The organism is Streptomyces sp. NPDC002790 (genome assembly GCF_040295505.1).
In the GTDB taxonomy this organism is placed as follows: domain Bacteria; phylum Actinomycetota; class Actinomycetes; order Streptomycetales; family Streptomycetaceae; genus Streptomyces.
Genome location: NZ_JBEOVM010000054.1, coordinates 1 through 43,392, shown reverse-complemented (window position 1 = coordinate 43,392; position 43,392 = coordinate 1). Strand labels below are relative to the sequence as shown.

42 protein-coding genes and 1 pseudogene are annotated in these 43,392 nt (G+C 68.6%); 17 read left to right on the top strand and 26 right to left on the bottom strand.

Annotation, left to right across the window (positions count from 1 at the left end):
- Positions 1-121: 121 nt before the first annotated feature.
- Positions 122-1,441: an acetyl-CoA C-acetyltransferase gene (locus ABT004_RS22750; RefSeq protein ID WP_351339819.1), complete on the bottom strand. Its 1,320-nt coding sequence runs from the start codon at positions 1,439-1,441 to the stop codon at positions 122-124.
- Positions 1,442-1,540: 99 nt separating this feature from the next.
- On the opposite strand from ABT004_RS22750, the gene ABT004_RS22745 reads away from it, so the two are divergent.
- Together ABT004_RS22745 and ABT004_RS22740 are read left to right on the top strand one after the other, a co-directional pair.
- Positions 1,541-2,863 (top strand): 3-oxoacyl-ACP reductase, encoded by a 1,323-nt coding sequence (locus ABT004_RS22745; RefSeq protein WP_351339817.1) that lies wholly within the window; start codon positions 1,541-1,543, stop codon positions 2,861-2,863.
- 148 nt (positions 2,864-3,011) lie between these two features.
- Positions 3,012-3,875, top strand: a complete 864-nt coding sequence (locus ABT004_RS22740) for a MaoC family dehydratase (RefSeq protein ID WP_351339815.1) — start codon at positions 3,012-3,014, stop codon at positions 3,873-3,875.
- Here the strand turns inward: ABT004_RS22740 and ABT004_RS22735 are convergent.
- The 4 genes from ABT004_RS22735 to ABT004_RS22720 all read right to left on the bottom strand — a co-directional run bounded on the left by ABT004_RS22735 (position 3,864) and on the right by ABT004_RS22720 (position 7,404).
- Positions 3,864-4,478, bottom strand: a complete 615-nt coding sequence (locus tag ABT004_RS22735; protein WP_351339826.1) for a TetR/AcrR family transcriptional regulator — start codon at positions 4,476-4,478, stop codon at positions 3,864-3,866. The two genes, ABT004_RS22740 and ABT004_RS22735, sit on opposite strands and share 12 nt — an antisense overlap.
- Positions 4,479-4,712: 234 nt before the next feature.
- Positions 4,713-6,032, bottom strand: a complete 1,320-nt coding sequence (locus tag ABT004_RS22730; protein WP_351339813.1) for a dicarboxylate/amino acid:cation symporter — start codon at positions 6,030-6,032, stop codon at positions 4,713-4,715.
- A gap of 373 nt (positions 6,033-6,405) precedes the next feature.
- The gene (locus ABT004_RS22725; protein ID WP_351339810.1) at positions 6,406-6,711 is read right to left on the bottom strand and encodes a DUF4229 domain-containing protein; all 306 of its coding nucleotides are present in this window, start codon (positions 6,709-6,711) and stop codon (positions 6,406-6,408) included.
- Positions 6,712-6,825: 114 nt separating this feature from the next.
- On the bottom strand, positions 6,826-7,404 hold the full coding sequence (locus tag ABT004_RS22720; RefSeq protein ID WP_351339807.1) for a DoxX family protein: 579 nt from the start codon (positions 7,402-7,404) through the stop codon (positions 6,826-6,828).
- Positions 7,405-7,533: 129 nt separating this feature from the next.
- On the opposite strand from ABT004_RS22720, the gene ABT004_RS22715 reads away from it, so the two are divergent.
- On the top strand, positions 7,534-8,067 hold the full coding sequence (locus tag ABT004_RS22715) for a GNAT family N-acetyltransferase (protein ID WP_351339805.1): 534 nt from the start codon (positions 7,534-7,536) through the stop codon (positions 8,065-8,067).
- 139 nt (positions 8,068-8,206) lie between these two features.
- On the opposite strand, the gene mqnE is transcribed toward ABT004_RS22715, so the two are convergent.
- From mqnE to ABT004_RS22700, 3 genes are all read right to left on the bottom strand, one after another.
- On the bottom strand, positions 8,207-9,370 hold the full coding sequence (gene mqnE, locus ABT004_RS22710; protein ID WP_351339802.1) for an aminofutalosine synthase MqnE: 1,164 nt from the start codon (positions 9,368-9,370) through the stop codon (positions 8,207-8,209).
- Between the two features lie 93 nt (positions 9,371-9,463).
- Positions 9,464-9,919, bottom strand: a complete 456-nt coding sequence (locus ABT004_RS22705; RefSeq protein ID WP_266712846.1) for an Lrp/AsnC family transcriptional regulator — start codon at positions 9,917-9,919, stop codon at positions 9,464-9,466.
- Between the two features lie 109 nt (positions 9,920-10,028).
- The gene (locus ABT004_RS22700) at positions 10,029-10,712 is read right to left on the bottom strand and encodes a UbiX family flavin prenyltransferase (protein WP_351339800.1); all 684 of its coding nucleotides are present in this window, start codon (positions 10,710-10,712) and stop codon (positions 10,029-10,031) included.
- 81 nt (positions 10,713-10,793) lie between these two features.
- Between ABT004_RS22700 and ABT004_RS22695 the strand changes: the two genes are divergently transcribed.
- Complete coding sequence (locus ABT004_RS22695) at positions 10,794-11,414, top strand: rhomboid family intramembrane serine protease (RefSeq protein ID WP_351339797.1); 621 nt, start codon at positions 10,794-10,796, stop codon at positions 11,412-11,414.
- A gap of 12 nt (positions 11,415-11,426) precedes the next feature.
- Here ABT004_RS22695 and mqnP read toward each other — a convergent pair whose 3' ends face one another.
- Positions 11,427-12,332, bottom strand: coding sequence for a menaquinone biosynthesis prenyltransferase MqnP (gene mqnP / locus ABT004_RS22690; protein WP_351339795.1), 906 nt, complete (start codon positions 12,330-12,332; stop codon positions 11,427-11,429).
- Positions 12,332-13,789, bottom strand: a complete 1,458-nt coding sequence (locus ABT004_RS22685; protein WP_351339792.1) for a menaquinone biosynthesis decarboxylase — start codon at positions 13,787-13,789, stop codon at positions 12,332-12,334. Before ABT004_RS22685 ends, mqnP begins: the two co-directional genes overlap by 1 nt.
- Positions 13,790-13,876: 87 nt before the next feature.
- Here ABT004_RS22685 and ABT004_RS22680 point away from each other — a divergent pair, with 87 nt between their 5' ends.
- The 3 genes from ABT004_RS22680 (at position 13,877) to ABT004_RS22670 (ending at position 15,386) form a co-directional block, all read left to right on the top strand.
- A complete protein-coding gene (locus tag ABT004_RS22680; RefSeq protein WP_351339789.1) occupies positions 13,877-14,158 on the top strand; it encodes a PLD nuclease N-terminal domain-containing protein in 282 nt (93 codons plus the stop codon).
- A gap of 5 nt (positions 14,159-14,163) precedes the next feature.
- Positions 14,164-14,613, top strand: coding sequence for a nucleoside deaminase (locus tag ABT004_RS22675; protein WP_351339823.1), 450 nt, complete (start codon positions 14,164-14,166; stop codon positions 14,611-14,613).
- Positions 14,614-14,792: 179 nt separating this feature from the next.
- Complete coding sequence (locus tag ABT004_RS22670; RefSeq protein WP_351339786.1) at positions 14,793-15,386, top strand: TetR/AcrR family transcriptional regulator; 594 nt, start codon at positions 14,793-14,795, stop codon at positions 15,384-15,386.
- 70 nt (positions 15,387-15,456) lie between these two features.
- Here the strand turns inward: ABT004_RS22670 and ccsB are convergent, their stop codons facing one another.
- From ccsB to hemL, 6 genes are all read right to left on the bottom strand, one after another.
- Entirely contained in the window at positions 15,457-16,539 is a 1,083-nt protein-coding gene (gene ccsB, locus ABT004_RS22665; RefSeq protein ID WP_351339785.1) for a c-type cytochrome biogenesis protein CcsB, read from the bottom strand.
- Complete coding sequence (gene resB, locus ABT004_RS22660; protein ID WP_351339782.1) at positions 16,536-18,263, bottom strand: cytochrome c biogenesis protein ResB; 1,728 nt, start codon at positions 18,261-18,263, stop codon at positions 16,536-16,538. Before resB ends, ccsB begins: the two co-directional genes overlap by 4 nt.
- A 3-nt stretch (positions 18,264-18,266) precedes the next feature.
- Positions 18,267-19,031 (bottom strand): cytochrome c biogenesis CcdA family protein, encoded by a 765-nt coding sequence (locus ABT004_RS22655; RefSeq protein WP_351339780.1) that lies wholly within the window; start codon positions 19,029-19,031, stop codon positions 18,267-18,269.
- Positions 19,032-19,037: 6 nt separating this feature from the next.
- Positions 19,038-19,658, bottom strand: coding sequence for a TlpA family protein disulfide reductase (locus ABT004_RS22650; RefSeq protein WP_351339777.1), 621 nt, complete (start codon positions 19,656-19,658; stop codon positions 19,038-19,040).
- Between the two features lie 130 nt (positions 19,659-19,788).
- Entirely contained in the window at positions 19,789-20,481 is a 693-nt protein-coding gene (locus ABT004_RS22645; RefSeq protein ID WP_351339774.1) for a histidine phosphatase family protein, read from the bottom strand.
- Positions 20,478-21,803 carry a glutamate-1-semialdehyde 2,1-aminomutase gene (hemL, locus tag ABT004_RS22640; RefSeq protein WP_351339772.1) on the bottom strand — a complete coding sequence of 442 codons (1,326 nt, stop codon included), beginning with the start codon at positions 21,801-21,803 and terminating at the stop codon, positions 20,478-20,480. Before hemL ends, ABT004_RS22645 begins: the two co-directional genes overlap by 4 nt.
- A gap of 206 nt (positions 21,804-22,009) precedes the next feature.
- Between hemL and ABT004_RS22635 the strand changes: the two genes are divergently transcribed.
- Positions 22,010-22,591, top strand: a complete 582-nt coding sequence (locus ABT004_RS22635; protein ID WP_351339769.1) for a hypothetical protein — start codon at positions 22,010-22,012, stop codon at positions 22,589-22,591.
- A gap of 7 nt (positions 22,592-22,598) precedes the next feature.
- Here the strand turns inward: ABT004_RS22635 and ABT004_RS22630 are convergent, their stop codons facing one another.
- Positions 22,599-23,465, bottom strand: a complete 867-nt coding sequence (locus ABT004_RS22630) for an LLM class flavin-dependent oxidoreductase (protein ID WP_351339768.1) — start codon at positions 23,463-23,465, stop codon at positions 22,599-22,601.
- Between the two features lie 172 nt (positions 23,466-23,637).
- On the opposite strand from ABT004_RS22630, the gene ABT004_RS22625 reads away from it, so the two are divergent.
- The gene (locus ABT004_RS22625; protein ID WP_351339766.1) at positions 23,638-24,837 is read left to right on the top strand and encodes a glycosyltransferase family 4 protein; all 1,200 of its coding nucleotides are present in this window, start codon (positions 23,638-23,640) and stop codon (positions 24,835-24,837) included.
- A 261-nt stretch (positions 24,838-25,098) separates the two neighbouring features.
- On the opposite strand, the gene ABT004_RS22620 is transcribed toward ABT004_RS22625, so the two are convergent.
- The 3 genes from ABT004_RS22620 to ABT004_RS22610 all read right to left on the bottom strand — a co-directional run bounded on the left by ABT004_RS22620 (position 25,099) and on the right by ABT004_RS22610 (position 27,505).
- Complete coding sequence (locus ABT004_RS22620) at positions 25,099-25,746, bottom strand: CE1759 family FMN reductase (RefSeq protein ID WP_351339763.1); 648 nt, start codon at positions 25,744-25,746, stop codon at positions 25,099-25,101.
- Positions 25,743-26,828, bottom strand: a complete 1,086-nt coding sequence (locus ABT004_RS22615) for an LLM class flavin-dependent oxidoreductase (protein ID WP_351339821.1) — start codon at positions 26,826-26,828, stop codon at positions 25,743-25,745. Before ABT004_RS22615 ends, ABT004_RS22620 begins: the two co-directional genes overlap by 4 nt.
- Before the next feature lie 74 nt (positions 26,829-26,902).
- Entirely contained in the window at positions 26,903-27,505 is a 603-nt protein-coding gene (locus ABT004_RS22610) for a TIGR03086 family metal-binding protein (RefSeq protein ID WP_351339761.1), read from the bottom strand.
- A gap of 99 nt (positions 27,506-27,604) precedes the next feature.
- Here ABT004_RS22610 and ABT004_RS22605 point away from each other — a divergent pair, with 99 nt between their 5' ends.
- Positions 27,605-28,432, top strand: a complete 828-nt coding sequence (locus ABT004_RS22605) for a DUF6597 domain-containing transcriptional factor (protein ID WP_351339759.1) — start codon at positions 27,605-27,607, stop codon at positions 28,430-28,432.
- A 10-nt stretch (positions 28,433-28,442) separates the two neighbouring features.
- On the opposite strand, the gene ABT004_RS22600 is transcribed toward ABT004_RS22605, so the two are convergent.
- From ABT004_RS22600 to ABT004_RS22590, 3 genes are all read right to left on the bottom strand, one after another.
- Positions 28,443-28,619, bottom strand: coding sequence for a hypothetical protein (locus tag ABT004_RS22600; protein ID WP_351339828.1), 177 nt, complete (start codon positions 28,617-28,619; stop codon positions 28,443-28,445).
- Complete coding sequence (locus tag ABT004_RS22595; RefSeq protein ID WP_351339756.1) at positions 28,606-29,376, bottom strand: SDR family NAD(P)-dependent oxidoreductase; 771 nt, start codon at positions 29,374-29,376, stop codon at positions 28,606-28,608. Before ABT004_RS22595 ends, ABT004_RS22600 begins: the two co-directional genes overlap by 14 nt.
- Positions 29,377-29,442: 66 nt before the next feature.
- Positions 29,443-30,636 carry an RtcB family protein gene (locus tag ABT004_RS22590; protein WP_351339753.1) on the bottom strand — a complete coding sequence of 398 codons (1,194 nt, stop codon included), beginning with the start codon at positions 30,634-30,636 and terminating at the stop codon, positions 29,443-29,445.
- Positions 30,637-30,837: 201 nt separating this feature from the next.
- Here ABT004_RS22590 and ABT004_RS22585 point away from each other — a divergent pair, with 201 nt between their 5' ends.
- From ABT004_RS22585 to ABT004_RS22560, 6 genes and pseudogenes are all read left to right on the top strand, one after another.
- Complete coding sequence (locus tag ABT004_RS22585; protein ID WP_351339751.1) at positions 30,838-31,716, top strand: DUF3558 domain-containing protein; 879 nt, start codon at positions 30,838-30,840, stop codon at positions 31,714-31,716.
- Between the two features lie 149 nt (positions 31,717-31,865).
- Positions 31,866-32,741: a DUF3558 family protein gene (locus ABT004_RS22580; protein ID WP_351339748.1), complete on the top strand. Its 876-nt coding sequence runs from the start codon at positions 31,866-31,868 to the stop codon at positions 32,739-32,741.
- 136 nt (positions 32,742-32,877) lie between these two features.
- Positions 32,878-33,369, top strand: a pseudogene (locus tag ABT004_RS22575) (DUF2637 domain-containing protein); the annotation flags it as partial.
- Between the two features lie 97 nt (positions 33,370-33,466).
- The gene (locus ABT004_RS22570; RefSeq protein ID WP_351339746.1) at positions 33,467-34,606 is read left to right on the top strand and encodes a tyrosine-type recombinase/integrase; all 1,140 of its coding nucleotides are present in this window, start codon (positions 33,467-33,469) and stop codon (positions 34,604-34,606) included.
- Complete coding sequence (locus ABT004_RS22565; RefSeq protein WP_351339744.1) at positions 34,606-37,119, top strand: tyrosine-type recombinase/integrase; 2,514 nt, start codon at positions 34,606-34,608, stop codon at positions 37,117-37,119. The genes ABT004_RS22570 and ABT004_RS22565 overlap by 1 nt, the downstream gene beginning before the upstream one ends.
- Entirely contained in the window at positions 37,116-37,685 is a 570-nt protein-coding gene (locus ABT004_RS22560) for a DUF6262 family protein (RefSeq protein WP_351339742.1), read from the top strand. The genes ABT004_RS22565 and ABT004_RS22560 overlap by 4 nt, the downstream gene beginning before the upstream one ends.
- 1,155 nt (positions 37,686-38,840) lie before the next feature.
- On the opposite strand, the gene ABT004_RS22555 is transcribed toward ABT004_RS22560, so the two are convergent.
- The 3 genes from ABT004_RS22555 to ABT004_RS22545 are packed head-to-tail and all read right to left on the bottom strand — an operon-like array spanning position 38,841 to position 42,075.
- On the bottom strand, positions 38,841-39,614 hold the full coding sequence (locus ABT004_RS22555; RefSeq protein ID WP_351339740.1) for a hypothetical protein: 774 nt from the start codon (positions 39,612-39,614) through the stop codon (positions 38,841-38,843).
- Positions 39,611-41,707, bottom strand: coding sequence for a hypothetical protein (locus tag ABT004_RS22550; protein ID WP_351339738.1), 2,097 nt, complete (start codon positions 41,705-41,707; stop codon positions 39,611-39,613). The genes ABT004_RS22555 and ABT004_RS22550 overlap by 4 nt, the downstream gene beginning before the upstream one ends.
- Positions 41,707-42,075 carry a hypothetical protein gene (locus tag ABT004_RS22545; protein ID WP_351339737.1) on the bottom strand — a complete coding sequence of 123 codons (369 nt, stop codon included), beginning with the start codon at positions 42,073-42,075 and terminating at the stop codon, positions 41,707-41,709. The genes ABT004_RS22550 and ABT004_RS22545 overlap by 1 nt, the downstream gene beginning before the upstream one ends.
- 350 nt (positions 42,076-42,425) lie before the next feature.
- Between ABT004_RS22545 and ABT004_RS22540 the strand changes: the two genes are divergently transcribed.
- On the top strand, positions 42,426-43,259 hold the full coding sequence (locus tag ABT004_RS22540; protein ID WP_351339734.1) for a hypothetical protein: 834 nt from the start codon (positions 42,426-42,428) through the stop codon (positions 43,257-43,259).
- Positions 43,260-43,392: the final 133 nt, after the last annotated feature.

Sequence of the window (43,392 nt, the reverse complement as noted above, 5' to 3'; positions counted from 1 at the left end):
CCCGCCGACGATTGACCTTTCGAGCCCTGCCGATGGTTGGTCTTCCAAGCCCCGCCGGCGGTTGGTTTTTTGAGCCCCGCCGGCGATTGAGGCGCGGGGTCCGGGGCGGAGCCCCGTGGCGTCAAGCACGTTCCAGCACAGCGGTGACGCCCTGGCCGCCCGCCGCGCAGATCGAGATCAGGCCCCGCCCCGAACCACCCCGCTCCGCCAACAACTTGGCCAACGTGGCGACGATCCTCGCCCCCGTCGCCGCGAACGGATGCCCGGTCGCGAGCGACGACCCCGCCACGTTCAACCGCCCCCGGTCCACCGGCGAAAGCCCCGCCTTCTCCCACGCGGCGAGCGTCGCCAACACCTGCGAGGCGAACGCCTCATGCACCTCGACCAGGTCGAAGTCCTCGACCCCGAGCCCCACCCGCTCCAGCATCCGCGGCACGGCATACGCGGGCGCCATGAGCAGCCCGTCGCCGTCGCCGCCCGCGACGTCCCCGCCTACGAAGTCGACCGCCGCCGTCTCGTACGCCGTGAGATACGCGAGCGGCTCAAGCCCGCGCGACGCCACCCACTCCTCGCTCGCGAGCAGCACCACCGCCGCGCCGTCCGTCAACGGCGTCGAATTCCCGGCCGTCATGGTCGGGTTCGGGTCGTCACCCTTGACCCCGAACACCGGCTTCAGCTTGGCGAGTTGCTCGACGGTCGACCCCGGCCGCAGGTTCTGGTCCCGCTCGAGCCCCCGGTACGGCACGACGAGATCGTCCAGGAGCCCCCGCTCGTACGCCGCCGCGAGACGCTGATGACTGGTGGCGGCCAGCTCGTCCTGGGCCTCGCGGGCGATGCCCCACGCGCGCGCGGTGACGGCGGCGTGCTCGCCCATGGACAGCCGGGTGCGCGGCTCCGCGTTGCGCGGGATGTCGGGGACCAGGTGCCCCGGCCTGACCTTGGCGAGCGCCTTCAACCGGCCGCCCGCCGACTTCGCCCGCCGCGCCTCAAGGAGGATCTTGCGCAGCTCGTCGTTGACGCCGAGCGGGGCGTCACTCGCGGTGTCGGAGCCGCCCGCGACGGCGCTCTCGGTCTGACCGAGCGCGATCTTGTTGGCGGCGGCGATCACGGCCTGCAGCCCGGTGCCGCAGGCCTGCTGGATGTCGTACGCGGGCGTGCGCGCGTCCATCATCGAACCGAGCACGGTCTCGCGTGCGAGGTTGAAGTCGCGGCTGTGCTTCAGCACGGCGCCCGCCACGAACTCACCGACGGCGCCGGGCTCGTGGAGCTTCATCCGCCCCACGAGGCCGTCGAGCGCGGCGGTCAGCATGTCCTGGTTGGACGCGGTCGCGTACGGGCCGTCGGAGCGCGCGAACGGGATGCGGTTGCCGGCGACGACGGCGACACGACGTGGTGCGTTTCCCAGGACGGGGGCGGCAGGGCCCTTCGGGGTTCGCGTCATGTTCGGCAGCTCCTGAGCTCTCGCGGTGCCTCTCGACAAGTACTGACCTATGAGTAACCTTACTCCGTAGTAAATTTACGCCGAGCTGGGAGCTGGACCGTGGCCGACCGCTATCTGAACTTCACCGGCACGACCCCGGGCCGCTTCCTGACCCGCCGCCTCGGCCTGCCGCAGCCCGCACCACTGCACCGTTTCAGCCCCGAACGCCCGTGCCTGGATGGTCAGTTGCTGCACCTCACGGCGGGCGAATCCACGCATCGCAAGGTCCTCGCGGAGCTGCTGGGCCGCACCGGACTCGCGGTCACGTCCGACGCCGAGCGGCCCACGGCCGTCGTCGTCGACGCCACCGCCGCCCACGGCCTGGACGCCCTCGCCGAGGTGCACGCCGCGCTGCATCCGGTCGTGCGCTCCATGGCGACGGGCGGCCGCGTGGTCGTCCTCGGCGCACCCCCGTCCCCCGAAGACCACCACCAGGCGGCCGTGCAACAGGGCCTCGAAGGCTTCGTGCGCTCACTCGGCAAGGAGATCGGGCGCGGCCGCACCGTGAACCTGGTGCGCGTCGCGGGCCCGGTGGCCGGCGCCGAGTCGACCCTGCGCTTTCTGCTGTCGCCGAAGTCGGCGTACGTCAGCGGGCAGGTGGTCCAAGTAGGCGCTACGGGCGGCGAGTTGAAGCTCCCCGGAGACTGGGAACAACCCCTCGCCGGCCGCACCGCCCTCGTTACCGGCGCCGCGCGCGGCATCGGCGAGGCCGTCGCCGAGACCCTCGTACGGGACGGCGCCGAGGTCGTCCTGCTCGACGTCCCGTCGGCCGGGGCCGATCTCGCGAAGGTGGCGGAGCGGCTCGGCGGGCGCGCGCTGCCACTGGACATCACGGCGGACGACGCGGGTGAGCGGATCGCCGAGTTCGTGCCCGACGGCCTGGACGTCCTCGTGCACAACGCGGGCATCACCCGCGACCGGCGCCTCGCCAACATGGCGGCCGAGCGCTGGAGTTCGGTCCTCGAGGTGAACCTCGCGAGCGTGTTGCGGACGACGGACGCGCTGCTCAAGGCGGGGGCCGTGCGGCGCGGCGGAGCGATCGTCGCGACCGCGTCCATCGCCGGGATCGCGGGGAACGCGGGGCAGACCAACTATGCGGCGAGCAAGGCGGGCGTCGTCGGGCTCGTACGGTCGCTGGCGCCGCGGGCCGCCGCGGAGCACGGTGTGACGGTGAACGCGGTGGCTCCCGGTTTCATCGAGACGAAGATGACGGCGGCCGTTCCGTTGTTCATCCGGGAGGCCGGGCGGCGCATGAACTCCCTTGGGCAGGGTGGGCTTCCGGTGGATGTGGCGGAGGCGACGTCCTGGTTCGCGTCCCCTGCGTCCGGGGCCGTGAATGGGCAGGTCGTCCGGGTCTGCGGCCAGTCCCTGCTCGGGGCGTAACCCCTCCGGGGCGGGCGGGTTCGGGTGCGCCTCGGCACCGGACGCGCCCGGCCCGCCATCCTCCGCTCACGGGGCTCCGCGCCGGACCCCGCGCCTCAATCGCCGGCGGGGCTTGATATGCCCACCCGCCCCTCCCTTAGGACCCCTCATGACCCGCACCGTCGCCCTCGACGCCGTTCCCGCCCTGCTCCCCCTCATGTTGCGCGGCGCCGTACTTTCCCCGTTCAAGCGGCCCCGCCCGGACGCCCCGTTCGCCGATACCCGGCTCACCGTTCCAGGGCTCCGCATCGCGCAGGACCACCTCACCGCCTACGAGCGGACCTGCGGATTCGCGACCGGGAGGCCCGAGTTGGCGCTCACGTACCCGCACGTCCTGGGCTTCCCGCTGGCCATGCGGCTGATGTCGGCGCGCGCGTTCCCGCTGCCGCTGCTCGGCCTCGTCCACACGTCGATCGCGATCACGCAGCAACGCGACCTGTCCCCGACCGAAACGTTCGAACTGGCCGTACGGGTAAGGGAGTTGCGGCCGCACCGCCGCGGCACCGAGGCCGTCGTCGTCACCGAGCTGCACGCCGCCGCGGGCGAACCGGAACCGGTGTGGCAGTCGACCAGTACGTATCTGGCCCGGCACAAGACGTCCGCGCCGGCCCCGCCCGAGGCACCGCGGGAGCCCGCCGAACCGCTGCCCGAGCTCACCCGCTGGCAGCTCTCCGACGACCTCGGCCGCCGCTACGCCGCCGCGTCCGGCGACCGCAACCCCATCCACCTGCACCCGCTCACGGCCCGCCTCTTCGGCTTCCCGCGAGCCATCGCGCACGGCATGTGGACGGTGGCCCGCTGCCTCGCGGAGCACAAGGCGCACGGGCCCGTCCACGTACAGGCCCACTTCAAGGCGCCGGTGCTGCTGCCGGGCGAAGTGGTGTACGCGGCCCAGGGGCCGGCCCTCGAACTGCGTTCGGCGGACGGGAAGCGCACCCACCTCACCGTCGAGGCGCACCCGCTAACGGGCTGACCAGCGCCGCCCGTCCATCAGGTTGCCGAGCCCCGACCAGGCAAAGTTCATCATCGTCGTGGCGACCTCCTTCGCGGACACCGAAGCGTCCGCGTTCGCCCAGCCGGCGAGCGCCTCCGCCGCGCCGACCAGGGCCTGGGCGAGGCCCGTGACCTCGCGCTCGACCAGCTCGGGCTTGTCGTGCGCCTCGCGCGCGGTCGCCGCGATGAGCCCGGTCACGAACGCGACGATCTCCTCGCGCATGGCGACGACCTCCGCCACGAACGGGTCTCCGCCGGAGCGCGCCTGGCTGTGCAGCACCGCCCATCCGTCGGGCCGCTCGGCGGTGTGCGCGAAGAAGGCGGTGAGGCCCTCCCACAGCTGCCGGTCGGCGGCCACGTCCGTGCGTACGCCTGCCCGGACCGCGTCGACCAGCGCCTTGGCCTCCCGCCGGATGCATGCGCTGAACAGGTCTTCCTTCGAGTTCAGGTACAGATACACCAACGGCTTGGACACGCCCGCCAGTTCGGCGATCTCGTCCATCGACGCGGCCCGGTACCCCCGCTCCCCGAACACCCGGACCGCGGCGTCCAGCATCTGCCGCTCCCGCTCGGCCCGCGGCATCCTCTTCTGCCGCACCACCCCGACCTGCCCCTCGCCACCCACCCCAGCCGCCTCTCTCCGCACGATCCGCACGGACCACCCTACGCAGCGCGGCCGGGGCTTGATTGATCAAGCCCCGCCGGCGATTGAGGCGCCCCCGGTGCGGCGCAACGAGAACGACCGCGAACGCACGTAGTCCCGCCCCCAGGGAGCAGGGGGCGGGACTACGTAGATGGTGGAGCGAACCGGGGGATGTCAGGCGGCGGCCGGGACGGCCACCTCCTGCGGCTCGTCCACCGGGGAGGACGTCGCGTTGTCGTAGGCGTCGCGGTCGAGGATCTTCTCGCGGGCGGAGACGATCACCGGGACGAGCGCCTGACCCGCGACGTTCGTCGCCGTCCGCATCATGTCCAGGATCGGGTCGATCGCGAGGAGCAGGCCGACGCCCTCCATCGGCAGGCCGAGCGTCGACAGGGTCAGCGTCAGCATGACCGTGGCGCCCGTCAGACCGGCGGTGGCGGCGGAACCGATCACCGACACGAACGCGATGAGCAGGTAGTCACCGATGTTCAGGTCGATGTTGAAGATCTGCGCGACGAAGATCGCGGCGATCGCCGGGTAGATCGAGGCGCAACCGTCCATCTTGGTCGTCGAACCGAAGGGGACGGAGAAGGAGGCGTACTCCTTCGGGACGCCGAGGCGCTCGGTGACCCGCTGCGTGAGCGGCATCGTGCCGACGGAGGAGCGGGAGACGAAGGCCAGCTGGATCGCAGGCCAGGCGCCCTTGAAGAACTGCAGCGGGCTGAGCTTCGCGACCGTCCACAGCAGCAGCGGGTAGACGCCGAAGAGGACCAGGGCGCAGCCGACGTAGATGTCGACGGTGAACGTCGCGTACTTGCTGATCAGGTTCCAGCCGTACGTGGCGATGGCGTTGCCGATGAGGCCGATGGTGCCGATCGGGGCGAGCTTGATGACCCACCACAGGGCCTTCTGGAGGAGCTCGAGGACCGACTCGGAGAGCGTGAGGATCGGCTGGGCCTTCTCGCCGACCTTCAGGATGGCGATGCCGGCGACGGCCGCCATGAAGACGATCTGCAGCACGTTCAGCTCGGTGAACGGCGTGATGACGTCCGTCGGGATGATGCCGGTGAGGAAGTCGAGCCAGGAACCGGCGTGTTCCGGCTTGGCGCCGTCCTTCGCGGTCAGGCCCGTGCCGGCGCCCGGGTTTGTGAGCAGGCCGATCGCGAGGCCGATGACGACCGCGATCAGCGACGTGACCATGAACCAGAGCAACGTGCGCGACGCGAGCCGGGCGGCGTTGTTGACCTTACGAAGGTTGGTGATCGACACCAGGATCGCGAAGAAGACCAGCGGGGCAACGGCCAGCTTCAGCAGCTGGATGAAGGTGTCGCCGACCTTCTGCAGGGTGGTGACGAGCCAGGAGATGTCCTGGTTGCGGGCCAGCCAGCCGAGCAGCACACCCAGGACGAGACCGCCCAGGATCTGCGCCCAGAACGGGATCTTGGGTATTCGGAAGCCGGACTTCTGTTCGGCTGCGGGGGTGTTCGCGGACACGGAGGCACTCCAGTGAGGACACGCGGGACAAGACGGGGACGTACAGGAGCGGCGACCGCGAAACGTGGTCAACGGAGCCGCTGCGTCGCTTCGGCCGGAGAAGTCGAAACTGAGCGATCAGGCGCGACAGGCCGCGGACATGCAGCGGCAGAGATCGACATGCAGGCGCTCCACGAGCGCGACGCTCATGGCGGTTTCAGGCGCAACTGATGTCTTCATGACAGGAACGTTAACACCGCAACTTTGAGAACATCAAAGGGCTTCTTTGGGGCAGATGAGGTGCCCGTACGGGCTCAAAGTGGCATTTGCCTTGAAAATGCAGGCGACCCCGGCACCTGATGCGGTGCCGGGGTCGTCCCGAGTGTGAGGAAGCTTACGCGTCCTGTGTGTGGGCGCGGGTGCGGGCGGCGTCGTCCGCGTCGTCCTCCATGGAGCGGTTGGCCGCCATGTTCGACTTGGCGCGGTCCACGCGTTCGATGACCTTCTTGGAGGCGCGGTCGCGCTCACCGCGCAGCACGACGTAGCTGATGGGCGCGGAGATGACCAGGCCGATCAGTGCGATCCACAGCCAGTAGGAGCCACCGATGCCGGCGGGCACGATACCGGTGGCGACGAGACCCCAGACGACGAGGAAACAGCCCACGAAGATTCCGAGCCGCATCAGCGTGTAGCGGAGCATGTCAATCCACTCTTCCGTTCCGAAATGATGCCCTTACAGGACGAGCGCCCCTCCAGTGAAGCACGGGGAGGGGCACTCGATTCCAGCGGGGGCTCGCGGCGTCGGATCGGCGCGTCAGATCAGCCACCGGTTGTTGCGGACGACGGGCAGCTGGGCCCACACCCCGCCGAGACCGTAGTAGCGGCCCGCGCCGGTGGCCGCGGTGATCAGCAGGACGAGGGCGATCATCCAGTGGTCGTCCATGAACGGGTTGCTGTCGGGCCACAGCGAGACGAGCCACATGAAGGCCATCATCAGCGTGCCCGCGGCGGCCGCGATCCGCATGCCGATGCCGAGGACCATGGCGAGGCCGACGCCGAGCAGGCCGAGCATGAAGACCAGGTCGAGCCACCAGGCGCCGGCCACGGAGTCAAACATGTGGGCGAAGGGGCCGGACGTGCCGTGCAGAAGGAAGCCCTCGGTGGGGCTGCCGCCGTTCAGCCAGCTTCCGCCGGAGGGAGTCGCCTTCCCGAAGCCGAAGGTCTTGTCCAGGAAGGCCCACAGGAAGTAGAAGCCGACGAGTACGCGGGACACGGCGAGGATCCCGCGGGCGGCGGGCGCGCGGACGACGACGTCGTCCTGGCTGCCGGCGCCCCGGCGCGGGGCGCCCGTGGCGCTGTGTCGGGCGGGACTGTCCGATGCGTGGAGAGCCATGGCCGTTGCCTTCTTTCGCTCGTGAATACATTCACAAGCTACGCCCGGTGCTTAGCCGCTCCCTACGGCCGAAGGTCCCGATCCGGACGTCCGAACGTCACGACCTCGCCTCTGGTTACGCTCGGACCCATGCGCACCACGACTCCCCTCACCTTCGAACTCGACCCGGCCGTCGACCCCGATCTGCGCGACGGGCTCCTCACCCTGTGGTCGGACGTCACGAACGCCGGCGGCGCGGTCGGCTTCGTCCCGCCGGTCACCACCGAGGACATACGCCCCGAGCTGGTGAAGCGCCTCGCCGACCTCGCCGGGGGCCGGACCCGGCTCCTCGTGGGCCGCGACGAGCAGGGCCGGGTCGCGGCGTCGGCCTTCCTCGCGTTCAACCAACACCGCCTGATGAAGCACCACTTGTGGCTCTACACGGTGATGGTGCACCCCGCGCACCAGGGCAAGGGGTACGGGCGCGCGCTGATGTCTGCCGCCGCGGATGTCGCCCGCTCGTTCGAGGGCATCGAGGCTCTGCGGCTCACCTGCCGTGGGGGTACGGGGGCGGATGCGTTCTACGCGGCGTGCGACTACAGGGAGGTCGGCCGCGTCCCCGGAGCGATCCGGGTGGCCCCCGGAGACGACCGCGACGACATCCACATGATGCTCCCGCTCTAAAACCCCGGGGCTCCGCCCCGGACCCCGCTGCTCAACCGCCGCAGGGGCTTGATAAATCAAGCATTTCCAGCCCCGCCGGCGTTTGAGGCGCGGGGTCCGGGGCGGAGCCCCCTGGCCGGTGGACGGGTGCCCGCCACCATCACACTCGCATGGGCTGCGGCTCATCCCGCCGCCCGGGATCGGCCCCCTCGTACTCACGGATGATCTCGTACCGCGTATTGCGCTCCACCGGCCGGAACCCCGCATCGCGAATCAGATCGAGCAGATCCTCACGCGTCATCTTGTTCGGCGTACCGTAATTGTCCGCGTCATGCGTGATCTTGTACTCGACGACCGAGCCGTCCATGTCGTCCGCCCCGTGCTGCATCGCGAGCTGCGTGGTGTGCAGTCCGTGCATGACCCAGAAGCACTTCACGTGCGGCACGTTGTCGAACAGCAGCCGCGACACGGCGAAGGTCTTCAAAGCCTCCGCACCCGTGGCCATCGTCGTCCCCGCCTGAAGGCGGTTACGGACCTTGCCGTCCTTCATGTCCACGAAGTCGTGCTGGTAGCGCAGCGGGATGAAGACCTGGAAACCGCCGGTCTCGTCCTGCAGTTCACGCAGCCGCAGCACGTGGTCGACGCGGTGCCGGGGCTCCTCGATGTGCCCGTACAGCATCGTCGCGGGGGTCTTGAGCCCCTTCTCGTGCGCCAGGCGGTGGATGCGCGACCAGTCCTCCCAGTGGGTGTCGTGGTCGACGATGTGCTGCCGGATCTCCCAGTCGAAGATCTCGGCGCCACCACCGGTCAGCGATTCCAGCCCCGCCTCGATCAGCTCGTCGAGGATCTCGCTCGCGCCCATCCCGGAGATCTTCTCGAAGTGATGGATCTCGGTCGCCGTGAAGGCCTTGAGCCCGACGTTCGGCAGGGCCTCCTTGAGCGCCTTCAGGGAGCGCGGGTAGTAGCGCCACGGAAGGTTCGGGTGCAGCCCGTTGACGATGTGCAGTTCGGTGAGGTTGTCGCCCTCCATCTCCTTGGCGAGCTTGACCGCCTCCTCGATGCGCATCGTGTAGGCGTCCTTCTCGCCGGGCTTGCGCTGGAAGGAGCAGTAGGCGCACGAAGCGGTGCACACGTTCGTCATGTTCAGGTGACGGTTGACGTTGAAGTGCACGACGTCGCCGTTCTTACGCGTGCGCACCTCGTGGGCGAGGCCACCGAGCCAGGCCAGGTCGTCCGACTCGTAGAGCGCGATGCCGTCCTCGCGGGACAGCCGCTCACCGTCCCTGACCTTCTGCTCCAGCTCGCGCTTGAGCCCTGCGTCCATGTGCCCGTACCTCTCCTCGCTCAACGACCGTCCCACCGTACGCCGTCGCACCGACAGGCCCCGGCAGGGCCCGTCCCCTCACACCTCTTCGGGTCACACCTCTTCGGGGAGCTCCCCCACCCGGTTCTCCCACTTCGTGGAGAGAATGATCGTGGTGCGCGTCCGGGACACGCCCTTCGTACCGCTGAGGCGACGGATCGTCCGCTCCAGGCTGTCCACGTCACCCGCGCGGACCTTCAGCATGTACGAGTCGTCGCCCGCGATGAACCAGCAGTCCTCGATCTCGTGCAGATCGCGCAGGCGGTGCGCCACGTCCTCGTGGTCGGCCGCGTCGGAGAGCGAGATGCCGATGAGGGCGGTGACACCGAGGCCGAGCGAGGCGGAGTCGACGGTGGCGCGGTAGCCGGTGATCACCCCGGCCGCCTCGAGGCGGTTGATGCGGTCCGTGACACTGGGTCCGGACAGGCCGACAAGCCGGCCCAACTCCGCATACGAGGCGCGGCCGTTCTCACGCAGGGCCTGGATGAGCTGCCTGTCCACGGCGTCCATAAGGTCCATTGCCTTTCATTGTTCAGCGTTGACGTGATCTTACGCGTACAATCGAAGGCGCGCTAGGGTTTATCATCGCAAAATCTAAAGTCCACGCATCACGTCCGCGTCACTCGGCTGCACGGGAGCCTCCCCCGAGCTCGCCCTCCCACCGGCGGTACAGCGTGTGCGGCACTCCCGCCGCGTCGAGCGTCCGCCCCGCGACGAAGTCCACGAGATCCTGGATGTGCGTCGCCCCCGCGTAGAACGCCGGTGACGCGGGCAGCACCACGGCGCCCGCCTCGTCGAGCGACACCAGGTGCTTGAGCGTCTGCCCGTTCAGCGGCGTTTCCCGTACGGCGACGATCAGCGGCCGCCGTTCCTTGAGCGTCACACTGGCCGCGCGTTGCAGCAGATCCTTCGAGAGCCCGAGCGCGACACCGGCCACGCACGCCGTCGAAGCGGGCACGATGATCATGCCCTTGACCGGGTACGAGCCGGAGGACGGGCCGGCCGCGAGATCACCGGCGGGCCAGTACCGCACGTCGTCGAGTCCGATGTCACCGAACGTGTCGGGCTTGCCGTCGGCGCCGCGCGCCAGCCACTGCGCCAGGTCCTCGCGCCAGTGCGCGTCCCGGAGCGGGATCCCCGTCTCGTCGAGCAGCGTGAGCCGCGAGGCCCGTGAGACGACGAGGTCCACGGATTCGCCGGCCGCGAGCAGGGCGCGCAGCACGGAAGCGGCGTACGGGGTACCTGACGCTCCGGACACCCCGACGACCCAGGGCGTGCGGCTGCTTGCTTTCACGTGCTCCACACCACGAGCCTATCCGTCGGCCCCGGAGGGGAACTTGCGCAGGGGCGACGAGCGTTCTTTCCATGACGGGCGGGGGCTGGGATGACGTACGAGGACGGATCGGGCGCGGCGGCGGTGCCGCGGCGGCCGACGCGCGGGCGGGCGCTGGCGGCGGGCAAGGTGATGCTCGCCTGGGTGGCGCTGCTCTGGCTCATCGAGGTGGTCGACGCGGCATCGGGGCAGGCGTTGGACACCTTCGGCATTCAGCCGCGCGAGGCCTCCGAGCTGATCGACGTCGTACCGGCGTCCTTCATCCACTTCGGCTTCGCGCATGTCGCGGCGAACTCGATACCCCTGCTGGTCCTCGGCTTCGTCGCGGCGCTCGGCGGCCTGCGCCGCTTCTTCCTGGCCTGCGCCCTGATCATCGTGGCGGACGGGCTCGGGGTGTGGCTGGTGGCCCCGGCGCACACGAACACGGCGGGTGCGTCGGGCCTCATCTTCGGCCTGTTCGCCTTCGTCGTCCTGTCCGGTTTCGTGGAGCGCCGGCCGCTCGGCATCGTCGTCGGCGTCCTCATAGCCGCGTACTGGGGCACGTCGTTCCTGGCGGGCCTCTCCCCCACGAACGACGGCGTGAGCTGGCAGGGCCACCTGATCGGCCTCGCCGCGGGGGTGGCGGCGGCGTTCCTCTTCCGCCGCCGCCCGTCGGCCCAGGGCTCGTTCTAGGGCCTGTCGGTCCTAGACCGTCAGTCCCCGCACGAGCAGATCCAGCAGCGCGCACGCGAAGAGTGCGATGCCGATGAAGCCGTTGACCTGGAAGAACGCCCGGTTGAGGCGGGACAGGTCGCGGGGCTTCACGATCGTGTGCTCGTAGAGGAAGGCGCCCGCGACGATCACGAGGCCGACCCAGAAGAAGGTGCCCGCGTCCGTGGCCAGGGCGTACCAGACGAACAGGGCGGTCGTGAGGGTGTGGCAGACCCGCGCGCCCCAGATCGCTCCCGGGATGCCGAAGCGGGCCGGGACCGACTTCACGCCGACCTCGCGGTCCGTCTCCACGTCCTGACATGCGTAGATCAGGTCGAAGCCGCCGATCCAGATGCCGACGGCGAGGCCGAGGATGACAGCGGTCCAGGACCACTCCCCCGTGATCGCGATCCACGCGCCGATCGGGCCCATCGCCTGGGCGAGGCCGAGGATCGCCTGCGGGAAGTTCGTGAACCGCTTGCCGTACGGGTAGACCACCATCGGGATCACCGCGATGGGCGCCAGCGCCAGGCAGAGCGGGTTGAGGAGCGCCGCCGCGCCGAGGAAGACGACGACGGCGACCAGCGCGCCGGTCCACGCGGTCTTCACCGACATCGCGCCGGTGACCAACTCGCGGTGCGCGGTGCGCGGATTGCGGGCGTCGATCTCCCGGTCGATGATCCGGTTCGCCGCCATCGCGAACGTCCGCAGGCCGACCATCGCGATGGTGACCAGGAGCAGGCGCCCCCAGTGGATGTTCTCGTCCAGCTGGAACATCGCCGTCAGGGCGGCGATGTACGCGAAGGGCAGCGCGAAGACCGAGTGCTCGATCATGACCAGGCGCAGAAACGCCTTGGTCCGTCCCGGCTGCTGCGGGATTGCTGCTGAAGCGCTGGTCACTAGAGTCCGTACTCCTTCCAACGGCGGTCCACCAGGGCCGCCGTACGGGGGTCGGAGACGACCATCTCGGGCCAGCCTCCGTCCCTCGTGTAGCCCTCCTCGGGCCACTTCTTCGTCGCGTCGATGCCCGCCTTACCGCCCCAGAACTGCTGGTACGAGGCGTGGTCGAGGTGGTCGACCGGGCCTTCGGCCACGGTCAGGTCCCGGGCGTAGTCGGTGTTGCCGAGGGCTCGCCACGAGACTTCATGAAGGTCGTGGACGTCGCAATCGGAGTCGACGACGACGATGAGCTTCGTCAGCGACATCATGTGCGCGCCCCAGATCGCGCTCATCACCTTCTGGGCGTGCTTCGGGTACTTCTTGTCGATCGAGACGATCGCGCAGTTGTGGAAGCCACCGGACTCCGGCAGGTGGTAGTCGACGATGTCCGGGACGATCACCTTGAGCAGGGGGAGGAAGAAGCGCTCCGTGGCGCGGCCCAGCGGACCGTCCTCCGTCGGCGGGCGCCCCACCACGATCGACTGGATCAGCGGGCGCTTCCGCATCGTCACGCAGTCGATCTTCAGCGCCGGGAACGGCTCCTGCGGCGTGTAGAAACCGGTGTGGTCGCCGAAGGGGCCCTCAGGGAGCATCTCGCCCGGCTCCAGCCAGCCCTCGATGACGACCTCGGCGTTGGCCGGGACCTGGAGCGGCACCGTCTTGCAGTCGACCATCTCGACGCGCTTGCCCTGGATGAACCCGGCCAGCATGTACTCGTCCATGTCGCCGGGCAGCGGCGCCGACGACGCGTACGTGACCGCCGGCGGGCAGCCGAAGGCGATCGCGACCGGGAGCTTCTCGCCCTTGCGGGCGGCCACCTGGTAGTGGTTCCGGCTGTCCTTGTGGATCTGCCAGTGCATGCCGATGGTGCGCTTGTCGTGGCGCTGAAGGCGGTAGAGCCCGAGGTTGCGGACGCCCGTCTCCGGGTCCTTGGTGTGGGTGAGCCCCAGGTTGAAGAAGGAGCCGCCGTCCTCGGGCCAGGTGAACAGCGCGGGCAGCTTGTCGAGGTCGACGTCCTCGCCGTGCAGCACCACCTCCTGCACGGGGGCGGCGTCCGACTTCACCTTCTTCGGCGGTACGTGCGTCATCGCGCCGAGCTTGCCGAACGCCTCGCGGATGCCGACGAAGCCCTGCGGCAGCTCCGGCTTCAGCAGGCCGCCGATCTTGTCGCTGATGTCGTTGTACGACGTGAGGCCGAGCGCCTTGAGGAGCCGGCGGTCGGTGCCGTACACGTTCATCGCGAGGGGCATCGACGCGCCCTTCACGTTCTCGAAGAGGAGGGCGGGGCCGCCGGCCTTGTTCACCCGGTCGACGATCTCACCGACCTCCAGGTGCGGGTCGACCTCGGCCTTGATGCGCTTCAGGTCGCCTTCGCGCTCCAGAGCCCTGAGCAGGGAGCGAAGATCGTCGTAAGCCATGCGTTCCAGTATCGGGCACCGGTTACGCTGGCCCGGTCACCGGGGGCCCGATGTGCCCCGTTCCGCTCCTTGGGGGATCGCGACACCATGCTGCGCTACTTGCCGTTCCTGCTGGTCCTGGCGCTCTGGATCTACGCGTTCATCGACTGCCTGAACACCCCGGAGAAAGAGGTGCGGGGCCTGCCCAAGCTGGCCTGGGTCTTCATCATCCTGCTCTTCGGCCAGGTGCTCCTCGGCCCGATCGCCTGGTTCCTGGCGGGCAGGCCGCGCCGCGCTCCGGCGGGCGGCGGCAGCGCGCGGTTCGTCGCGCCCGACGACAACCCCGAGTTCCTGCGGTCCCTGAGGGACGACGACAAAAAGGACGAATGAGCACCATGGATCTCGACCTCGCCCGCACCTGGCTCGCCACCGCCGTGGAGGAGGCGAGGGACAGCCTCGCCGAAGGGGGCATCCCGATCGGCGCCGCCCTGTACTCCGCCGAAGGCAAGGTGCTCGGCCGCGGCCACAACCGGCGCGTGCAGGACGCCGACCCGTCCGCACACGGGGAGACCGACGCCTTCCGCAGGGCGGGCCGGCAGCGCACGTACAAGGGCACCACGATGGTGACCACGCTCAGCCCCTGCTGGTACTGCTCGGGCCTGGTACGGCAGTTCGGCATCTCGCGCGTGATCCTCGGCGAGGCGCACACCTTCCACGGCGGACACGAGTGGCTCGCCGAGCAGGGCGTGGAGATCGTGGTCCTGGACGACCCCGAGTGCGTGACGATGATGTCGGAGTTCATCGCGGCGAAGCCGGAGCTGTGGCACGAAGACATCGGGGAGTGAGCCATGGCTGGGGGACGTCGAGCGGTCCCCTGTGCCGCTCGACGCCCCCGCACCTGAGGTGCCCCCCTCGGGCCGTTCGCGGAGATCAGTGTGGCTCAGCACCATACTGAACTGGAGTGAATTTCTAGAAATTCACTATAGAAACACAGCCCCGACGGTGCCTTAGGCTGGTCGTCGACATGAGCCCCAAGCAACTGCGCGGCACGGAAACCGTCGACCGCCTCCTCGATGCCGCACTGCGCGTCTACGCGGACGCGGGCGAGCAGGGCATCACCGTCAGCTCCCTGACGCGCACGGGCGGGGCCAGTCCCGGCAGCCTGTACCACCACTTCGGCAGCGTCGACGGGCTGATGCAGGCGCTGTTGCTGCGCTGGCTCGGCCGGCTCCTCGAGGAACTCACCGCGGCCCTCGAACGCTCCCGCACGCCGCGCACGGGAATCCGCGCGATCGTCGAGACGTATCTGCGCTTCATCCGCGAACACCCCGACGCCTCCCGCCTGTTGCACTCCTCGTACGCCGACCGGCTCGGGATGGCGCAGGCCCGCCAGTTGCGCGACGCGCAGGAGGCCCGGCTCTCCCCGCTCACCGTGTGGATGCGGCAGCACGTCGACTCCGGTGCGGTCGCACCGCTGCCCGAGCCGCTCATCGAGGCGCTGGTGCTCGGCCCCGTCGTCGGCCTCGCGCGCGGCTGGCTCGCCGGGACGCACGAGACCGACCTCGACCAGGCCGCGCGCGTCCTGTCGGAGCGGATCTGGCGCTCGCTGGGCCCTTGACCGGCCGCTACCCGCGTACGCGAAAGGCCGGCCCCGCAGGACCGGCCCTTCACCACTGCGCCGAGGCGGATTACACCCCGGCGTACGAGTGCTTGCCCGTGACGAAGATGTTGACGCCGTAGTAGTTGAAGATCCAGCAGCCGAAGGCGATCAGCGCCAGGTAGGCGGCCTTGCGGCCCTTCCAGCCGGCGGTCGCGCGGGCGTGCAGGTACGCCGCGTAGGCGACCCAGGTGATGAACGACCAGGTCTCCTTGGGGTCCCAGCCCCAGTAGCGGCCCCACGCGTCGCCCGCCCAGATGGCGCCCGCGATGATCGTGAACGTCCACAGCGGGAAGACGGCCGCGTTCACGCGGTAGGAGAACTTGTCCAAGGACTGCGAGGCGGGCAGCCGCTCCATGATGGACGTCGCGAACCGGCCCGGCTGGCCGCCGGACGCCAGCTTGTTCTCGTACGAGTCCTTGAAGAGGTACAGGATCGTGCCGACCGCGCCGACGTAGAAGACCGCGCCGCAGAAGATCGCCGTCGAGACGTGGATGTACAGCCAGTACGAGTGCAGCGCCGGCACCAGCTGGTCGCTGGACGTGTACAGCACGGTGGTCGCGAGGCCGAGGTCGAGCAGGACCGTGATGACCAGGGGCAGGCCGAGCCAGCGCACGTTCTTCTTCAGCGCGAGCAGCACCAGATAGATCGCCACCGCGACGGTGGAGAAGGTGATGCTGAACTCGTACATGTTGCCCCACGGGGCCCGCTCCACCGAGAGCGCGCGCGTGAGCACACCGCCGAGCTCGATGAGGAAGCCGAGCGCCGTGAGGGAGATGGCGATGCGCCCGTACAGGTCGCCCTGTACGTCACCGGCCGCGGCGCCGGGGCCGTCCGGCACGTCCCGCGCGCCGGCCGCGGCCCGCGTCACGACCTTCGGCCGCTCCAGGACGGCGGTGCCGCCCTTCTTCTTGACCGTGACCGCGGGCGCGGCGGCCTTCTCCTCGGCGTTGCCGGTCAGCGCGGCGGCCGTTCGGCCGACCTTGCTGCGGCTACCGAAGATCCACTCGGCCATGTTCGCGAAGAACGCGAGCAGGTACACGGCCATCGACGAGTAGATGAGGACGTTACTGGTGTGAGCCAGGTTCTCGTTGACTGCGGCGGCGAGAGTCACTTCTCAGCCCCTTCGGCGGCAGGAACAGCGGTGGTTGATGCGGAGGTTACTGTGGGTTCACTGGGGGCGGGCGCGCTCGGCGCCTCGCTGTGCAGCTGCTCGACCAAGGAGCCGAGCTCCTCCGGCAGCTTCGCGGACTCGCTGCGGCCGAGGCCCGCCAGTTCGACGACGGTCACACCGTCGGGGCCCTCGACGGCACGCACCCAGACGCGGCGGCGCTGAATGAACAGGGAGCCGGCCAGGCCGAAGATCGCGGCGACGGCGCCGCCGAGTGCCCAGGTGTCACCGGGCTGGTGGGAGATCTGGAAGGTGACCCATTCCTTGATGTCCTTGTCGAACGTGATGGAACCCGCCCCGTTCGGCAGCTTCATCGTCTCGCCGGGCAGCAGCCGCTGCTTGAGCGCCTTGCCCTTGGAGTCCTTGAAGGCCTTCATGTGCGAGGTGTCCAGCTGGTACACGTTCTGCGGAAGGCCCGCGTCCACGCCGAGGTCGCCGTGCGTCGCGTTCAGCGCGAGGACGGGGAAGTCGAGCCCGGGGAACTGGGAGAGCATCGTGCCCTTGCCCGCACCCGCGAACGACGGCACGAACCAGGCCGCGAAGCCCAGCTGTTCCTTCTTGCCCTTGGCGTCGCTGTAGCCGTCCATCACCTTGATGGCGCCCTGCGAGGAGAGGTTGGAGTCGATCGGCAGCATCGGCACGGTCTGCTTCGAGACGACCTTGCCCTTGCCGTCGCGGACCGTGACGGGGACCGCGTAGCCATGCCCGTTGAGGAAGATCTTGGTTCCGTCGATGTCCAGCGGCTTGTTGGACTCGATCTTCGCCTTCTTCGTCTTGTCGCCGGAGCCCTCGGTGTAGCTGACGTTCGCGCGGAACGTGCGCGGGGTGCCCTTCTCGGGACCCGTGCGCTCGTACGTGGCCGTGAACTTGTCGAGGGTGAAGCTGAACGGCGACAGGTCGTGGTCGCTGTCGAAGAGGTTGCCGGACTGGAAGTCGTCGTACTGGGTGAGGGTGTTGGCGAACCCGTCGCCCTCGGTGACGAGCTTGCCGCCCTCGAACTTGAACAGCTGGCCCCAGGCGAAGGAGATCAGCAGCACGATCAGCGCGATGTGGAAGGCGAGGTTGCCGACCTCACGCAGGTACCCCTTCTCGGCGGCGACCGCGGTCCCCGCCACGTGCGCCCGGTAGCGGCGCTTCTTCATCATCGCGAGGGCGGCGGTGCGCACCTGCTCGGGGTCCGCCTCGGTGCGCCACGTCGCGTACGCGGGCAGCCGGCCGAGCCGCTTGGGCGCGCCCGGCGGGCGGCCGCGCAGCTGCCCGACGAACTGCCAGGTGCGCGGCACGATGCAGCCGATGAGGGAGATGAAAAGCAGCAGGTAGATCGCGGAGAACCACACCGAGCCGTAGACGTGGAAGAAGCCGATCTTGTCGTAGACCGACGCGAGCGTCCCGTGGGCCTCGCGGAAGTCGGCGACCTTGGTCGGGTCCGTGCCCTCCTGCGGAATCAGGGAGCCGGGGATGGCGCCGAGGGAGAGCAGGAACAGCAGGATCAGGGCGACCCGCATCGAGGTGAGCTGCCGCCAGAACCAGCGGACCCAGCCGATGACACCGAGCCTCGGCAGGGTGGGCGACCGGTCCTCTTGTGGAGCGGTGCTCAGTTGGGATGACGCGGCTTCGAGCTCAGTGGGGTCGCCACCGCTCCGCGCGTCGTCGGTCGTGTTGCTCATGGATCAGATTCCCACCTGGAAGCCGGTGGACCAGGTCCGCATCTGCCCCACGAGGGCGTCCCACGCGCCCGTGAGCAGAAGAACTCCGGTCAGGATCATCATGATGCCGCCGATGCGCATCACCCACGTGTAGTGCTGCTTGACCCAGCCGAACGCGCCGAGCGCCTTGCGGAAGGCGATCGCGGCGAGCACAAAGGGCAGGCCGAGACCGAGGCAGTACGCGATGGTCAGTATGGCCCCGCGGCCGGCGGTGCTCTGCACCGAGGAGAGGCCGATCACGGAGGCGAGGGTCGGGCCGATGCAGGGGGTCCAGCCGATGCCGAACAGCGCGCCGAGTATCGGGGCTCCGGCGAGCCCGGCGGCGGGCTTCTTGTGGAAGCGGATCTCCCGCTGCGTCACCCAGGGCATGAAGCCCATGAAGAAGACGCCCATGAGGATCATGAGGACGCCGAGCACCTTGCTCAGCACCCCCTGGTACTCCTGGAGCGTCTGCCCGAAGAAGCCGAACAGCGCGCCGCCGGAGACGAAGACGGCGGTGAACCCGAGGACGAACAGGCTGGCGCCCGCCGCCATCCGGCCCCGCCGCTGCTCCATGAGGTCGGTGCCGGTGATGCCGGTCACGTACGACAGATAGCCGGGTACGAGGGGCAGCACGCACGGGGAGAAGAAGGAGACGAGGCCGCCGAGGAGGGCGACCGGCACGGCCAGGAGCAGCGCGCCGTCCGTGACCGTGTCACCGGCGGCGAGTGTGACGAGGGAGGAGCTCACCTTCGCTCACTTCTCCGCGACGACCGGCGCGACCATCTTGCGCAGGGCCTTCTCGCTGAGTGGCTTGAGCGAACGCGCGGCGATCTTGCCCTCGCGGTCGACGACGATCGTCGAGGGGATGGCCTGCGGGTTGAGTGTGCCCTTCTCGAACTTGAGGAGCAGTCGGCCCGTCGGGTCGTAATAGCTCGGGTACGGGACCCCGTAGGACTCCTCGAACTTCTGGGCCGGGCTGGTGCTGGGGTCCCGGGTGTTGATGCCGAGGAACTGGACGCCCTGCTTCTCGGTGTCCTTGGCGACCTTCACGAAGTTCGGGGCCTCGGCGCGGCACGGCGGGCACCAGGAGCCCCACACGTTGAGGACGACGACCTTGCCCTTGTAGTCGGACATGTCGAGCTGCTTGTCCTCGAGGTCCTTGCCCGTCAGGGAGGGGGCGTCGTGCCGCTCGCCCTTCTTGACGGTGGCGATGCCGCCGGACCCGGAGACGAAGTTGGTGTTGTTGCCGCCGCCCGACGTACCGCCGGAGCCGCAGGCCGTCAGCGCGAGGGCCGCGACAGCGGCTCCAACGGTCAGCTTGGCGGCGCGGCGCTTCGTCGCGGTGGTGCGGGGGGTGCGGGAGGCGGCACTCATGTGAAAAGTTTCGCATGTCTGTTTAGGGGATCTTCCGCACCCCCCTCACGCCGGGAAAAGCCCACTTCAGAAGGGGTTTGCGAGGAACGTCCCGCAGCCCTTGGAGGGATGCGGGACGGGCCTGTTGGGATCAGGCGCCGAAGGCCTTGTCCTTGCCCTTCACCGGCTTGACTCCCGCCCGCAGATGAGCCGGGACGAGGTCGATGGCGGGCTCGGTGTAGCCCACGGACACGATCTTGTCGCCCTGGTACGTGAACGTCGTCAGCGAGGCCAGCGTGCACTGCCGCTTGCGCGGGTCGTGCCACAGGCGCCGCTTCTCGACGTAACTCCGCACGATCCAGATGGGCAGCTGGTGGCTGACGCACACCGCCTCGTGCCCGCGCGCCGCGTCCTTCGCCGCATCGAGCGCGCCCATCATCCGCACGACCTGGTCGATGTACGGCTCGCCCCAGGATGGCTTGAACGGGTTGACCAGGTGCTTCCAGTTCTCCGGGTTCTTCAGCGCGCCGTCGCCGACGCCGAAGGTCTTGCCCTGGAAGACGTTGCCCGCCTCGATGAGCCGTTCGTCGCCGTCCAGGTCGAGGCCGTGCGCCTTCGCGATCGGCGTCGCCGTCTCCTGCGCCCGGTCCAGCGGGGACGCCACGACGTGCGTGATGTCGCGCCCGGAGAGGTGCTCGGCGACCCGGTCGGCCATCCGGCGGCCGAGCTCGGAGAGGTGGTAGTCGGGCAGGCGCCCGTACAGGATCCCGTCCGGGTTGTGCACCTCGCCGTGGCGCATCAGATGGACGACCGTGATGTCGTCGCCGGACTTCGGGGCGCTCATGCCGTGGCCTTCGCGGCGGCGCGGGCGGCGGCCGGCAGCGCGGCCTCGATGCGCGCGATCGCCCGCTCGTCGTGGGCGGTCGAGACGAACCAGGACTCGAAGGCCGACGGCGGCAGGTACACGCCCTGCTCCAGCATCGAGTGGAAGAACGGGCCGAAGCGGAAGGCGTCCTGCCCCTTCGCGTCCTCGTAGTTGGTGACCTCGTTCTCCGTGAAGAACACGGTGAACATGTTGGAGGCGTTCTGCACGCGGTGCGCGACACCTTCCTTGGTGAGCGCCTGCGAGACCAGCGAACGCAGCTGCTCGCTCGTCGCGTTCACCTTCGCGTACGCCGCGTCGTCGAGCAGCCGCAGCTGGGCGACGCCCGCGGCGGTGGCGACGGGGTTACCGGACAGCGTGCCCGCCTGGTAGACGGGACCGGCGGGGGCGAGGTGCGCCATGACATCGGCGCGGCCACCGAACGCGGCGGCGGGGAAGCCACCGCCCATGACCTTGCCGAACGTCATCAGGTCGGGGACGACACCGTCGACGCCGAACCAGCCGGCCTTCGACGTACGGAAGCCGGTCATCACCTCGTCGGAGACGAACAGCGCGCCGTTCTCGGCGCACACGTCCTTGAGCCCCTGATTGAAGCCCGCCTTCGGCGGCACGACGCCCATGTTGCCGGGCGAGGCCTCCGTGATGACGCAGGCGATCTCGCCGGGGTGCGCGGCGAACGCGGCGCGCACGGCGTCGATGTCGTTGTACGGCAGGACGATCGTGTCGCCGGCCTGCGCACCCGTGACACCCGGGGTGTCCGGCAGGCCCAGCGTGGCGACGCCGGACCCGGCGGCGGCGAGCAGCGCGTCGACGTGCCCGTGGTAGCAGCCGGCGAACTTGACGACCTTCGCCCGGCCGGTGAAGCCACGGGCGAGCCGGATCGCGGACATCGTCGCCTCGGTGCCGGAGGACACGAGGCGCACCTGCTCGACGGGGTCGATCCGCTCGACGATCTCCTCGGCCAGCTCGACCTCACCCGCGCCCGGCGTACCGAAGGAGGTGCCGCGCGAGACGGCCTCCTGCACGGCCGCGATGACCTCGGGGTGGGAATGGCCGAGGATCATCGGCCCCCACGAGCACACGAGGTCGACGTACTCGCGCCCGTCGGCATCGGTGAGATACGGACCGTCACCGGACACCATGAACCGGGGCGTTCCGCCCACCGCGCGGAACGCGCGCACGGGCGAGTTCACGCCACCGGGCGTGACCGCTTCCGCTCGGTCGAAAAGCCCCTGCGACGCGGGTGCCTCATAGGGATAGGGAGTGTTGTTCGCCTCTGCCATACCTCTCAGCGTACGGCCCACCCTCGCGCGCCCCGGCGCGCGGACCCGTGGCGACCTAGACTCTGCCTGGCGCCACACTCTGCCGACACGTTTCGGCTGGGGACCGTGGGGGAGGTCACTGACACGATGATCGGGTTGCGCGCAGGCGGTCGCGCGGCCTACAAAAGGGGCTTGCGCGCCCTGGGGAACAGCAGTCGGGTGGAGATATGCATCGCGGTGGCGGACTGGGCGAGGGGACCGGTGACCTCGGCCCCCGGCGTGCCCGGCGGGGGAAGCACCGGCGCGAAGAGGACGTAGAGGGCATAGCGGCCAGGGACATCAGGGACGGGGACATCGGGAATGGTGGCCGGGTGGGGGTGACGTACAAATACTTCGGCGCGCCCGACGGCGCCACGGCAGCCCGCGTCCCGATCTCCATGCGCCCCGAGGAGCTCGGCGGTGACGAGTTGGGCATGGGCGGCATGTTCACCAAGATCAAGCCGGAGACGGTGGCCGCGATGGTCCTCACCGGCATAGAGGGCATACCCCTGCACAAGGTTCCGCCCCTGGAACTCGTCGTCCTCCACCCCGACTACGCGGTGGTCAAGCTCCCCATGACGGTCGTCGACCCGCTGCGCGGGGTCGGCGAGGAGTCCGTCGGCGCCGCGGCGTTCATCTGGTCCACGGTCCCCGACCGCGGCGGCCCGCGCGACGCGTTCAACGTGTACCAACTGCTGCACGAGTGGCAGGACTTCAGCCACCGCCTGCACGATGCGGGACATCAGGCGTACTGCCTGGTGTGGCCGTAGCCGGCCTCTACAGCTCTGGCGGTCCCGCCTCGATCCGCCGCAGCACCGCCTCGTACGAGTCGATCTTCCCGCCCGTCTGCAACTGCCGCTCGTCCCACCAGGTCGCCCCCGCGTCGGCCAGCGGTCCCACGATGTCGAGCGCGGCCGCCTTGCCGGGCGGCGTGAGCCCGCCGACGACGAACTCGAAGGGGCCCTGGGCGGACTCCCGGTGCTCGTTCACGTAACGGACGACCTCCGCGAACCGGTCCGGGCGCGGCGGCACACCGTGCAGGGCGTCGGCGAACAACGGGGCCGCGCCGTCCCAGCGGGCCGCCCGGCGCATCGGCCGCCGGGCGGGCCAGAAGCCGCCGATCCAGACGGGCGGCCGGGGCTGCTGCACGGTCGCGGGCAGCAGCTGCGTCTCCTGTACGCGGAAGTGGGCGCCGTCGTGGTCCACCTCGGCGCCCGACCAGTACCGGGCGAGCAAGTCCAGCCCTTCGTCGAGGCGTTCGGCGTGCACGGTCCGGTCGACGGTGTCGCCGAAGCTCCCGTACTCGTCGCCGGCGGGGCCGCCGAGACCGGCGCCGAACACGACACGGCCACCGCTCAACGCGTCCAACGTGGCCACCTGCCGGGCGAGTTGCTCGGGTCGATAGCGGGGCACCGCCGTGACGAGCGTGCCGACCCTGAGTCGGGACGTGGCCAGGGCCGCCGCCGTCAGCAGCATCCAGGGGTCGCCGAAGGGCTTGCCGCGCTGCACCTTCTTGTCGTGCACGACGTGATCCCACACCAACAGGCCGTCCCAGCCCGCCTGTTCGGCCGCGACGGCCGTGCGGGCGACGGTGCGGGCGTCGGCGAAGTCACCGAAGTTCGGAATGTTGACCGAGAAGCGCATGCCCTCATAATGTCGGCCGGGGCGCCCGCGCAACAGGGCGCCGCGCGACCTGCCCGGCGGGCGCCCCGGTCGGGTCCGGTGCGGCGGCGGGTCGCCTGTTCGGTGGTCGGCCGAAGGGCTTCTTCCCCGGATCTCACCCGCGGCGCGCGCCTTCCGGGGAACACATGCCCACATGAAGATCGCGTTCCTGCTGCACAACGTGTACGCCGTCGGCGGCACGGCGCGCACCACGCTCAACCTCGCCGCCGCGCTCATCGAGCACGGCGGCCACGACGTGGAGATCGTGTCGCTCTCCCGGCACCGGGAGGCCCCTCGGTTCCCCGTCGACCCGCGGATCACCCTCGTACCCCTGGTGGACCTGCACGCCGGGTCGCCCGACAGGCTCCACCCCGCGTACGGGAAGCGGGCCCGGGTCTACCCCGCCACCGACAAACGCCACCACCAGTACACGCTGCTGCACGACCTGCGCGTACGCGAGTACCTGGAGGAGCGCTGCGAGGCCGACGTCGTCATCGGGACGCGGCCCGGCCTCAATGTCTACCTCGCCCAGTGGGGGCCGAAGCGGGCGCTGCGGATCGCGCAGGAACACCTGCGGCACGACGCGCACAGCGGCCGGCTGCTCAAGACGCTCGCCAGGCGCTACCGGGCGCTGGACGCGCTGGTCACGGTCACGGAGGAGGACGCGGAGGTGTACCGGGCCAAGATGCGGCTGCCCGGCGTGCGGATCCTCTCCGTGCCGAACATCGTGCCGCCGGCCGATGTGCCGCCCTCGGACGGCAGCTCGAAGATCATCGCCGCGGCCGGCAGGCTCACCCCCGGAAAGCGCTACGACCTCCTCCTGGAGGCCTTTGGCGCGGTGTCGGCGAAGCATCCGGACTGGGAACTGCGGATCTACGGCGGCGGCCGGCGGGAACCGCAGCTGCGGGCCCTCGTGGACGAGCTCGGTCTCGGCGGCCGGGCCCGGCTCATGGGGACGGTGTCGCCGATCGAGCCGGAGTTCGCGCGGGCGTCGATCGTGGTGAGCGCCTCCGACGCGGAGTCCTTCGGGATGACGCTGGTGGAGGCGATGCGGTGCGGGGTGCCGGTGGTCAGTACGGACGCGCCGCTCGGCCCCGCCGAGATCATCACGGACGGGGTGGACGGGCGGCTCGTGCCCGTGGGCAACGCGAGTGCGCTCGCCGAGACGGTCATGGACCTCATCGAGGACGAGCCGGCCCGGCGGAAGATGGGGGCGGCGGCGATTGCCTCCGCGCACCGGTACGACCCGGAGCCGATCGTGGCCCGGTACGCGGCGCTCTTCGCGGACCTCTCTGCGACTCGGCGGCGCCGGGCGTGGCAGAAGCTCCGCCGGCTCCGCCACCCGGGACAGTGAACGAGCGACCCCGCACCCCAAGGCCACGGGGCTCCGCCCCGGACCCCGCGCCTCAATCGCCGGCGGGGCTTGATTTTGCCGCAGGAGCTTGATCTATCAAGCCCCTGCGGCGATTGAGCAGGCCCACCCGGCAGGGCCGCTTACAGCCCCTGCGGCGATTGAGCAGACCCACCCGGCAGGGCCGCTTACAGCCCCTGCGGCGATTGAGCAGGCCCGCCCGGCAGGGCTTTCGGGAAGGGGTGGGGTGGGGGAGACAACGGGTCAGCCAACCCGTAGCCCCTCCAGGCGCTCCGCGAAGGGGACGACCTCGAAGCCGTCGTCCGGGTCGACCGAGGTGATCGCGCCATGCAGAGCGCGGGGCGCGATCGCCGGGGCTGTGTCCACGTCAGGGGCCTCCGCGGAAGACCCCATCAACCCCGCCAACTCCCCACCCGCACGGGCGACCCGACCCGCGAGCCCCTCCTCACCCCAGTCCTCCGACGCCGCATAGACCGCCGTAGGAAGGACGATCGACCGCAGGTACGTGAACAGTGGACGCAGCGCATGCTCCGTGACCAGGGAGTGCCGCGCCGTACCCCCCGTCGCCCCGACAAGCACCGGCTTCCCGGTCAACGCATCCTTGTCGATCAGATCGAAGAACGACTTGAACAGCCCGCTGTACGACGCCGAGAAGACCGGCGAGACCGCGATCAGACCGTCCGCCGCCGCCACCGCGTCCAGCGCGGCGGCCAGCCGAACAGGCGGGAACCCGGTGACGAAGTGCTGAGCGATCTCCGTGGCGTAGTCACGCAGTTCGAGCACCTCGACCTCGGCGTCCACCCGCTCCACGGTCGCGGCGGCCAGCCGATCGGCGAGCAGCCGGGTGGACGACGGGGCACTCAGCCCCGCCGACACGACGACGAGCTTCATACCCGGTCGACCCCCTTCGCCGCGACCCGCGCCGCGTGCGTGGGCGCGTCCGGCACGTTCGCAGGACGCTTGTTCGCGAACTCCTTGCGCAGCACCGGCACGACCTCCTCGCCCAGCAGGTCGAGCTGCTCCAGGACCGTCTTGAGCGGCAGCCCGGCGTGGTCCATGAGGAACAGCTGGCGCTGGTAGTCACCCACGTAGTCCCGGAAGGACAGCGTCCGCTCGATGACCTCCTGCGGCGAGCCGACCGTCAGCGGGGTCTGCGAGGTGAACTCCTCCAGGGAGGGGCCGTGGCCGTACACCGGCGCGTTGTCGAAGTACGGGCGGAACTCCCGTACCGCGTCCTGGGAGTTGCGCCGCATGAACACCTGGCCGCCGAGGCCGACGATGGCCTGCTCCGGCGTGCCGTGCCCGTAGTGGGCGTAGCGCTGCCGGTACAGGTTCACCATCTGCTTGGTGTGGGAGGCCGGCCAGAAGATGTGGTTGTGGAAGAAGCCGTCGCCGTAGTACGCGGCCTGCTCGGCGATCTCCGGCGAGCGGATGGAGCCGTGCCACACGAAGGGCGCGACGCCGTCCATCGGGCGGGGCGTGGACGTGAAGGACTGGAGCGGCGTGCGGAACTTGCCCTTCCAGGTGACGACGTCCTCGTCCCAGAGGCGGCGCAGCAGCGCGTAGTTCTCGATGGCGAGGTCGATGCCGTCGCGGATGTCCTTGCCGAACCACGGGTAGACCGGCCCGGTGTTGCCGCGGCCCATCATCACGTCGACCCGGCCGTCCGCGACGTGCTGGAGCATCGCGAAGTCCTCGGCGATCTTCACCGGGTCGTTCGTGGTGATCAGCGTCGTGGACGTGGAGAGGATCAGGTTCTCCGTGCTCGCCGCGATGTGGCCGAGCATCGTCGTCGGCGAGGACGGGACGAACGGCGGGTTGTGGTGCTCACCGGTCGCGAAGACGTCGAGGCCGACCTCTTCCGCCTTGCGCGCGATGGCGAGCATGGCCTTGATCCGCTCGTGCTCGCTCGGGGCTCGGCCGGTCGTCGGGTCGGGCGTGACATCACCGACGGTGAAGATCCCGAACTGCATCGTGCTCACCTTGCTCACCTTCCGCAGGTTGTTGACGCTTCAACTATACCTCCGGAACGGTGCGCGCCCGCACGCTATTCCCCGTACGGGTCCCGGCCCGTGGCGGCCAGCATGCGCGCGAGCGGATCCGCGTCCGCGCCCACCGGCACCGCCGCCCCGAACGCCCCCATCTCCCGGCCCGTCGGCGCCAGCTGCTCCACCACCGCTGTGAGCTCCGACACCACCGCCGGATCGGCCCCGTACTCCTGACCGGTCGCCCGCGCCAGATCCCACGCGTGGGCGGTCAGATCCAGCAGCGCCATCCCGCCCACGGTCCGCGCGGGCATGTTCAGCGCCCCGGTCGTCCCCTCCTCGGCCCCGGGCGTGGACCAGGCCTCGACCAGCGCCTGCGCCTCACGCGCGAACCGCTCCCGCCAGTCGGCCTCCGCCACGTAATCCGGCGGCGCCGTGAAATCGGAATCCTGCTTCACCGCGAGCTTCTGGAACTCGACGACGACGTGGAACAGGTGGTTGGCCAGCGCCCGCACGTCGTAGTTCGCGCACGGCGTGGGGGCGTCGAGGGCCTTGTCCCCGATCCCGGCGACGACGGGAACGGCGCGCGAGACGGCCGCGGCGAGCAGCGCGCCAAGGGGCTTGGTCTGTGTCTGGTTCTGCGTCTGCTTCTCGTTCATGTCCATACTTCGACGCTACGAGCGCACGGCCCGCCCGGCTTGAAGAAACACGACGCGACGGGCGGGCGGACGGGCGATGTCAGTGCCCCGCCCTACGCTCATCTCATGTCACCGGAGAGGTCACCGGAGCGCCCCGACACCCGCGGGATCGTCGACCCGGCCGCACTGCTCACGCGCGTGCGGCTGCGGCGCCACGAGCCCGCCGAATCGCTGCGCCGGTACGTCGAGCACTACTGGTTCATCGACTGGGACCTGCCGGAGCCGTACGCCTCGAACGTGCTGCCCCACCCGTCCGTGCACCTCACCTTCCAGCAGGACGACATCGACCAGCCTCCGTACGGGGAGCTGACCGGTGTCGCCGCGCCCGGCCTCTACACGCGCAAGATCCACGGGCGGGGAAAGGTGTGCGGGGCGAAGTTCCGGCCGGGGGCGTTCCGGCCGTTCGCACCGGGCGCGCCGGTAGCGCAGTGGACGGGCCGGGTCCTGCCCTACGAGAAGGTCTTCCCGGCCACGGATCCGGCGGCCGTCCTCTCCCCCGCCGACGACACCGCCGACGACACCGGCCGGATCGCCGCCCTCGACGCGTACCTGCTGCCGCTGGCCCCCGCCGAACCCGCCCCGCAGGCCGAGCTGGCGATCGGCCTGGTCGACCGGATAAGGGCCGACCGAGGGGTCCGCCGCGTCGCCGACTTCGCGCAGGCCGAGGGCATGACGGTGCTGTCGCTGCAACGCCTCTTCCACGCATACGTGGGCGTCAGCCCGAAGTGGTGCATCCTGCGCTACCGCATCCACGAAGCCGTGGAGACGGCGGCGGCCCGCCGCAACATCGACTGGGCCGCACTCGCCGCCGACCTCGGCTACGCGGACCAGGCCCACCTCGTCCGGGACTTCACGGCGACGGTGGGGGTGCCGCCGACGGCGTACGCGGGCTGAGGCGGCCGCGCTAATTGGCGTGCTTGACCGCGAAGATCATCACGAACGCCACGATATGAATGCCGAACAGGAAGTACCCCAGGTACCACCACATGTACCGCTCGCCGCGCTTTTCCTCCGCGCGACGCCGCTCGTCGTACTCCCGCTGAAGCACGTCCAGCGGATCGCTCGCATCACTGCTGCTCACGATGCACCTTCGTGTTGGACGCCTGCGCACGCGGCCGCACCACCAGCAGGTCGATGTTCACGTGCGGCGGCCGGGTCACGGCCCAGCCGATCGTGTCGGCGACGTCGTCCGCGCTCAGCGGCTCGGCCACACCCTGGTACACCTTGGCGGCCTTGGCCTCGTCCCCACCGAACCGGGTCAGCGCGAACTCGTCCGTCTTCACCATGCCGGGCGCGACCTCGATGACCCGCACCGGCGTCCCGACGATCTCCAGCCGCAGCGTCTCCGCGAGCACGTGCTCCCCATGCTTGGCGGCGACGTACCCGCCCCCGCCTTCATAGGTCCCAAGCCCCGCGGTCGACGACAGAACGACAACGGTCCCGTCCCCACTCGCGGTGAGCGCGGGCAGCAACGCCTGCGTCACATTGAGCGTGCCGATGACGTTCGTCTCGTACATCTGCCGCCACTGCTCGGGATCACCGGTGGCGACAGGGTCGGCACCGAGCGCACCCCCGGCGTTGTTCACCAGCACGCCAATGGTCTTGAACGCCAAGGCGAACTCATCGACCGCGGCCCGATCGGTCACATCCAACGCATACGCCACGGCATCGTGCCCCGCCGCCGTGATCTCCTTGGCGACCGCCTCGATCCGTTCCTGCCGGCGGGCCGTGAGCACCACGCGGTACCCCTCGGCCGCCAGCCGCCGGGCGGTGGCGGCACCAATGCCACTGCTCGCGCCCGTGACGACGGCGATACGGGATGCGGGAGCGGGAGCCATGGCCTTGCCCTACCTTTCGGCGACGATCCAGGAAACGAAGTCCAGGGTACGCGCGGCGCGAGCGGGTCAGCCCTTCACACAGACGACCTGCTTGAGCTTGGCCACGACCTCCACGAGGTCCCGCTGCTGGTCGATGACCTGCTCGATCGGCTTGTACGCGCCCGGGATCTCGTCCACGACGCCGGAGTCCTTGCGGCACTCCACGCCCCGCGTCTGCTCCTCCAGGTCACGCGTCGAGAAGCGCTTCTTCGCGGCGTTGCGGCTCATCTTCCGACCCGCCCCGTGCGACGCGGAGTTGAAGGACGCCGCGTTGCCGAGGCCCTTCACGATGTACGAGCCCGTACCCATGGAGCCGGGGATGATCCCGTACTCGCCGGAGCCCGCGCGGATCGCGCCCTTGCGGGTCACCAGGAGGTCCATGCCGTCGTACCGCTCCTCGCTGACGTAGTTGTGGTGAGCGCTGATCTCCGGCTCGAACATCGGCCTCGCCTTCTTGAACTCCTTGCGGATCACGTCCCTGAAGAGCGCCATCATGATCGTGCGGTTGTACTTGGCGTACTCCTGCGCCCAGAACAGGTCGTTGCGGTAGGCCGCCATCTGCGGGGTCTGCGCGATGAATACGGCGAGGTCGCGGTCGACGAGGTTCTGGTTGTGCGACAGGCCCTGCGCGACACCGATGTGATGGTCCGCCAATTCCTTGCCGATGTTGCGGGAACCGGAGTGCAGCATGAGCCAGACCGCACCCTCAGAATCGAACGTAAGTTCGAGGAAGTGGTTTCCCCCGCCAAGCGTCCCCATCTGCTTCACGGCCCGCCCCTCCCGGAACTTCACCGCATCCGCGACCCCGCCGAACCGTCCCCAGAAGTCGTCCCACCCACCCGTCGCGAACCCGTGCAGCCGCCCCGGATCCACCGGCTCGTCATGCATCCCCCGCCCCACCGGAATCGCCTGCTCGATCTTCGAGCGCAGGCGGGACAGGTCGCCCGGGAGGTCGTTGGCGGTCAGGGACGTCTTGACCGCGCTCATGCCGCAGCCGATGTCGACGCCGACCGCCGCCGGGCAGACCGCGCCCTGCATCGCGATCACCGAGCCGACGGTGGCGCCCTTTCCGTAGTGGACGTCGGGCATGACGGCCAGGCCCTTGATCCAGGGGAGCGTCGCCACGTTCTGGAGCTGCCGCATGGCGGCGCCCTCGACCGTGGCCGGGTCGGCCCACATGCGGATCGGGACCTTGGCGCCCGGAACCTCTACGTATGACATGAAATCCCCCGAGGATCGGATGAGTTGGTTCGGAAGTGGTGAAGCATGCGAAATGGATGTAGCGCAAATACCGTCGCCAGCACGGCAAATCGGATGCCGGACCGGCGTTCACAGCGGCGCGTGCGATACACATAGTGCCCATTGGCCGCACCGCCGCGGCAACCGATTAACCAGGCGCAAGGCGCCGAGAGGAGCCTCAGGGTGCAGCGGAAGTCGTACGCGTTCGTACCGGGCGTCGCCGTGCTCCTTGCGGCTGTGCTCGCCGGCTGCACGAGTGGTTCCGATGACGGCGGCGGCGCCGGCGACTCGAAGCCCGGTGAGCCGAGCGCCACCGCGTCGACCGCGGAACCGGGCAAGTACCGGACGCTGCCCGAGCCGTGCGGCCAGCCCGACCAGGACACGCTGGACGAGATGCTCCCCGGCATCAGGAAGCTCCCGGACGCGGAGCAGCGGGAGAAGGCGTACGAGGGTGTGGCCACGGTCACGTACGACACGGATCGCCGGGTCGGGTGCCGGTGGAAGGACGATTCGGCCCCGGGCGGCACGCATCGGCTGAGCCTCGACTTCGAGCGGGTGGTGTCGTACGACACGGCGGTGAGCGACGACGACCGCGCGGCGGCCGTGTTCGCGTCGAAGGTGGATGCGGCGCATCTCCCGGAGCCGGTGGCGTCGGATGCGTCGGCCTCGGCGTCGAAGGCCGCGTCGGACGAGCCGTCCGATGGCGCTTCATCATCGACCTCGGCTTCCGACTCCCCCTCCAAGGGAGCCGACAGTTCCGGCAATTCGGACTCCCCGGACCCCTCAGGCTCCGGCAGCGGTTCGCCGTCCGCGACCCCCGTGGATCTTCAGCCGCGACTGCTCGACGATCTCGGTGACGAGGCGTTCGTCGACGACGTGCTGGCGGGTCCGACGACCGGTCGGCACCGCACGGTGACTGTGGCGTTCCGCACGTCGAATGTGTTGGTGACCGTCCGGTACGAGGTGCAGTCGGCGACCGTCGCAAAGGTGCCGGACAGCAAGGAAATGCAGGACACAGCGCAGAATCTGGCCGGAAACCTGGTCGGCAAGTTCGGCGATTAGGGGCATTAGGGCACGGCCCGATGGCATGGTGAAGGCGAGACGGGCGCGTCGGCCACGGCGTACGGTGACCCATCGGACCCCAGTCGTGAAGGTCGAATGGTCATCACGTGTCGGGTCCGTGGCCCTGTCAGCGTCCTAGTGAAGGAACCATGCACCGTCCGACCAAGCGACTCACCCGCACCCTTGTCTGCGCGGCCGCCGTGCCTGCGGTTCTCGTCGTAGCCGGCTGCTCGTCCGGTTCCGGTTCCGACAGCGCGAAGGACGACTCGCAGGCGAAGGCCTCGGCCTCGACCTCGGGCGCCAAGGCGAAGAAGGTCACGCCCGCGACGTACAAGCAGCTGCCGCAGGCCTGCGACGCGTTCTCGAAGAGCACGCTGAAGGACCTCGTCCCGAAGGGCGAGAGCAAGGCCGGCGCGTCCGACGACGAGTCGACGCGCGCGAGCTGCTCCTGGTCCAGCCTGGACAACAACGGCGTGAAGGGCTCCCAGTTCCGCTGGCTCAATGTCTCGTTCGTCCGTTTCGAATCGGATGTGAACCGGGGCAGCGGCGACAAGCTGGCCGAGAACTACTACGCGAAGCAGATCAAGGACGCCAAGGCGACCTCGGACGCGAAGGACGTCAAGTCGACGCCGGTGTCCAAGACGGGCGACGTGGCGACGCAGATCGGCTACGACCGCAAGTACAAGGACAAGAAGGACACCGTCACGTCCAAGCAGCAGACGGTCGTCTCGCGCGTGGACAACGTCGTGGTGACGGTCGACTACAACGGTTCGGGTCTCGCGGGCGACGAGGCCCCGTCCGCGAGCTCGCTGTCGAAGGACGCGCAGAAGGCGGCGAAGGAAGCGGTGGCCAAGGTCATCGAGTCCGCCAAGGGCGGCGCGTCCTCGGATTCGTCCGGCTCGGCGAAGCCGTCGGCGTCCGCCTCGGAGTCCAAGAAGCCCTCGGAATCCAAGAAGTCCAAGGAGTCCAAGGAGTCCAAGGAGTCGGCGTCCCCCAAGGAGTCGGAGTCCAAGAAGGGCGCCTGAGCGCGGCCCGTTGACCTCCTGACGGAAGCCCGGTCCCCCTCGGGGGGCCGGGCTTCCGTGCGTACCGGCCCGCACCCCTGCGCGTGCATGTGCCAGTCTGTTGGCCGCAACAGCCGGAACTTGGAGGGGAAGTGGAGTGGCCGCGCCACTGAAGCTGACACGGACGCACCGGATACTCGTGGGGGTGGTCATCGCCGGGGCGGTGGTCATCGCCGCCATCGGTTTCGCCGGTTCGTACGCCGCTGTGCGGGAGTTGGCCCTGGAGAAGGGCTTCGGGAACTTCTCGTACGTCTTCCCGATCGGTATCGACGCCGGTATCTGCGTGCTCCTCGCGCTGGATCTGCTGCTGACGTGGATCCGGATCCCGTTCCCGTTGCTGCGGCAGACGGCGTGGCTGCTGACGGCGGCCACGATCGCCTTCAACGGCGCGGCGGCCTGGCCCGATCCGCTGGGCACCGGCATGCACGCGGTGATCCCGATCCTGTTCGTGGTGGCCGTGGAGGCGGCCCGGCACGCGATCGGGCGGATCGCGGACATCACCGCGGACAAGCACATGGAGGGCGTGCGCATCACGCGCTGGCTGCTCGCTCCGCTGCCCACGTTTCTGCTGTGGCGGCGGATGAATATCTCTATGCCGCTCTGACCCGTCAGGGACGTACGGCACGTCTCGTCACTCGTTCGTGGCTCACAAGTATCTACAACGCGGGAGTCACGTTAGGTACGGCATGAACGCCGACGCCTTTCAGGCTGAACGGGCCCTGTCTCCCACTGGGGATGTGCAGAGCACTCGCTGGGTCATCCTCGATCCTCAGCTCGTGATCCACCGGGAGGGGACGGACTTCCTGACGTTCCTGCACGGTGCTGACCGGTCTGTGAACACCATCAGGGTCTACGCCGGGCGCCTGGCCCTGTTCCTGACCTGGTGCGCCGAGTACGCGGTCGACTGGAGGACCGTCACGCTGGCCTCGATGGCGCGCTTCCGGTTCTGGCTGGAGTCCACTCCAGGTCGACGAGGCAAGTCCCGCTCCGGGGCGACGGTCAACGCGACGATCACGGCGGTGGTGGAGTACCTACGGTATTGCGCTCTTCACGGCGTGATCGCGCCGGAGGTGGCGGACCGCTTGTCGCAGCCGCGCTATCTCGCGACACCGCCGCCCGGCTTCGATACCGGTGAGCGCGGGCAGTTCCGCACAGTGCGCGCGAAGGCGATCAAGTCGCTCGAGGTGGAGAAGCCCTACGAGGCGCTGTCCGAGGAGCAGGTCGCTGCGGTGGTGGCCGGGTGTCGTACGGCTCGGGACCGGTTCCTGGTGGTGCTGATGCTGGCGACCGGCATCCGTATCGGGGAGGCTCTGGGGCTGCGAAGGCAGGACATGCACTTCCTCCCGGACTCCCGTGCCCTCGGCTGCAGCGTGTGCGGGGCCCACATCCACGTGCGCCACCGCCGCGACAACGAGAACAAGGCCCTTGCCAAGTCCCGCTATCCGCGGGTCGTCCCTGTCGATGGGCCCGCGGTGGCTGAGTATGTGGCCTATCGTGCCGACCGCGATGTCGTGGTCGAGGCCGAGGCGAACGACCTGGTCTTCGTCAACCTCTACCAGCGGCCTCTAGGCAAGGCGATGACCTATCAGGCCGCGAAGGGCATGTTCGAGCGGCTGTCGCGGCAGTGCGGGTTCGTCGTACGCCCGCACATGCTTCGGCACACCGCCGCGACGGCCTGGGTTCGAGCCGGCGTGCCGATCGACGTCGTGCAACAGCTGATGGGGCACGTGTCGGCCGCTTCCACCGCGATCTACCTGCATGCCAACGAGCAAGAGAAGCGGGATGCCGTGGAGCGTGTGGCGGCGCGGCGGGCGGTGACTGCGTGATGCAGCAAGTACTCGCTTCGCCCTTGCCCTCGCGGTCGGATCCCGAGACGCCGGGCGCTGGCTGGTTGGCTTGGCTGCGCCAACACGTGCAGCCCGACTGGCGTCCGGGCGAGTGGGACCACGAGCGGATGTTCTTCGACGGTGATCTGGACAGCGACGCCACTGGTGCGTCGCGGTGCAAGGTAGCCACCTGCCAGACGCCGTGCCCTGGTCGCGTCGGCCGGTGCTCGCCCTGCAAGGCGGCTGCCCGGTCGAGCGATCTGTCGGCCGATGAGTTCGACGCGACGTACCAGCCGCCCCGGCAACGGCGCGCACGCGGACTGTCGGATCGTGAGGCGTGCTTGGTTGCTGACAGCTCGGGGCGATGCGCACGGGAAGCGGTAAGTCACGGGCTCTGTCCCACACATGCCTCGACCTTCAACGAGCGCAGAAGACGCAGCCCCGAGCTGAGCGTTGCAGACTGGCAGCGCTCGACGCGCCCCCAGCCGCTGCCGCACCAGGGAGAATGCCTCGTCGGCGGGTGCGTCCGTGAGCAGCAACAACTTCGCTTGTGTGGGTCACACCATGGGAAGTGGCGCCGCGAGATCAGCAACGGCAGGCGCACTCCCGACCAGCTTCTGAAGTGGGCTGCTGCTGCCGGCCCGTTCCTGCAGGTCCATCAGTTCTGGTGCGGCGGACTTCACCCCGTCGTCGCCCACGAGCTGCTGCTCGGACTGCAGGAACGCGACCGGGCAGGGCTGAGCATCAGTCCGCTCTCGGTACGGCTCGCCATCGCAGCCGTCGCAGACGTGGACAGCCTGTGCAGCCTGGACGTGTCGGCGCTGCGGCTCGGCGGGCAGCAGGGCAGCAGCCCGGCGCGAGCCTTGCTGGGGCAGATCCAGCGCATGGTCGAGCGCGCTCGGCGGCAGTACGAGGGGGCCGATCCGATGGCGGGTGAGGTCTGGGACGCGGCCGCCGTGGGGCTGTGGGCCGCAACCCATCGTCGCTACGACGCGGTGAAGGGCGACATCGATTTCCGTGTCGTTCGGCAGCAGTGGTTGCGCGCACTGCTGATGGAATGGGCCCGCTCGGTTCGGCCGACCATCCAGGAACTGCGCACCTCCCTGCTGGCCTTCTCCGCCGCGTCCGAGGGGTTGGCCCAGAGGGCCGGTGGCGGCGATGCTCCTTCGCGTCTCGGCGCTGCTGACATGACGGCTGCTGTCGACGCGATCAAGAAATCCCGGAAGCAGAACGGGGAGCCTCGGGCATCTGCCACCCAGGACAAGCTGGTCAGAGCGTGGTTCGCCGTGCTGGAGTTCGCCCGTGCAGGCGGGCTGATGGACGACGTTCCCGGTACCTTCAGCCGGGCTCGCCACCACCGTGTGGCTCCCGTCGAGGTCAACGAGGAACAGATCGGCCGAGCGTTGCCCGACACCGTCATTCGTCAGCTGAACGCCCAGCTGGATCTGCTAAGCGCCTCCCAGCGGGGCTGGCCGAAGGACCTTTCCCAGCTGTTCCACCAGACCATCTACGCCGTCCTGCGTGACACCGGGCGCCGCCTGAGCGAGGTCGCTAGCCTCAAGGTGGGCTGCGTCGAGCAGGAGGACGAGCACTACCAACTGATCTACGACAACCACAAGGCCAAGCGGAACGGCCGCCGCCTGCCCATCGCGCAGAGCACAGCCGAGTTGATCATCCGCTGGGAACAGCGCCGTGCCGAACTCCCGCTGACCGAGCGCGCGGGACAGTGGCTCTTTCCCAGTGCCATGCACGGCTCCGGCCGCGGAAACGGGCACATCCGGGGTGACAGCATCTCAGCGGTACTACGCACCTGGGTGGACTCGCTCCCCCGCATCGACAGCGACATCCCGGGGCCGGACGGGCAACCGATGCCCTTCGACCGCTCCCAGATCACCGCTCACGCCTTCCGCCACACCTACGCCCAGCGGCATGCAGACGCCGGTGTACCCGTCGATGTCCTGCGCGACCTCATGGATCACGCCTCGGTCGACACGACCATGGGCTACTACCAGGTGACCTTGAAACGTAAACGGGAAGCTGTGCGAGCCCTGGCCCCCCTGGCCGTGGACCGCACCGGACGGTCGGCCCCTCTCGCCCAGAGCAAGTACGAGATCGCTTCGGTCGCCGTCCCGTTCGGCAACTGCACTGAGCCATCCAACGTCAGCGCTGGCGGCGGCTCCTGTCCGCTTCGCTTCCAGTGCTCGGGCTGCCCCTTCTATCGCCCCGACCCGTCCTACTTGCCAGCAATCGAAGATCACGTACGTGGTCTGAAAGCAGACCGCGAGGCAGCTGATGCCATCGGTGCCGCCGACTTCGTTGTGACCAACATCAACGCCGAGATCGACAGCTACCAGGACGTGGCCGCCACCATGCGCGACGAGCTCGCCTCACTACCCGATGACGAGCGGCACGAGATCGAGGAAGCAAGCAAGATCCTCCGCAAGTCCCGGGCCACCGCGTCCCACAAGCTCCTGCCGCTGACCGTGGTCAAGTCGCGCGAGGAGGATCAGTGACCGGTCACGAAAGCCGAGCTGCCGCGCTCAAGGCTGCGCGAGAGCGCGACAGCCAGAACAAGCGACGCCGCGTGCTGGAAGTTCTCGACTCCCTGCAGCGCGCGGGCACGAAGATCACGTTCGCCAGAGTTGCCAAGGAGGCAGGCGTTTCCAGCTGGCTCGCGTACTCACCGGGGCTGCGCGAACACATCGACGCCGCCCGCCGGCGCCAGGAGGAGCTCGGCATCGAGGCGACAGCCGACGCCGTCCCACCACAGACCCGCGTCAGCACCGCCAGCCTGAAGACCGACCTCGTGCTTGCCCAGCAGCAGGTCAAGGACCTCCGGGAAGAGCGCAACCGGCTGCGCGAACGACTCCGCCTCCAGCTCGGCACGGAACTGAACAACACCGACACCAGCGAACTCACAGCCCGCGTAGAGGAATTGAGCCGCGCGAACACAGCGCTCACCAAGGATCTCCAGCAAGCCCAAGCCGACAACAAGGCACTGCGCGCCACGATCGAGGACCTGGAGGACGACCTGACCGCAGCCCGGCAGAGTCTGCGCAAAATGATGCGCGCCACGTAGATCCAGATCAGGCTGCCACCACTCAGCACCGGAGCGACAGCATCGCCCGTACGATGCCGGTGCTGAACACAGTCCCGCCGAAGGAGGAACAGCGCATGGCCAGGAGGCAGAGCCCGGTCCGGCCCATCCATTTCCTCCTGGCTCCGCTCATGGCACGGCGCCTGTACCTATGGACGCTGGACAACCCCGGTCTCACCTACCGGGAAGCGCTGAAGTGGGAGAGCCGCTGGCAGCACGAGCGTGCCCGGCTGCGACAGGCTTATGGGCGATGGCTGTGGCGCCTGAAGGCGCCTCGGTTGGAACGGACTCCTCTGCGCGCTGGCCTCTTCAGCCCGGCTTTCCTCGCCGAGATGCGCTCCGTCCAGAGATCCATGAGCAGCAGTTGAGCAAAGCGGTGCCAGGCGGGCCCTTGCACCCACGCGAACCTGAACCCGCCACTCACCTCGAGACGGCCGAATCGTAGAAAGGGAGGACGTGGAGAACCGGTTCGCAGGAGGGTGCTCGTCCTGTTCCGTGTGGGTGGCTGCACACGGTGGGTTCGTACGGAGAAGTGAGAGAGGCACCTGGGAGGTGCGCTGCGCGACGTGCCGCCACGTGGACAAGCTCGTCGAGGCGGACGACTTTGACCCCGACGAACTCACCCTGCCCGCGGCGCCATCGCCCGGGGCCGCTCCCAGCCTGCCCCTTCGTGTCCTCGGACTGAACCGATCCTGTTGGAAGTGCGGAAGAGGCACCACCTGCATTGTCGGGCTCTATCCGGCTCGGCCAGCACGCGGGTACTGCGGGCTCTACACCACGGAGAGCGCCCGAACCATGGCACTCGCCGTGCGGCTTCTAGGGAAACACGGCCTGACAGACCTAACGGCACCAGTGAGGCTCAGATACAGCGAGACCATGTGTGCCCGATACCTGGCCAACGGGTGCCAGCACTGTGACGCCCTCCAAGGGAATTTCCCTGTTCAGGAGGAAGCGTTCGCACGAGTTGCGGCAGCTGGCGGGCCGGACGGGCTCAACGCCCTACTCATCGCCGAATGCCCTGCCCTCGCCTGGCAGGAAGTGGTGCACGATACCGGCGGCGGTGTCATCGCTGTGTGAAGCCAGGGCGATGCAGGTCAGATGGCGCTCAACGGAGCGCTCTTGTGCGGGGATTGTTGGTCAAAACTCTGCGCGCGGCTCCTGTGCGAGGTTACGTCCGCTGCCATTGAATCCTGCCGTACCGCCTATTCCAAGGTGTTCCAAGGTGCGATTCATGACCTGGACTGCGAGATCCAGCGACTCCTTGTCTTCGATAACGCTGAACACTTCCTCTATTTTACTTCGGACGAGGAGTTTTTCGTCACTGGTCTGATCGACCTTGGCGGCATGAAGCGCCTTCTGTAGCACGGCAAAGGCGCGTAGGAACGATTCGACCTTCTTCTCCGGGTCGCCGGTCGCGAACTGAAGCTCGGCATACCGGCTGACCCACCAAACCGGTCCGAGGGTCTGATCAGTGAGCCGATCGAACAGTAGCTCGAGTTCGACAGTCTGTCGTGCATGTGCTGACCGCAGAACTACTTCTTCTTCAGCCCGCTGCTGTGCCAGTTGTTTATCTGCCTTCGTGATCCTAAGGCGCACGCCTGCCTCAACACCGATGCGCTGCTCGGCATCCCATATTTCCTGACAGAGCGCAGTGTTCATGGCGTCCTCTGCTGCGCAAAAGTCCAGCATCCGATACTGACCAGCCACACCCTCCAGCGCTGCTGTGAGGAGGTGGCGCGCCAGGCCATCGGGAGCTAGGGGTCGGGGAGCGGAGGATTCACCGTTAATGCGCCAGCGGTAGTGGACGGTCGCACGGAAGTACAACCCGCGATCCTTGCTTTCCAGTGATGCCGAGAGGGAGCGACGATTGAAGAATCGTCGCCCCCTTCGCCAGCCAAGAACTCGAATCATGGTGCTGCGGAATCCGCCTCAGGTGAGTCAGGAACGGTCTGCTGTGCCGGCGTGGGCGCGAACGGCACGGCAGGCCCACCCGGTGCCACGCCGTACGCCCTCTGGTACTCCACAAAAAGGGAAGCGAGTAGGGCGTCCTTCAACCGGCCGTCAGGCTTTACGACATCCCGCAGGGGAGCCTTGGCGATGCCCGTAACCCGGCTGAGCGCGATGATGATTTCGACCACGGGGCCCTCTGGCAACAAACCGTCCTCAGCGCTCCGGCGCCAGGTCAGCAGAACTTTCTGGGCTTGGGGCAAATCTTCACCGTTTTGAACGATGTGCTCCCATCCCTCCAGAAGGCGTCGACGTACTACTTCGCCTGCCTTACCCGTCTGATTGAGCGCCACTGCCAGAGGGGTCTTATCAAGCTGATCGACGCTAGAGGGAACGGTGAAGACGTCGTAGAAGACGCTCCATGCCGTTCCGGTCGGCTTACCTGAATTCGTGATCCAGTGGACGACGGTGTCGGTCACGAGAGGTGCGAGATCCCCATCCGCGGCCAATGTACGCACAGCTTCGATGGCTTCCCGTTGTGCCACCTGTTGCGGGTCCTGAGAACCCGGCGAGTTGATGATGTAGCGAGCTCGGGTCAAAGCTTGGCTGGGGTACTCCTTCCCGAAGGAACCTGCGCAAGCTCGGGCGACGGCACGTTGGCGTGCCGGTTCCGATCTCCCTGCGGCCCACTTCGCCAGCTCAACCCTTGCCTGACTACCCAGCGTAGCGTGCACGGCGAGATCGGAAATGAGGTCGCCGACAAGCTCCAGATGCTGCTTACTGCCGTTACGGAGCCAGCCTTCTGCCAGATCGAATAGGGGCTCTATGCCCACCGTCTCAGCAAGTTGAGTGAGCGAAGAAGCGAGCGCTTCAAGGTGACCCTCGGCCGGCCCCTGACTGATGTCCTGGAGCCACTGGGTGAGCACCTCCTCAGTCAGCTGCGTGTGCCTCGTCCAGAGGTATCGCAGGATTGCTGGCCCTTGCGACTCGTGGTCAAGTGATGCAACACCAGTAGCCTCGTTGAAGGACATATCTGCTGGCTCGAGGCGCGTCGGTGCGTCCGGCATCGCGAGGAGCCCACCCTCAGGCATGGGTAGGTTGACTTTGCGGGCCTCAAGCAGGAGGTCAGCGCTGTTCAGCACTACCGCAGCTGGCGCCCTATCCAGGAAGGCGCCAGCGATTCGGACGGCTCGCGTTTCGACTCCTTCCCGGCCTCCGGCGCTGAACCAGTCCCTCAGGTGGTTTTCCCAGCCCTTGTACTCATCAAGAGCTTCCTTGTCTGTGACGTGCTTGGCCCTTGCAATGATCGATGCCAGCCGAACCGCTTCACCGGGTGCGCAACCTTTCGGCAAAAGGCCAAAGAACACGCCTTCTTCGTTGTCAATCCAGCCAGAGCGATCCCGCGTCTGCTCTTTGCTCTCCAGATACTTCTTGACAACATCACCGGGCTTTGGGCGATCGATCTCCACCACGAAGATCTCGGGATGGAGCGCGCCTGCTCGCGCCTGGGACCAGACGGCCCTCGTGGCAGTGATGACCATGTAGCTGCCTGCATTGCGCAGCGTGGACGCATACGTCGCTAGATCGCTATAGAAAGCATCGGGGAGGGACTGAGTAACACCACGCAGGTTGAGGAGATAGCCCGCGCCGCGCTCTACGGGCAGGCAGTCAACGTCCGGTTCATCCCAGTCAGGCCGTAGTTCGAAGAAGCGATCAGACGGGAGGTTTGTGGTGGCCAGCAGACGGAGCGCTGCCGACTTGCGGCCATGCTGCTCGGGAGCCAGCAGGACCACGATGCGGGCGGCTGTGCTCCCGTAGGAGGTTCGGATCGCTTGACCAGCCCTGTCAAAGCTGGTGTTTTTCTCGTCGCCAGGGGTGACGAAGCGGTTGGCCGGCATCAACGTGTCAGGGCTGATCGCACGCGGGCGCAAGCGCCGCAGTCCGGTCAGGTAATTCGTGATGTTATTGTCCCGGCCAGCAACGTTCTGGTCACCGTGGACGACATTGTCCTTGACCTCCTGTTCCACCGAGGGCTCAGGCGGGGTCGGCAACGACATCAGCGAGCTCCTCCGAAGTTGTTGTCCCGGCCAGCAACGTTTTGGTTGCCGAAGACGAAGTTGCTCTTAACGTCCTGCTTCACTGAGGCATCGGTAGGCGGCTCCACACCCTGCGCCTTCAGCGCATCGAGGAGCTCCTGGATTGTGTCGGGCTCGTCGCCGACGCAGGAGGCCAGAATCTCGCGCACCTGTGGCTCCACAGCGTTGATCATCGCCTCCCTCTGGTCAGGCTCAGCAGCCGCTACTACCTGCTCCAGCGAGTCGAGTCGAGCCACCGCCTCGGTTTCACCCTCAGCTGCACCACCGTGACGACGGCGTCGGAATGTGACCAGGCTCTTGAGGGCGGGCTTCCAAAGTTCGGTGCCCATGGCTCCCCCCATAGAGGCAGCGGCTGTGAGCAGAAGATCGGCCGATGTTGTCACGACAAACTCCCCCATGCGTGGCCGTCACAGCTCGGTCCTGCAGGCCTAAGATCCTGCTGTTCACTGCGACTTGTAGGAGGATGGTATGTCCACGTCGATCGTTTCAGGTGCCGAGCGAACACGGTGGCTTGATTCTGTTGATGGTGTAAGTGCCCTTGCAGCTCCAGAAGAACGCGAGCCAAGTAGCCACGCCTGAAAGCAGGCCTGCAGCACCTTTAAGTGCCCGCGTACCTCACATCCCAGACATCTCTTTTGCGCCTCCACCTGTAGAGACGTGCCGTTGACTAGAGATAAGGATGAAGCTGTGGGAGCTGCGTTCGTACGACGAGGTCATCAAGCTGGAGCAGGAGCGGCTGGTCTATCGGGCGCGGCTGCATTCCCGGTTCGGGCGGGCGTGGCGGCGGAAGGCTCCGGTGGAGTCGCTGATGCCGTTGCGCCTCGCACGGTACGGGGTTCCGCTGTCGCAGACCGCGCCGGAGGGTCTCGCGGCGGCGGGCATCGAGGCGCCGCTGCTGCCGCCCGTTCCCGCCCGGCAGGAGGCGCCGCAGCTGGCTCCAGCGGCTCCACCGGCCGCTGCCCCGGCCGTGGCCGTGGAGCAGAACGCCGGCTACGTTCCCCCGGCGTTCAACGGGCAGTTGCGCAAGGAATATCGCGGCGGCTACGACCCGGAGTTCGATCCGTCGGTGTACGTTCCCGAGCCGGAGCACCAGGGGCGCTACGAGGAGCAGCCGCCGCGGGCACCGCAGCCGCAGGCCCCGCAGGCCCCCGCCCCGGTACCGGCTCCCCGCGCTGCGGAGCCCGAGCCGCAGCCGCAGTACCGGGAGCCCCAGTACCCGGAGCCGGAGTACCAAGAGCCGCAGTTCCGGGAGCCGGAGTTCCCTGTGCCCAATGGGGCGGGTGGGACGCGGCCGTTGGGTGAAGGTGCGCCGGAGCTCGTCGAGCAGCCGACGGACGACGAGCTGTACCAGGTGTTCCGCGGCTCGATAGAGGGCGAGGGGCTGCCGACACCGAAGGCGTTCGCGGCGAACGCGGAGGCGCAGTACGGGGTGCGGATGACGGCGGAGGACGTGTCCCGGTACATGAACCAGTTCGCGGTCCGCTTCGAGCAGGACATGATGAGCGAGGCGTAGGCAGGCACGTGAAGAGGGGCGGGGGGGGGGGGCCGGCGCGGGGGGGAGTTTGGGCGGATCGGGCTGGGGGGCGGGGGGGGGCGGGGCAGGCGCGGGTGCTGGAGCAGGCGCTGCCGGGGCCGCGAAGGACGGC

Excerpts from the sequence above, each read along its gene's own strand:
- ABT004_RS22750 (WP_351339819.1), bottom strand. The coding sequence starts at position 1,441 with ATGACGCGAACCCCGAAGGGCCCTGCCGCCCCCGTCCTGGGAAACGCA.
- ABT004_RS22740 (WP_351339815.1), top strand. The coding sequence starts at position 3,012 with ATGACCCGCACCGTCGCCCTCGACGCCGTTCCCGCCCTGCTCCCCCTC.
- ABT004_RS22735 (WP_351339826.1), bottom strand. The coding sequence starts at position 4,478 with ATGCCGCGGGCCGAGCGGGAGCGGCAGATGCTGGACGCCGCGGTCCGG.
- ABT004_RS22725 (WP_351339810.1), bottom strand. The coding sequence starts at position 6,711 with ATGCTCCGCTACACGCTGATGCGGCTCGGAATCTTCGTGGGCTGTTTC.
- ABT004_RS22720 (WP_351339807.1), bottom strand. The coding sequence starts at position 7,404 with ATGGCTCTCCACGCATCGGACAGTCCCGCCCGACACAGCGCCACGGGC.
- ABT004_RS22715 (WP_351339805.1), top strand. The coding sequence starts at position 7,534 with ATGCGCACCACGACTCCCCTCACCTTCGAACTCGACCCGGCCGTCGAC.
- mqnE (WP_351339802.1), bottom strand. The coding sequence starts at position 9,370 with ATGGACGCAGGGCTCAAGCGCGAGCTGGAGCAGAAGGTCAGGGACGGT.
- ABT004_RS22705 (WP_266712846.1), bottom strand. The coding sequence starts at position 9,919 with ATGGACGCCGTGGACAGGCAGCTCATCCAGGCCCTGCGTGAGAACGGC.
- ABT004_RS22695 (WP_351339797.1), top strand. The coding sequence starts at position 10,794 with ATGACGTACGAGGACGGATCGGGCGCGGCGGCGGTGCCGCGGCGGCCG.
- ABT004_RS22685 (WP_351339792.1), bottom strand. The coding sequence starts at position 13,789 with ATGGCTTACGACGATCTTCGCTCCCTGCTCAGGGCTCTGGAGCGCGAA.
- ABT004_RS22680 (WP_351339789.1), top strand. The coding sequence starts at position 13,877 with ATGCTGCGCTACTTGCCGTTCCTGCTGGTCCTGGCGCTCTGGATCTAC.
- ABT004_RS22675 (WP_351339823.1), top strand. The coding sequence starts at position 14,164 with ATGGATCTCGACCTCGCCCGCACCTGGCTCGCCACCGCCGTGGAGGAG.
- ABT004_RS22670 (WP_351339786.1), top strand. The coding sequence starts at position 14,793 with ATGAGCCCCAAGCAACTGCGCGGCACGGAAACCGTCGACCGCCTCCTC.
- resB (WP_351339782.1), bottom strand. The coding sequence starts at position 18,263 with ATGAGCAACACGACCGACGACGCGCGGAGCGGTGGCGACCCCACTGAG.
- ABT004_RS22650 (WP_351339777.1), bottom strand. The coding sequence starts at position 19,658 with ATGAGTGCCGCCTCCCGCACCCCCCGCACCACCGCGACGAAGCGCCGC.
- ABT004_RS22645 (WP_351339774.1), bottom strand. The coding sequence starts at position 20,481 with ATGAGCGCCCCGAAGTCCGGCGACGACATCACGGTCGTCCATCTGATG.
- hemL (WP_351339772.1), bottom strand. The coding sequence starts at position 21,803 with ATGGCAGAGGCGAACAACACTCCCTATCCCTATGAGGCACCCGCGTCG.
- ABT004_RS22635 (WP_351339769.1), top strand. The coding sequence starts at position 22,010 with ATGCATCGCGGTGGCGGACTGGGCGAGGGGACCGGTGACCTCGGCCCC.
- ABT004_RS22630 (WP_351339768.1), bottom strand. The coding sequence starts at position 23,465 with ATGCGCTTCTCGGTCAACATTCCGAACTTCGGTGACTTCGCCGACGCC.
- ABT004_RS22625 (WP_351339766.1), top strand. The coding sequence starts at position 23,638 with ATGAAGATCGCGTTCCTGCTGCACAACGTGTACGCCGTCGGCGGCACG.
- ABT004_RS22620 (WP_351339763.1), bottom strand. The coding sequence starts at position 25,746 with ATGAAGCTCGTCGTCGTGTCGGCGGGGCTGAGTGCCCCGTCGTCCACC.
- ABT004_RS22615 (WP_351339821.1), bottom strand. The coding sequence starts at position 26,828 with ATGCAGTTCGGGATCTTCACCGTCGGTGATGTCACGCCCGACCCGACG.
- ABT004_RS22610 (WP_351339761.1), bottom strand. The coding sequence starts at position 27,505 with ATGGACATGAACGAGAAGCAGACGCAGAACCAGACACAGACCAAGCCC.
- ABT004_RS22605 (WP_351339759.1), top strand. The coding sequence starts at position 27,605 with ATGTCACCGGAGAGGTCACCGGAGCGCCCCGACACCCGCGGGATCGTC.
- ABT004_RS22595 (WP_351339756.1), bottom strand. The coding sequence starts at position 29,376 with ATGGCTCCCGCTCCCGCATCCCGTATCGCCGTCGTCACGGGCGCGAGC.
- ABT004_RS22590 (WP_351339753.1), bottom strand. The coding sequence starts at position 30,636 with ATGTCATACGTAGAGGTTCCGGGCGCCAAGGTCCCGATCCGCATGTGG.
- ABT004_RS22580 (WP_351339748.1), top strand. The coding sequence starts at position 31,866 with ATGCACCGTCCGACCAAGCGACTCACCCGCACCCTTGTCTGCGCGGCC.
- ABT004_RS22570 (WP_351339746.1), top strand. The coding sequence starts at position 33,467 with ATGAACGCCGACGCCTTTCAGGCTGAACGGGCCCTGTCTCCCACTGGG.
- ABT004_RS22565 (WP_351339744.1), top strand. The coding sequence starts at position 34,606 with ATGCAGCAAGTACTCGCTTCGCCCTTGCCCTCGCGGTCGGATCCCGAG.
- ABT004_RS22555 (WP_351339740.1), bottom strand. The coding sequence starts at position 39,614 with ATGATTCGAGTTCTTGGCTGGCGAAGGGGGCGACGATTCTTCAATCGT.
- ABT004_RS22550 (WP_351339738.1), bottom strand. The coding sequence starts at position 41,707 with ATGTCGTTGCCGACCCCGCCTGAGCCCTCGGTGGAACAGGAGGTCAAG.
- ABT004_RS22545 (WP_351339737.1), bottom strand. The coding sequence starts at position 42,075 with ATGGGCACCGAACTTTGGAAGCCCGCCCTCAAGAGCCTGGTCACATTC.
- ABT004_RS22540 (WP_351339734.1), top strand. The coding sequence starts at position 42,426 with ATGAAGCTGTGGGAGCTGCGTTCGTACGACGAGGTCATCAAGCTGGAG.